Origin of the sequence: Thalassomonas sp. RHCl1, assembly GCF_947387555.1 — a bacterium.
Lineage (GTDB): Bacteria > Pseudomonadota > Gammaproteobacteria > Enterobacterales > Alteromonadaceae > Thalassomonas.
The window spans coordinates 461,372-519,042 of the sequence record NZ_CANDNZ010000002.1; the positions used below are offsets into that span (position 1 = coordinate 461,372).

Below are 57,671 nucleotides of genomic sequence, written 5' to 3' on the forward strand. Positions count from 1 at the left end.
GTACCACATATATCAGGCGGCTGCCCAGCTCCAGGCCGTTGGTATCGGCTTCGGTGATCACACTCGTATAGTCATAGGTTTGCAGATCCAGCGCCAGGGCGGTCAGGGTCGAGGCCTTGCCGTTGACAACCGTGGCAAACTTGCCCGGCGACCTCGGCACGTCGCTCCAGGTTTCCGTCAACCCCAGGGCGCTGTTGACGATATTAAGGTTACACAGCTGGGTCGTGCTGCCGTCGCTGATACTGATGCGGGTATGGTTATATTCGGTTTCGGTGGATTTCGCCTGGATATAGGTTTTTTCCTGGTTGCTGGTGGCCAGGCTGTGTATGGCGCGGCCGGTGGCGGTGCCATAGTAGGCGCTGAGCATCTTGTTGTTGCGGCCTTTAAAGAAGACTTCGACCCCGCCGCTGCTGTTGCGTTTGAGGGTGGGGGCGGTTTGCGGCCGTATTTCATTGAAAAAACCCGCCTTGGCGGTGAGACCCCGCTGGTCTGCCGCCACGATCGGCATCATAAACTGGCTTTCGCTGTTATAGTTTTCCCTGGCATCGTTAAGCTGCTGCAGCTTGACTGCATAATCGAAATACAGGTTCAGCATAACGCCGGTTACCAGCAGGTGGGGGTCGACGTTGAGACCGGCGCCGTGGCTTGGTGCTGCAGTTACATACTGGAAAACGCCGCTTGGCCACAATATCTGCTGCTGGCCACCGTTATATTGCGCCGCCAGCCGGGTGGTTTCCCGTGCCCATCGGAATTCGCTTAATTGCAGCAAAAAGGTCTGGTAGTTTTGCTGCTGGTTCACATCTTCATTGTTAAACAGCAGTTTGCCCATGGCATCGGCGCTGAAGTTCGGGTACAGGCCGGACAAATCGGCATCGAGCGCCATCAGGCTGCCGTCCAGGCTGGGGGTCAGGCGGTTGCCGCTGCTGTCGTCGGGGTCTACCAGGAAGACCTGCTCATAGGCGGCATTGAAAGTCTCGTTATCCCGGATAAGCGCGCTTAAATCCAGGTTGGTGCTGTCGCTGAAATCGTAATCCAGGTTTATCAGGTAGTTGAAGTTAAGCTCAAGTGCGGCGTCGCGGCCAAAGGCCAGTGGCGTATTGCCCTGATCCAGCGTCAGCAGGAAGTTATGCTGCCTGAGCCAGCCGACGGCAATGTCGTATTTGGCCTTTAATGCTTCTACTTGGGTTTCCAGCTCCGCCAGGCGCTCAAGCGACAAGCCCTGACCGCCGGTATCTAAAGCCGGCAGCGCCAGGTGGGTACCGACATTTGCCAGGGTGCCGTCGAGATCAACGGCAAAATCCACTGCCGCAAGCTTAGTGCTGTTGCCCTGGCCGACGGCAGCGGTGAGCATCATACGGCGGTCGCTGAGCACATTGGTGGGTTCGCCGTCGCCGTTCATGCCGTCTTCCTGCACCTGGTAATATTCGAGGTCAAAACCCAGGTAGTCATCGATATCGGCAGCCGCCGGAGTATCGTGGAGTTTATACAGGCGTTGTACCAAGCCGGTACTTTCATACTGGTTGGCGGTTGAGCGCCGCCATAAGTCGTTTGTGGCCAGGGACTGGCCGTTGGCGCTGCCCGGGGTCAGGGTGGCGATACGCTTTTTACTGCTGTGATCATACACTTCACTGCCGGCGCCTTCGTTGATGCCGTAGTAGGCCACCAGGCCGGGGGCATTGGTCTGGGGCACGATATTGACGGCATCGAACAGGATTTCATTTTCCAGCGCCAGCGACCATAACTGGATATCGTCCACCTGACCGAGATCCTGGCTGCCGCCGCCGAGCTGGTACTGGCCGCTACCGATACTGGCAAAGGGCTGGGCCGGTTTGCTTTCGCTGCTGGAGCTCAGGGCCTGGCTGACGCCGTCGCGGTAGATAATGCTCTCTCCCTGGCGGTAGACAAAGGTCAGCTGGTGCCAGTTTTCATCGGGGATCACCGCAGGTATGCTGCGCTGGACTCCGCCGTATTCGAAATACAGGATATTGTTATTGGCTATCCATACCGACAAGCCGGTATGGCTATCGGAACTGAGTAGCCAGCGGGGGCCGTCGCCGCTTTGCGGCAGCTGGGATTTTAGCCTCAGCATCAGGGTGAACTGCTGCGGCTTGCCGTTGCCGGCACTGGTATTGGCGGCCTCAAACCAGGGATTGTCCAGTCGCAAGTAGCTGCCGGAAATCAGCGACAGGGCGTAGCCTGCCGATCCGGGTTTACCGCGCACAGGGATCAGCGGCTGGCCGCTGAAGGGATCCAGGCCCGGCCTGTCCTGGTAAATGCTGTCCCGGTATTGCGTGTCCGGACTGGTGTAGTAGGTTTTGCCTTTAGTATCGAACAGGCCGTCGTTGGCCGTCGGCAGGCTGAAATAGCGCAGCAGCTTACGTTTATGCTCCAGCGCCATAATCGACCAGCGGGACTGGGAGCCGGTGGAAGTTGGTACCAGGGTGACGTCGAACTGGCCGTTATAGAGATCGTCGACAAAGGCCAGCTCATGGGTGGGTTCATAGAAGAAGTTGCCGTTAAGATCGCGGACATCTTTTGAGTCTTTGCTGTTAAAGGGCCTGACCTTGTTGCGGCTGCGCTGATATCTGGATTCCAGTTTGGGGGTCAGGGTATCGCCGGTGAGCACGAAGCGGTCGAGCAGCAAGGTTTTATCGACGATAGCCTTGTTGTTGCGCCTGGGTACGCTGGCGTCGTCTTTGGATTTGGCCTGGCGGCACAAGATCAGGTACTGGCCGTCGGAGAGCAGCTTAAACGGCTGGTTTTCGCCGAGAATGCCGGTGGAGCGGTTAAATACCGATATGCTGTAGTTGTCCTCGCGGGGATCTTCCGGCTGATCTTCAAAGAGGTAATTGTCCACTATGCTGTAGCCCACCTGGCTGAGTTCGGTGGGGAAGAGCAGCTGTTTCAGGGCTGCCGGCCAGTAGGAGACGTCGGTGCGTACCTGGCTGTTGTCCTGGGTGCCGCTTCTTAGCTGTTCGGCCGCCCGCTGGTTGCGCTCGCTGTTGCTGACGATTTGCGGCGCTACCGCGGCGTAGTAGTACCTGCCGTCGCTGGCCTGTGCCAGCAATACCAGCTGGTTTTCATGCTGCACCATACGTACCTGGGTATAATGACCCTTGTCCAGGTTATAGGTTTTGGTGAGGCGGTTGAGCAGGTAGGAATTGTCCTGGTTTACCAGCTGCTCTATGCTGACGTTGTCCAGCGCCGCGTTGTACAGGTAGAGCGGCCCGATGCGCACGATGTCGTCCGCCTCGCGGGACAAGAGTTGGGCATCGGCAGGCAGGGGATTGTCGGCAAAAGACTCGGAATAGCTGGGGGCGCCTATGATGCCGTAACGGGTAGTGCCCGAGCCGAGGGCGCCTTCGTGGGGATCGGCAATTTCCCGGTCCAGGTGGCCGTCGATATACAGGCGTTTAAAGCCGTTGATGCCGTCGTAAATGGCGCAGATATGGTGCCACTGGCCGTCGTTGATGGCCAGGCCGCTGTCCAGGGTATTGAGGAACTGGCTGTCGACTTCGTTGGGGTCGATCACCTGATGCCCCTGAGTGATCAGGCTGGCTTTGCCCTGGTCGGTAATGCCAAGTTCGTAGTAGTGGTTTTTGCCGAAGGAGAGGATCACGCTGGCGCTGTCCATACCCTCAGGCACCTGTACCCAGCAGGCGAAAGAGAGCTGGCTGATACCGGCGCTCTGGTCCTGCACTAAAGGTGCGGGCAACATCACCTGGGGCTGGGCGCCGCCGGCCACCAGGTAGTGCAGGTCGTCGTCGGTATTGATGTCTATTTCGACAAACCTGGCGTGGTTGCTGTTGCCGGACTCGTCCAGCAGGGTGTTGGCCTGGCTTGCGGATTTTTCAAACCGGGTCAGTTTAAATACCAGGCCGTTGCCCTGGGTATCCGGCCGGTCTTTTTTGCGCCAGGCGTTATGCTCCGACAGCTCAAGCGCATAACGTTCAAAGCGGACGGGGCCGATATCGCCGTCGAAATATAGAGCGTTTTCTCCCATCAACAGGTTGCTCTGGCTGCCGACTTTTATCCTGACATTGGCGTCTATGCCCCCCGGGCGGTCGATGTTTTCAAAGAACTCGGCGGCTTCTACTGTACCGTCGAGCATGATGTTGAGCTGCCGGGCAGGGCAGTCGAGATTGAAGGTCACAAAATGCCACTGGTTGTCGTTAATGGCGGTGCTGCCGCTTAGCTGTATGGTGCCGCCGTTATGCACCAGGTTAAAGCGCAGGGTATTGCTGGCCTGATCCACCCAGGCCTGCATAAACTGGCTGTTGTCCATGGAGATCAGGATCTGATCTGCACTTAGGCTTTGCGGCAGTTTCAGCCACAGGGAAAAGGCGAAAGACTCATAGTTTAAATCCCGCGACAGAGTGAAATTGTCGACGATATCCAAATAGCTGTTTTGCCCGCTGACGCTTTGCAGGTAGGGGAAGTTTCGGCCGCCGATGCGTTCGCTTTGCCGCTGGAAGCCGGAAAAGACTGCGTCGTGCTGATGTCCTGAGCTGTCCAGCACCCGTTCGTCGCTGAGGCGGTCTAAGTGATAATCGAGCCAGAAATCCCGTCCGGCGGGGCGGCTGCCGGGTCTTTGCGCCATCAGCGCCTTGATTTGCGCCGGAGACAGCAGATCCCGGCGGATAATTACCCGGCCGATATTAATGTAATTGGAACTTGTCGGCCCGAGGTGAATATCGCCGCTGCCGTCGTCTTCGCTGCCGGCGCCGATAAACCCGACCCTGTCGACACCCGTTCCTAAGCTGCCATGATTGCTGTGCACCCCCTCGGCGGTATCGATCAGCAAACCATCGAGGTAGATTTTCTTGGTGTGGTTGTCGCCGTCGTAAACCGCGCTAATAAAGTGCCACTGGCCGTCGTTGATATTATGGCCGACGGCGGGACTTTGGTCGTGAATGTCCCGGTTATCGCCGATTTGTGCCGCGGTGGCGAACAGAATAGCGCCGGTTTCCGTACCGAAGGGGGCATTGACGGACAGGCGGAAATATTCGCTGCGGTCAAAGGAGACGATGATCTCTTCTTCGTTGTCGCCGTTGATGGCGGGCAGGTTGGTGGGCACCCGTACCCAGGCGGCAACGCTGAGGTAGTCCAGGCTGTCGGTTTCGGTGAATTTTAAATTGCGGTCTATTTGTACATAATTGCCGTTACCGTTTAGTTCGGCTTCAAGGTAGTGGAAGTCGGTGCCGGCGATCCTTTCGGTTCTCGGGGTAAAGTTGTTCAGGGTATTTTCCAGCGGGATCTGCGGGTGCGCCGGGTAATTGGAAACAACGGCGGCATTGTTGTTGGTAAAGCTGTCCTGTTTAACATCCAGTACATGGGGATTTTTCAGCAGCTCCAGATCTTCGAGCATCTGGGCCCTGATTTGTTCGGCGGTGGCGGCACTGGTATCAAATCTCAGGTTGCCCAACCTGGCGCCGGGGTTATGGAAGTTATTTTGCTGATCGGAGCGAAAGCTCATTTCCAGCGGCGTATCGTCAAGCAGAGCATATTCTCCCGTAGCTGTGGTTTGGGTGACTTTCAGCTCGCCGTTGACATAAAAACGCAGCGCATCGTCCCGGGTTTTAGTGACGGTGAGGTAATGCCAGTTGTTATCGGGCAGGGCAAAGCTGGTATAGGTCCAATGGTAGCCGCCTTCGGGAGAGTGGTAACTGATATAGACATACAGGGTATTATTGGAGGTGGTTTCATAGTCTATGCTAAAGCGCCACTGGTTGTTTTGTCTGAGTAAAAACGGAATGGTCCAGAAACCTAAGGTTTTGGCGTCTGCCCAGCAGGACATAGTAAAGTTGTCCAGGTTGGGAATGTGATCCAATATGGTGGCTCCGGCGGCATTGCCGCCCCAGCCGCTGCTTTCCTGGGTGGGTTCGATATAGCGGATATTGTCGCTGCATATGGTATTGGTGCCCGGGTGCCGGTACTGGATAGCACCCTGGCTGTAATGGCCGTTGGTGATGCCTAATACTGAATGGTTACTGCCGCGGCTGATAACTTCGTTACTGTGATCTGAAAAATAAAAGTTAAGTAGACTCATCTTCTTTTCCTTAAGTATGAGAACGAAAAAAGTGCGCAAGGCAAGAGCGCGGGAAGGACAGTTTTTTAAGGATAGGAGCAAATAGTTAAATCACACTTCTATTTTGCTCTTTTTCAAGTGAGAAAAAATCCTGTTTTTCGGGGGATTTTTTCCGGTTGATTGCAGCTTGATATTACCTTTAAAAATTATCAGCTACACTTGTGCAATATTCACGGACAGATATTGCCGGTAAAGCAACCCAGGGAATGAATGGTGAAAGCAGACGCCGCTTTTGCAACGCCTGTGCTCGGGCGTTTTTACGTTAACTTTCACTGTCTTTTCTCAGCCGGGTAAGGCCGGGAGGGCTTATGTCAGAAGAGCCGAAATCCACTATCAGCACGCTACTCATTACCGGCTTAATCGCCTTGATGGGCACTATAGGCGGCGGGTTGATCAAGGGCTACTGGGATAAACAACTGGCGGATCAGAAACTCAATTCCGATTTGCTGATGAAAGCACTGGAGTCGGAGGTTGCCTCCGAGCGCCTGGAAACACTGGCTTTTATGATCAATACCAAGCTGATCAAGGATAAAGAAATTGGTGTGGCGGTATTGTCTTATCTTGAAGAAAAAAGAGACTCGCCGGAAGATATTCCTCAAATGCGCCCCAGCATTACCATGATGAACATGGAAGAAGCAGAGGAGCCGGCAGAGTGCCTGGTGCAGTACGGGCATACTCCTTGTGTCGGCATAGAAAACGTCAGTTTTCAGCCTTGTAAAGACAAGCTCAGTTGCGTGCAGGCGCAAACGGTACACTCGATGCAGGAATGTAAGCTGGCGGCCATGATGGCCTGTAGTAACACTCAGCCGGGGCAGCTAGCCTCAAAAAGTATTTTTGCCTTTTACAACGGCGAGCAACTTGCCTCGCAGGGAGAATTTGATTTTTGCCTGTCGTATGCCAACCGGGCGCAGGAATATAATCACTGCCCTGGACGGAATAAAACGGATACGGTGTCAACTTTGGCCCAAAAAGGGCTTGAATAAATGGCAGGTAAATAACCGGAAGGGGTGAGGGGGAATGTTGCGGACGCTGCTATTGAACGTCCGCTGCTTTATGGCCTGGCTTATTTCTGCAAGCGGGTCAGCAGGCTAGAAGTATCCCAACGGTTACCGCCGCTTTGCTGTACGTCGGCATAGAATTGATCTACCAGTGCGGTTAACGGCAGGGTAGAGCCGTTTTTGCGGGCTTCATCCAGCGCGATAGCAAGATCTTTGCGCATCCAGTCAACGGCAAAGCCGAAATCGTATTCTCCTTTGATCATGGTTTTATGGCGGTTCTCCATCTGCCAGGAACCGGCGGCCCCCTGGCTGATCACTTCAACCACGGCTTCGACATCTAAACCGGCATTGCTGCCAAAATGTATTGCTTCGGCCAGCCCCTGGACAACACCGGCAATACAGATTTGATTCATCATTTTCGCCAGCTGGCCGCTGCCTACAGGTCCAAGTAGCTTGCTGAATTTGGCGTAGGCATCCATAACCGTTTTAACTTGATTAAAATCGGCTTCATCGCCGCCGACCATAATTGTCAGCTGACCGTTAACCGCACCCGCTTCGCCGCCGGAAACCGGGGCATCAAGGAAACCAAATCCGGATTCTTGTGCCTGCTCAGCCAGCTGACGGGCGACATCGGCGGAAGCCGTGGTATGGTCTACCAATAAAGTGCCACGAGCCATACCCGAGAAAGCGCCGTTTTCACCGATAACCACAGAGCGAAGGTCGTCGTCGTTACCGACACAGACAAAAACGATTTCCGCGCCTTCTGCGGCCAGTTTTGGGGTTAAGGCCATTTGTCCCTGGTACTGCTTAACCCATTGTTCGGCTTTCGCCTGGGTGCGGTTATATACGGTAACCTGGTGGCCCGCTTGCTGCAGGTGGCCAGCCATAGGATAGCCCATAACGCCTAAACCGATAAAAGCGACTTTTTTCATTGTGATTAAATTCCTTGCTAAAACTAAATTGCGAAATGGTTGCGGTTCAGGCCCGGTTGGTTGTGTTTGCAATTAACCGGGCTGCCGGATATTTTCCTGCCTGGCAGTGACGGTTAGCTTTGTACGTACTGGTACAGGGCTTTTAACACTGCCATTTTTTCTGTGTTATTTTCATGCTCCATCGCCAGGCTTTCCAGCTTCATCATATATTCGTCCAGGCTTAAAATACCGGGGCCGCCATATTGCAGTTTATTGCTGCTGTACTGCTGCCATTTTTGCAACTCTTCACTGGTTAAAGTGAGCGGGAAATTGCGGGCGCGGTACCTGAACAGCAGAGTAGGCAGACGAGGGTCCTGAAACTGGAAATCATGCCCCGCCAGCTGCTCCACCGGCATGGCATGCAGAACTTCCATCTGCGCCTTGTCGCTGGCAGAGAAAAACTCGCCGCCGTAAAGGGCATGTTCGGCATCCGGGGTTTCTTCGCCCTCAAAATCCGGCATAAAGACATCGCTAAGTTTGTCCCGCAAGGCATCGTGGCCCTTGAGCTTGGTTAAGTTAGCAAGACATTGTTCCCGTGGAATATTGAGTCGGGCGGCATTTTCCGGCAACAAGGTTTTAGCCGGGGAGACAACAGGGCACTTATTGATATGGATAAGTTTAACCGGGATAGGCAATTCGCCTTCGGCCAAATCCTGGCGTTTGGTGTATAAACGCGCTTTGATATCTTCGCTGCTCAGGCTTAATAACGGCTCGGGATCTTGTGCCAGGTCGACGGCAATAACAGCATTTTTATTGGTGGGGTGATAACTCACCGGAGCAAACCAGCTGGTGCAGCCATGTTCGGACGAAATCCGGCTGGAGGTGTGCACAATCGGCGTCATATTATAAACATCAATCAGCTCCGCCACCTGGCGTTTATTTTTGAGATTAAAAATAAAGTCGTAGAGTTTCGGCTGTTTTTCTTTAATGAGTTTTGCCATGGCGATAGTGGCATAAACATCACTCATGGCATCATGCGCCGCTTCATGGCTGATGCCATTGGCCTTGGTCAGCAATTCCAGGCGGAAACTGACCTTACCTTCATCGTTGGTCGGCCAGTTAATGCCCTCGGGACGTAACGCGTAACAGGCGCGCACCATATCGATAATGTCCCAGCGGCTGTTGCCGTGCTGCCATTCGCGGGCGTAGGGGTCATAAAAGTTACGGTAAAACATGTAACGCGTAACCTCGTCGTCAAAGCGAATGTTGTTATAACCGGCAACACAGGTGTTGGGCTGGCTGAAAAGTCTGTGGATACGACTGGCAAATTCTGCTTCGGTTAAACCTTCACGCTGTGCTTTTTGCGGGGTGATGCCGGTGACTAAGCAGGCTTCCGGTTGCGGCAGATAATCTTGTGGCGGCTGGCAATAAAAGACTTCCGGCTCGGAGATAATATTGAGATCTAAGTCGGTGCGGATACCGGCGAACTGCGAAGGTTTATCGTATTTAGGAGACACCCCCCAGGTTTCGTAATCGTGCCATAAGATTGATGGGGTATTTGAGTCGTAGGTCATATCGTTTTTTGATTCTTTTTAAGAGATCATATTCGCAGTAAAAAGGCGTTAAATGATCGGCCAATGCGGGTTATTGTAATGAATAGCCACGGCAGTAATGGCGTAGATTATCGCTTTTGCGTGATTGTGACGCAATAAGGAATTGTGATTTATATTTTTGTAGCTGTTTAGGCAAGGAAATTGGTTCGAGCCAGGTTAGATATGGAGGCTTGGGCACTCTTTTCAGTATTATTCATAATTATATCTATATGATTAGGCTCAAGAGCAATTAGAAACTTCAGGTCTAACGGATATTGCAAAGTTATTGTATTTAAACTAATAAGTTCTATAAAAGGTAATTTCATTAACTGGGCAGGTGAATATGAAGGTTGTTTGGGGGGCTTTTAGTATAGGAATAACTATGGGGTGGATAATGGGGATATCAATATCCCCATTGTCTGGAACCGTTATAACTTCTCTACTTGCCTTGTTAGGAGGAGGTATGGCAGTACTTAATAGCACTAAGCATATTAATGAGAATATATTTCAACAAAATATTCTCATAATTGGGGTGATTTCGTTTGGTATTTTATTAGGTAGCATTGCAGGCATTGTAACCAGAACACATCAATTATTAGAACCAGTCAAGAACAAGTATTCACTCAAGGAATCCCGTTCAAAGCAAGAACAAGGGGTTTTGTATGGACATGAACAAGACACTGATCTTTGTGAATTAAGTAATACGATAGAGGAACTCTTCGAAAGCCAATTACTTACCGCCGAGCTATCTAAAGAAACAAAAAATAAATTACGCGACTGTGGGAGTAATAATCAGTGTAAGCGAAATGTATTAAGGAAGGTGGCAAATTGTTTATGAAGAAAGCGCTGGTTACTTTAATTTGTATGATGAGCTGTTTTCATGCGAAAGCACTTGATAATGTACTTCCTAGTCTATACAAAGTTATCGCTACGGAGTGCAATGTAGGACCTAAATCTCGGACTCTTACTGGTTTTAGGGTGAATGGCTACGATGGTATATTGACAGCATTGCATGGAGTTGCTGGAGAATGTGAAATATTTTTTACCCATGAGCAATCGCAAACAAAACCAATAACAACACGTATTATTGGTGTGGACTTTTCTAGAGATGTGGCTTTATTGTACGCTCCCAAAAAGCCACATGAAGCTGAGTTGATTATGGGGACTGAGGATATGGTCATTGCGAATTCTGAGGTGTATGCTTATGGAAATATTCTTGGGCTTTCGGCTACGGACGTAAAACTTAGAATTAAATCCTCAAACTCGCATCAGATATTAAAACACTTACTAACTACATCCCAAATTAATTATTTTAAAACACGAAAAAGTCCAACAATTGAAGTTCGAGTTATTAACTTGCAGGGGCCATTAACAACAGGTATTTCTGGGGGGCCTGTTTTAACAGCTAGTAATAATGTTGTAGGGGTCGCAAATGGAGGACAAAGGTCGGGGGCTATTGATTTTAGTTGGGCGATACCACTATATGACGTAGATATAAAACCATATAATGAAACATTTTCCCAAAAGCTAAGTCAACTGGGGAAATTAAGACATGATCTATATTTTGCAAGTGACTCAAGCGGGCGATTAGTATCAAATGATGATGTCAGTAGCTATTTACGTAGAATTTTGCCTCAACCAACTATTATTGCGCCTTCTGTAACTTATAGAACTGTTCGCCCATATATTAAGCCCACAAAAGCCCATATCAATCTACCTGACACGTCCAGAACAGGCTTTTATAATGGCCCAATGATAAATCCAAAATTAGTACCTGGACATTCAAGTACTCTTATGGAAATGGCGCTTAGTGTTAATTCTATAAGCATCGAAGGTATAGATAACAACCCTTATGTTGTTGCCAGCACGGTTGATAATTTCGAAAAGATACCTCCAGCGTTCACAAAGTCGGTAGATCCATCAATGTTCAGTGGTTTTGGATTATCTATCTATCAACATGAATCAATTAAAGAAGGGCTTTTTTCTATTGCGGTACTAATTTTTCAAGATGAATTTGTTGCAAATGAATTCTTCAAAGTACGCCAAAATATGAAAAAAGAAGAAGATATATCGCGTCACTATCAGCTAAAAGGTAAAACTGTTGTAGAAATACAATATCCAAATAGTTTAGAAAATCACATAAAACAATCTGCTATTGAATATGTCGCAAATGCGCTTAAATCTTATTAATTAAAGTCTAGGTGCAACTGAAGCTGTAGAGTAAAAAGTTAATCATGTTTATAGTAGGTTACAAACAACGTTTAATTATGAAATGGAGTCTGTAACGGCCCAGATAAAATCCCGTCGCGGCACGGCGCTCAGTAACATCGAAAGGGGGAAGAATATCGTTAAAAGCAGCCGCAATGTCACTAAGCTTGATGTCTCCAGTCAGGCACAAGCCAGCGAGTTAGTTGAGTTTACCAAATATACCAAGTTTTTAGGTAACGGCCTTGCGGTGATCGACTTTACCAGCAGAGTAGGTAATATCCATAATACTCACAAAGCTGGTGGAAACTGGCACCGACAGATGTTTATTGAATCCAGTGGTTTTGCTGCAAGTGCAGCTGCGGGTACTATTGCCATAAATGCTGGAGGGGCTGCTCTGTCTATGTTAATGGTTGCAACTCCTATAGGTTGGGTTGGGTTGGTCTTATTATTGGTGGGGTAGCAGTAGCAGTAGCAGGTACGGCCGCCGCTGTTTCTATGGGGGGAATAGTTACACCAAAAGAAATGTAGCTCTCAGTATGATCAAATAATGGCGTGGTTAGGCATATGAGTGAATTTGAATCTTTAATGTTTTCATTTGGGTTGGCTGGGTGCTTTATTTCTATGATCTTTTATATTATTTTCGGTCAAGTGACCGTAAAAAGGCTTAGAAAAAATCATGAAACAAAAAATATATTAGGAATAGAGTATGCGAGTGGCTGGGATATTATTAATGTTGCACAAGCATTATCAATTCCAAGAAGCTGGCGGCGTAAACTAGAAACCAGCCCATTGTCAGCACTGTATGCAAATTCAGAAATACTGTATAAACATACGACCAAGGTAGATAGGGTATTAGCTGCAACCTTTTATTGGCTGTTAACTCTTTCTGGTACCATCATGATTCTATTAGTTATTTTTGATGCGCTAAGTTTATTTGATTAACTAAATACTGTTGAATTGCACCTTTGCTGCACAAGCTGTCGCGCCTCCTTTTTAGCACAACAGCTTAGCTTTCCCTTTACTGATATTAGCGCTCAGTAGCCCGGTTAGTATCGTCCACTATCCCAGGTTGCTTAGGTGTGATGACAATTTCTCCCTGATTTACCGCAATAGAGGTTTTTTGCCCAATGAGAAAACCGGCCAGCTTGAGCCACTTTCCCCTGAGCACAATACAGGGTTCAAGCTTTACCGGCACATAGTTAATACCTATGCCGCGGGTTTTTGAAGCCGTGCAACAAACGGTTTCCTGTACGGTAAGTTGCCGATAAATGGGATATTTTACTTTTGCCGAGCCTGGCTCTGACGTATGATGATATTCAGCCATGACGTACTCCAGTTTAGTTCGTTGTGGTTAGCGACCTCTGGGTGTCTTTACCACTCAGGGGTTGCGACTTTGCTTGCTGCTTTAAGGCAGCGGTTTATAGATAAGCTGTATTGAAATAGCGTTCTCCTTTTTGGCTTGGATAGCACTATTAATAAAAGACTAATTCACAAGATAAATCAGGTTATGTTTACATATTGTTTTAGGGCTATTTTTCACTATTGTATGGAGTTCTGTACAACTGCAAGTCACTAGAATCCTTTGTGTTTTACTAGGTCATTTATTACCTGAAATGAGGTAATAAATTTCAGCCAGGATTGTATCTGATTTTTGGGGGTCCAGAATTGTGGCCAACAAAAAATAAACTTAGATTTATTTAAATTTAATCTGACAAATTGATAAATCGAGGCATACCTAAACTGATAAAAAGCAGGCAGGTAATATCTATAGCTCTAAATGTATTATCTATACCTTACAAAGTATAGGTAAAATATTTTTATCTAATACCATTGGACCTACTCTATGAAAATTGATTTTTCCCAAATCTCGTACGAAGACCTTGAATCTATTGCCGAGGATTTACTCGTATTGAAAGGCTTCACTATATCCTCTCGTTCAGCACGTGGCCCAGACCGTGGAAAGGATATAATTGCTGTTCGTGATACGACTGATGACATGGGGATAGTCGAGAGAGAAGTGTATCTCGTTGAATGTAAACACTTTTCATTGAGTGGGCGCTCTGTGCGTGAAACCGATATAGGCAATTGGTATGCAAAAATGCAAATCCACGGTGCAAATAAATATCTTTTGATCACCAGCAGCACAGTTAGCGAAACTGTTAAAGATCAGCTGGCTGCAATGACAAAAGCTCCTGCTGACGTTCGCAAAGCAGCATTTTGGAATAAATCGGATCTCATAGAGCTTCTCCAACAACATGAAAAGGTGCGCAACAAGTATTTTTTTTCATGGGAATCAGAAGCAGATGCGGCCGCAAATTACCTTTACAATCATCATTTCTCTGCCCATCGAGGTGCAATATGTTGGTGCCCTGGCATTACAGTAATATTTGGAAACGATGGATACGATCCCGAGGATGGAGAACCATTTAATGATGCCAACCAGCGTTCCCGAGATGAGGTCGTACAATTAAGACGACAACTAGAAGCTCGTGGACTTGATGAACTGGCGTTTGGAAAATCCCAATCAGGTTATACTTGGGTAATTCTCGTAAGGCATGATGACACAGAAGAGCTTCACAAGTTAGTCTGGACGTGCTATCCGACGGGTTCATCGAACAATCAAGCGCAGCACAATCAAACATTCGTTCACCTGCATAGCTATTGGCATTTCCCGCATAAAGAGCATTGCGGTGATTGTACATAAGTCTTATAACGCAATGTTTGGGTGCCCATAATTATGTTCAATATGCCAGCGTACTGCACCTTCATTAAGCTATTTTCGTGTAAGTGGCAAGTAATTCAATTCTTGGCTGTCCAGCTTTGTAGGTGTTTTGTTCTTGAGTATTTTTATTGTTATAGTGGCGAAGTTATTTTTTCAACAAAAACAGTAGAATGGACTGGAATAAACTAATTTGGCGTGCTGCAACTTTAGCAACAACATTAACGATATTTTTTTTATTGTTAACTGTCTTAACTTTTTGGGGCCTAAACACATCTGAAAAATTAAACTTTTTTATTGCTATCTTTACTGGGGGAGCAGCTTTAGCTACTGCTTACGCAGCAAAACAAGCAGCGAAAAGTGCGGAAGTTTCAGAGCGAGCCTCTAAAACGTGGAAACATCAGATGGCATTGGATGTTGAGTTGAAGGAGGCGAAAAAAATTAAGGTCGCACTTATGACTTATTACAGACATTTTATTAATGAAGCTCATAAGTATCATAGTTTTACTTATTCAGAGTTAGTTTCTGATTTAGAACATTATAAAAAAACGGATCCAAAAGAATTCAGTAATTTCATACATAAATATTCAAGTCAAAGCAGCGCTCTATGGTCGGAATTAGAAGCTGCTTTCGATGAGGCCAGTTTTGTTAAGCACGATTTTGAAGAGTTAAAAAGGTACAGAATTAGTCAGTATAGACACAATGCTTCTTGTGAATACTTAATGGTAAGCTTTTTAAAGCCTAGGTTAGAATTTGGGAGTCCTGAACTCAAGCAAGCTATTACTGGTGTATATAGAGTAAAAGATTGGAATGATTTATATTTTCGTAATGAAAACATTATGAAAGTACAAATAGAAATTAGGGATGATGATGGAAGCTTTAAGTCTATTGATGCTTATTGTGATCTTTTTGAAGATGTTGCTCAATGGCATGTCCAGATCGCTTCCCGGATTGATAGGAGGATAGAAGAAATTAAAAATAAACTTAATACCGAACTATAGATATCAATTCGTATTCAGCTAGGCTATCTAATTTGTGAATATAAAAGTGTGCATCATATCTTTTTATAGTGAAATAATCGCTTTATATAACAGATTTTTAGTGTGGTTGGCGACTAATCATGCCATAAAATGGAAGGGGGATTTGAGTCGTAGGTCATTTACCTTTGTTTATGCCGATTAGTTTAAGCGTCCGTATAGGACGCTACTGATAGAAATATCTTTGAAGTCTGAGTGGCTGCAGCAGCTACTTTGAAATATGCGTTATGATGTTACCTACATTAGTCAAACTAGCTACGCTACTCTAACTGGGGGTTAGCATCACTATTTTGCCACTTGTAGCTGCGAACATGTTTTTTGAAATAAACGGAGTCATTAATGAGGATTCGGCTCAGAGCCAAGCCCCTTATAAATTTTACTGATAAATAAATCTTTTTGCTTAATGCCGATTAAAAAATTTAAGGTTGTCACGGCAAAGGGCAGCTGAAAAACACCGCTTTTTTGTCCCGTTGGTATTAATGCCATTAATGGGTTACGTTTATAGCCCTTGTATGATTTTCCCTTGAGGGTGTTAACAATCACTTTTGCCAGATAATTGCCTTGTTCATGGGCAAGGTAGCCTAACTTTGCTTCGCCGACATCAGCGATATCTCCTAAGGCATATAAGGTCTCCTGGCCTATAACCTCTAGCTTTTCATTGACCTTAACATAGCCATGATCATTTAAAATGTGGGCTAATCGGGGTTTTATAAATTCGTTATTGGGCAGGGTGCCTGTTGCTTGAAAAACCAGATTTGCATCACTGGCAACTCCTGTATTTTCATCAATATAGCTATCACCAACTTTTGTATATCGGGCATTAAACATTACCTTTACGCCAAGGTTTTGAAGTTGCTCTAACGATTTTCTTTGCGTTTTTTCTTTGAAGCCGTTTAACAGCGTATTGCTGTTGTGGGCCAAGGTTAACTCTATATTCGGCATGGCATAAGCGATTTCACCGGCGAGTTCCACCCCGACAATGCCTCCGCCGATAACCAATACCTTTTTAGCCATTTTTAGCTGTTCGTAAACGTCTAGCAGTTCATTGTTACGTGAATCAATATCCATGGCGGTATCAGGTTTCGCTACCGACATACCCGGGTAGCGGGTGCCTGAGGCTATAATCGCGCGCTGAAACTGTATTTCGGTGCCATCGACTAATGTTGCCGTGTCTGGCGTCAGTTCTACTACGCTGCTTTGAATAAATTGGCCGGTAAGAAAGTCTCGGTATTTTTTTCTTGCTCTGTTTTGTGTTTTTTGCGGATCGGTAATATTGCGCAGGGTAGCAAAGGTAACTTCAAAATAATCTTTTTTGTCAATGAGCGTTGTTTTTACGCCTGACTTTTCTAATGTCTGGGCTACGGAAGCGCCTGCAAAGCCACCGCCAATAATCAATACTTCTGTTTTCATTTCTTACCTCTACGCTTAAAACCATTTTGCGGTATATTAGTCGGTAGCATTTTTGCGGTAAATGAGCGAATATGAGATGCATGTGTGCATTTTTGCAGAGGTGGTGATGGATAAATGGAATGAACTTAGAACGGCTTATAAATTAGCCCAGTTAAAAACGCTTAGTGCGACGGCGCAGGCGTTGAGCGTTCACCGCTCTACGGTTATGCGACACGTTGATGCCCTGGAAGAGAATTTAGGCGTCACATTGTTTCAACGTAATGACAAAGGTTATATCCCCACCGAAGCCGGGTTGGAAATTATGCGTTTAGGAGAAGTGACCGATAGCCAGTTCTCTCAGTTAACGGCGCGTTTAAGAACTAAAGAGCAAACCTTGGCAGGCAAAATCACCATTACCTGTGTAGCTGAGATCGCCGGTATGCTAATGCCTTCCATTAAACAGTATCAATGCCAACATCCTAAAATGCGGGTTGATATTATTGGCGATCTCAGAAATTTTAATCTCGAATATGGCGAAGCTGACCTGGCGGTTCGTGTCGGGAGCAAGCCTGAGACCCCTGATAATGTGCCATTTTCGCTGTCAGAAATTAAGCTGGCTTTGTGTGCAAGTAAAAACTATATAGAAGATTTCGGTATGCCTGATGAACGAGAACTTGCTCAACATAAATTTATTGCTTTAAAAGACAGGCCCGAACATTTGCTGTGGAACGAATGGATTTATCATCATGTGCCTGAAGAAAATATTGTTGTGTTAGCCTCAAGCCAGCAGATCTTAACGCATGCCTTATTTGCCGGTTGTGGTATTGGTGTTTTGCCTCAGGAAATGATCGATAATAACCGTGATTTAGTGGCACTACCTCTTGGTGAAGAATGGAGCATACCCGTTTGGGCGCTGGTACACCGGGACATGGTGAAAATGCCAAAAATCAGAAAGTTTGTTGATACTTTATTGGCGCAAGAAAAATGGGCTGTAGATCTGTTTTAGGAAGTAAATCAAGTCAAAAATGGGCTCCTTCAAACGGGCGCCAGAGAAAAGTTAAGCCCAAATATGATGAGGTTGTGGCGTTTCTGGCGATGGTCAATCTGACACCTATAGCGGGAAATTTTTCCTATTATCAACTTTACCTGAAAGTGCAGGTTTTGGGCACAGAGCTGGCGCCTTTTTCTTTATCTATCCACTTGGTTAAATAAACCAGTTGTTCCTGCTGGTTTTTTACACACAATTTATTGTTATCAGAAGTATTTAACGCCGAATTATAGTTATGTATAAGTGTGTTACATTGCTTTTGGGCCTGATAAGGCTCGTTTTCTATATAGGCTTTTCTCTGTCGCCACCTTTTAATTGGCGCATAGGCAGCATCGGTAAAGTTTGTTTTGCATGCCTCTGTACGCATGTAAGTAAATAAAACTCTCAGCGCGCCGGTAGCAAATGCTTTTCCGTATTCTCCCGAATCAATCATATTTTTCGTATGCTGGTCGAGATAGCCGGTAATGGCATCTTGCAGGCCTGCGCCGATGCCATACTTTTCGCCATTAAGTGAGGCTAATAGCGCCCCGCAACTGACACTGGTAATGGAGCTGTGTACTTTTGTTTTAGTCAGGGACAATGCGCATGTTTCAGCATCCACAAGGTTTTTAATACATGAGTCCTGGGCTAATTTCTGACATTGACTATAACTGCCGCAAAGTGTTTTTGGAAAAGGAGGAACGGCACGCTGCGCAGGTAAATTACAGGTGCTGCCATTAAAAAGTTTGTTTTTATTAAGCGTTGCCCATGTTTTATTTACCCTGCCAGCATAATACTTCTCATTTCGTGCGCAGCTGTTATATTTTTGTTGAGCAATATTGCGTTGGATCTTTTTTTGTTGGTAGTTATAAACGGATGTTATTTTTATGCCCTTGTTTTTATCAAATAAAGGCTCGCCTTTATTATTGATAACGGCATAACAGAGGTTTGGTGAAGTATGTGAAGGCAATGAGAAAATGAGCGTTTTCCCTGTTGCTTTTGTTTTCGCAATAAGGTGATTTTTTCTGTCTATCAGCCTGAAGACTTTGTCTGTTTCTTTGCTGAGTCCAATTTCTATACCTGTCGCTTTTTGCAGCGTGTATTCGGGTTTGACCGCACAGCCTGAAAATAACAACATTATTAATATCAAATATATAGTGCGCATAGCTTTTCCCCTTAACAGCGTTCATTAAGAGCATTTTCCGTATTCATCTTCACGACTACTTATTTAAAATCTAACTGTGATAAATTTAGCTGCGCTGTAACAATAGCTCTGATTATTAAGAAAACCAACTTATATTCGCGAGTAACGGACAAGCAGGGTGGACACCTTATTTTGCAGCCAAAAGCAGCTGAGTGTTCGGTGCTATGGTTAAAACAAAATAGAGCAAATATCGGCAATTTAGCGAAAGCAAAATGTATGGTCAGTGAATTTTGTCTGCAAACTGTATGCACAAGATTTATCTTGTGTTGCTACAGCTAGTTAATGCAAAGGCTAAGCTCGTTTAACTCAGGTAATGGCCGTTAATTCGGCATTTAGCAGGGCAAATAGCTGATATTTGAAATGAGTTATACTCTTGCTTGTTCTAGTATTATTTACCATTCAATGAAAGTTTCACTTATTATGCGCCCGCGATTATTGCTTTACCTACTGTTAATGATGGTCTCTTCCTCTGCCATTGGGGAAAGTGAGCCTTTAACAGCATGTTATGCGGACTGGCCACCCTATAGCTATCAAGTAGACGGTAAGCCCGCCGGGATCTCTATAGAAATCTATAATGCAATATTGCAACGGGCCGATATCAAGGTGAACTACAGCAAAATGCCCTGGGCCCGGTGTAAGGCTGAATTTTTATCAGGCAAAGTGGATCTCTTAGTCGACGGGGATATTTCAATTCCAAACTCCCTGCATATTGAACAGGGGCCGGTGTTATGGATCTTGATTTTTTGGGTACATCAGGACAGCCCATTTGGTGATTTTAAGGGTTACTCTCAATTTGAAAATCAATCCATTGGTTATGTACGAGATTATGGCTATCCCAGAGATTTTATCGAATATCAGGGCTTTAGAGAAAAGTATGATGTTTTAGATGATTTGCAGGGGCTGAAAATGTTAGCTAAGGGCAGGCTGCAAGCCTTTTTTGGCGACGTAATAAGCAGTACCTTTTTAGTGAACAGGCATCAACTAAAATTGAACGCACTGGGGCCGGCCATGAAAATCAGGTTTTTGACGCTGAGTTTTGGAAAACAGCATTTAGCGCAACATACTGATTTCAACAGGGCGTTTATGACCATGCTAAATGACGGCAGCATTGATGATATTTACAAGAAACATTTGGGGATGTCATATCATGAACTGCTTGAAAAATATGGTGACTAATCTTCAAAGGCAAACTTCATCAATCATCCGTATCGAATTGACAAGTAAATTTGATATAAAACAACTAAATAATCAAAACTAACCTTATTTAAAGCAACAGGTTTGTACCGGAGCATGTTAATGACTAGCTTTATTTTACTCGTCATTATTTTTGGTAACGGAGATAACCATGAATTCCAGAGTCGCCATCGCTCCCCCGCAAATGTCTGTCGGTAGAGCCGCCGCAGATTGGTTTCTTTTTATGTTGTTTGGCTTAGTTGCCGCCTGTACCACCACAGGCACCGACAAACCCGATTATGAGTTACTTGAGCCTTCCACTATGCTTTCGGCGCCAGAGCCTGTGGTGCTAACCGAACGCTATTATTCCAAAGAGCAGGTCGCGCATGGAAAATATATGGTTGAGTTATTGGGATGTAGTACTTGCCATACCGACGGTGCGTTAGTCGGCTCTCCCAATCTCCACCGTTTGCTGGCGGGATCTCAAACCGGTATCGCATTCTCCGACCCCTTGACGCAAGCTAATCCCGGTGTGGTGTTTCCCGGAAACCTGACCTCAGATCCCGATACCGGTATCGGGCTGTGGAACGAGAGTGATATCATTGAAATGCTGCGCACCGGGGTTAACCAATATGGTCAACATACCTTGTCTGTAATGCCCTGGCCGGCATATGCGAAAATAACCGACGATGATGCCACTGCGATTGCGGCTTACTTACTGTCGTTGCCGCCGGTGAAACATGTGGTTCCGAGAAAAGTGCGGCCCGGCAAACGTACTGATTATGATTTTGTTCACTTTGGTGTTTACCGGAAAAGCCAGTAATATGCATATGAGAGCCTTAAGAGGAGTGTTAAGCCACGTTCCGTTCTGCACTTTTATTGCTTTAATGGCTGATCTATTTACCAGCCAGTTCATTTAATCCTGCCAGCTGTTTTTCATTTATCCCCCCCACTTAGGGGGGCTTGGCATACTTGCCAGCGCCCGCGATTCATTTAGACTTCAGGGAATTTGTCCCCTTAACTTGATTAACGATGATCAAGGCGGGAAATATGCTTAAAGGAATGACATGATGCAATATAAATTTATCGCTGTGCTGGTCACATCCAGCCTGGCCTCAGGTGGGGTTATCGCCAATGAGGACTGTGGCTGCGATTTCACTCTGCCTTCAACCCATTACGCTTTTGACGGCACAGAGCAGGGGATTATGCCCGGACAAACCCTGTGTCTGGCCTCTGGTCAGCGCGGTCCGATGAAATTAAGCAATATTCACGGCACAGCAACCGAACCTGTGGTGGTTAAAAATTGTGGCGGAGTGGTAGAAATAATTCCCTATCATTACGCCATCAGTATCCAGCAGTCGAGTCATGTGAATTTATCGGGCACAGGTGATGCCGATAACTACTACGGTATTCGTCTTGGCGGTACCCTGGGTATTGAGCAGCGCTCGACCGATATTGAAGTGAACAATATCGAAATCTATCAGGCTGATTTTGCCGGTATTATGGCAAAAACAGATCCTACTTGTGAGGCAGACACCCAGGCAGGCAACTTTACCTTGGCCAATCTCAACATCCATCATAACTGGATCCATAATACCCAAAGGGGCGAGGGGATGTATTTGGGTTATACCGGCCTGTATCGTACCCTGGTGTGTGACGGTGTCGAGCAAAAGGTTTATCCCCACGATTTGCAGGGCCTGCGCGTGCAACATAACCTGGTGCACAATACGGCGGCGGAAGGCATTCAGGCTAATTCCCTAAGCCAGGACACCCTGATCAGCGATAATCAGGTGTCCTTATACGGGCAGGATCCGTTCGCCGCATACCAAAACAACGGCATCCAAATTGGCGGCAACCGGGTCAATGTGGAAAATAATGTTATCAATACCGGCTCGGGCAACGGTATTATTGCCATTGGTCAGGATATCCGCATCAAAAACAACACCATCTTAAATGCCGGCAGCTATGGTATTTTTGCCGATAACCGTCCTGCGGAAGGTACACAAACGGGGGAGGCGGGTTTACCGCATCAGTATATCAATAACACCATTATTGACTCAGCCGAGGAAGGGATCCGCAGTTATGTGCGTTTAACGGGTGGCGCCAATCTTGTTTGGGGCAACACTATGATCAATGATGGCTTAGCCAATCAGTACGGAGCCGCCAAGTTTATCCATTATTTAAATAATGATGTACTCAGGGATGAGCAGAATAACCACCATATCATCAGAAACTGAGTGAAAGAGGGTTGTATATTTTTATAGGCAGCAGTTCCCCCGGCAATGCTATGCCGGGGGCATGTCCTGAAAGTCTTTTCAGGGACTTTTAGGGAGCACCTGTGCCGCAGTAGCGCTCAAGCTGATAACAGGCGTAGCGATCACCCAGGCGACACTGATCCTCCATCTCATGGCAGGTTAACGCCGGACCGGCTACGGCGGTGACAGAGACAAAGCCGCTCAGGCCAAATCCCATGCCAAGTGCCAGAGCTATTTTTTTGATGCTTGTTAATTTCATACGAACTCCTTTTAATGTTGGCAGACAAGGTAAACATTAATATTTACCTTGTCTTTATTAGATGCTATTAGCGCGGACCCCAGCGCCAGCATAAACGATCATGGGTATCACAGGCAGCGGCGTCGCCTCTAAGGCACCTTTCTTCGAGAGTTTGGCATTCTCTTTCCCCCGGGCCGGCAAGGGCAACAGTTGATGTCAGGCCACTTAAGCCCAGTCCCAGGCTAAGGGCTAATAATGTTTTTCTTATTGTTGAAGATTTCATTTTCGATCCTTTTCGTAACTGATAGTCGAAGATCTGCGTACAGGCTTTAAAGCCGTGCAGACCCCATCAGTCTACTGGGAGTTGTTCTCCGGGCGGTAAAACAGGTTCGCCAAAAAATATCACTGATTGGCCATTTTTCAGCGCTTGCCTTGCTGAAACTGTTTCGGGGTTAAGCCGTAGGTTTTTTTGAAGCACTTGGCAAAATAAGAAGGGGAGGAAAAGCCAATCAGGTCGCATATCAACACGATTTGTAAGCCGGTTTTTAATAACGGCAGCGCGCGGGCCAGGCGGTAGTGGCCCAGGTACTGGGTGAAGTTTTTCTGGAACAGTTGTACAAGTTTGCGGTGCAGCTGGCGCTGGCTGGTGGCGAGTAATTTAGCGGCAAGCGTGCTGTTGAAAAGCAGATCGTGATGATGTTCGGCGGTGATCTTGTCCAGCTTATGAATGAATAAAAGCTCTTTGGCAGTTAATTTATCTATCGGTTTAACAGGAACGATAGTGAACGGCAATACCGGCTCAGTTCGAATAGACTCATTAAACTGTAACAGCTGTTCGGCACTGGTCATCCGTTGCTCCTTCTATGTGTTGTTATTATTATGTTAAACTTTACCTGCCTTATATTATACAGTATACAAAGTGTTGCAAGTTGTTATCTCAGCTTTAGCCTGGTTTTTTGGCATAAACCCGGCGGTGAGCAGTGACCGCGATGAAATTATTTGCTTTGGTAGCGTTATCTCTGGCTATATCTTTAAGTTATGGGCTCGTTAGCGATCGGAATAAAAGCCGGGCAGGTAAAAACGATATACTGGCAGGAAAAATAAACGACAGGAATGATCATGCGGTATTTTTTAATAGCTTGCTTACTGGTTTTGCAGCCGGGCTTAAGTGCCCACAGTTTTGCCGGGAGCACAGGGGAATTAAACTTTACCCTGGCGGGCAGCATAGTTGACGAACAGGCCAGGCCGGTAGCCGGGGTTAAGGTTTCAATACTTGATATACAGGACACGAGCGGCGTAGACGGTACGTTTAAACTGGCTCCTGCTGCTGCCGAGACTTATCAACTCAGGTTCTCGCATCCTGACTATTTTCCTTTAATTCAAAGTTTCAGCCATTATGAGCTTGAACAAAATGCCGCTTCGCTGCTTAACGGTATCAGCCTGGTGTCCCGGGCTAAAAACCGGGTAATGCTGGCATTTGGCGGTGATGTGATGATGGGGCGGCGCTATTACAAACCCTATTTCGGCGATGAAGTGCTGATCCGCCCCGGGCATAAACTTGCTGACAGCCGGGCAATTGTCGAGTTTATCAAACCTTATATGAGCCTTGCCGATTATGCCGCCGTGAATCTTGAAACCCAGGTGGCCGACAAAACACCGGGGGAGCGGGCGCCTAAATCGGTGACATTTTACTCCCGGCCCGAGGTGCTTGATGCCTTAAGCTGGGCTGGTATCGATTATGTTTCTTTGGGTAATAACCATACCTATGACTATAAAGAGTCCGGGTTGCATTCAACCTTAACCTTCCTGGATAAAAGTGCGCTGGCATATTCCGGGGCCGGTGTTAATGAGCAGGCCGCGTTAAAGGCCCACAGGCAGCAGATTAAAGGCCAGGATTTTTCCATGCTGGGTTATGTCGGCTGGGAAGGCAGTAGCAAGCCGACACAAACAGCCAATCATCAGCACGGCGGTGCTGCATACGGCTCTATGGCAAATATGCTGAGCTCAGTTTCAGGGGAGGTTGAACAAAAGCGGATCCCTGTCGTGCAATATCATGGCAGTCGTGAGTATGCCGACGGTCCCACCGGCGTGACCGAGCAAAGGCTAAAGTCGTCGCTTGATGCCGGTGCCGCGCTGGCCATAGCTCACCATCCCCATGTCAGCCAGGGACTGGAGCTGTATAACAATAAGCTTATCGCCTATTCCATGGGCAATTTTATTTTTGACCAGAACTTCAGCGCCACCCAGCACAGTTTTCTTTTATATGTCTGGCTTGATAGCGGCAAATTTCACCGGGCTGAGATAGTGCCGATTTATGTTAAAGGGTATAAGCCGACACCTGCCACCGGGATGCATCGTTATACCGTGATGAAACGCCTGCGGCAGTTATCGCAACTCCGTGATACTCATATAGGCCAATCCGGCGGTCACGGGGTGATAACTGCCGTCAGTCAGCCTGAAATTGCCACGCACAAGCCTGAAAGTAACGGCAGCAAGGAGCAGGCGCTGATGTTTGATAAAGGCGCCAGGGTGGCAAGCCTGTATCATTTTCCCTGGCAGCAACAGCTTTCGGCGATCACCTTGCCGGATAAAACCGCTGCTTATCGTTTGGGAACTAACTTGATCAACGGCAGCGATTTTGAAAGTTTTTCCACCTTTAACAGCCCGGAGCGCGGCTGGCTGTTTGATCGTCATGCCATGGCGGTGAATGACTTTGGTGCCAGTGGTTCGAGAAGTTTATCGCTGGCATTAACCGGGGAAAAAGCGAGTCTTTTTGGCATGCAGAGTTTCCGAAGGGTGTATAATGCCGGCAGCGTGATGACGGTGACGGCTAAATTCAACACCAAGGCAGCGGTAAAGGTGAACTTTTACTGGCAGGGGAGAAAGCGTTCGCAAAAACTTTTTGAGGCCTTTGAGCAGAGTAAAAAACACCTGATCGGCACCGTGCGATTAACCGGTGAACCGGGTTGGCAGCATACCGAGCTGGAATTTAACTCTCCCCGTGTCGGTTATCGAAGTTACCGGGTACTGGCGGAGTTAGTGCTGCAAAACGGTGATAAGGCCCGGGTGGATATTGATGATTTCGCCCTGATCGAATGGCAAGGTGCCTATAGCCAGACGCCAAAACCAAGGTTTTATAATATGGATAGCCGTCAGGTTGCTTATCTGGGTATAGATCGCTTTATAGAGCAACCACTATTGCTGACATTTGACTAGCTGCGAAGGGCTGAGCAATATCAAGAGCTGCGTTAATCGGTGCCGTTTATTTGCTGATTTTTCAGCAGCTCTACGAAATTTTTAAATTGAACCGGGCGGCTGAACAAATAGCCTTGTACCGAATTGCAGGAGTTGTCTGTGAGAAAATGTAATTGCTCTTTGGTTTCCACCCCTTCGGCGATCACACATAAATTAAGATTATGTGCCAGTGCGATCACCGCCCGCACTATGGCCTTGTCGTTATCGTCGGTGACGATATCATTAATAAAGGAGCGATCGATTTTTAAGAAGTCCAGCGGCAACTGTTTCAAGTAGCTCAGTGAGCTATAGCCGGTGCCGAAATCATCAACGGAAACGCTCATACCTATGGTTCTGACTTTGCTGAGTAATTTATTGGCAACAGAGTAATCGTCTACCAGCACACCTTCGGTGACTTCCACCTCCAGCAGGCAAGGGTCGACTTTATATTTTTCAACACAGCTGTGCAGGTAGGAAAATAAACTGTTGTCGGTGACTTGTGCCGAGGAGAGGTTCATGGAAATCTTGATACGATAGCCGAGTTTAGTGAGTTTTTTTACCATCTGGCAGGTACGCTGTATGACCCACTCCCCCATAGCAATAATCAAATCACTTTTTTCTGCCACCGGAATAAACTTATCCGGACCTATCAGACCTTTTGTCGGATGGTTCCAGCGGATCAGGGCTTCGGCCTTGGTGATGGTACTTTTTGCTAAATCGACGATCGGCTGCAGGTATAATTCTAATTCGTTATTTTGAATTGCCAGTCTTAATTCATGCTCCAGTTGTATCAGTTGGTGTGAGGTATCTCTCATCGACTGGGAATAAAATTGTATCGTGTTTTTGTTATTTTTCTTACCGTTATAGGCACTTAAGTCGATGAACTTCATCAAGTCTTCAGCGGTTTGGGCATCGTTTGGAAAGTTAGCTGCGCCAATGCTGATACTGACAGTAAAGGTTTCTCCTTTACTGGTGGCGAAGGGCTTTTTGGTATTGTCGATAATGCGTTGTATGGCTATTTCGCAGGCTTTGCGGTGGTCAATATCTGTTAAGATGATTGCAAATTCATCACCGCCGATCCTGGCGATAAAGTCAGATCCCTTAATCATGCTTTTTATGCGTTTTCCGCATTCTACCAGCAGTTTATCGCCTTCATCATGGCCGTAAAATTCGTTATGGCGTCTGAAATTATTAATGTCGATGTATAACAAATAGAAGTTTTTACCCGAGGTAATATGTTTTTCCAGGGTTTGCCAAAAAGAGAAGCGATTTGGCAGTTCGGTGAGCATATCTTGTAATGCAAGCTGCTCATTTCGTTGCACTAAATATTTTATGGTACTGATGTCGTTGGCAAACACTATCCAGTTTTCAACTTCGTTCAGTTTGGTTTTAACCGGATAGAGAGATATTTTTAGCCATTTTAATGTTGCCGGCGGAGACATCCAGCATAACTCGCCGTTCCAATGTGCTTTGGTTGACAGTATCCTGTCATATTCGGGCAACTGATTTTTCATCAGTTTTAATATGATATCTATGGGTTTGTCCGGCTGTATCTGAAAGGGTTTGTCTTCTTTGAATAAGCGCCTGGCCGCTGAGTTTTCTACCAGGGGGGTTAATTCATTGTCGGTAATGATCACACAAAACTCGGCATTTTCGATGATTTTTGTCAGTGTTGTCGGCAGGGCGCTTTGTTGAGGCGGCTGCTTAAAAATGGACAGCAGGCGCGAGTGCAGGTATTCGTTTTGTATGCACAGGCGGTCATTGGAAAGTAATAATTCACGTGCCAGTTGTTTGGTATGTTGTTGCAGTTGAAACTCTTCCAGTTGGTTGGTGATCACCAGGAAGTTTTTTTGCTGTTTTTTGATCGCAATGGCTTCCAGGTGTAATTCCGTCTTGTTTTCGGTGACTTCGGTCCAAAGTCCGGATCTGATCCGGGCATCGTTCTGGCCAAGCCAAACTTGTCGGGCATCATGTAAAAAATCCAGTAAAAACGGGGTATTATCAGAGATAGTAAAGCTTTGTTGAGGGCATAATTGTGGAAATAACGCTTTTACCCAGTCATTGTCGCCGCCCAGCAGTTTTACCGTACCAGATTTGCTGTCGATAACTTCCAGCACAAGTTGATCCATAGCGTTAAGCACATGGTTAAGTTGTGATGTCATTTTTCTTATTCCCGTGCAATAGCTCAGCGATAGCTAAAAACATGGCTTCAACCTGTTCTCCTGTTTTGGCGCTGGTGGAAAAATGCAGATCAAACAGGGGAGCAAGGCTGGCATACTCGTCTTCATCCAGGCGCCAGGCCGCAGGCAGGTCATTTTTATTAACGGCAAGTATCGCCGGACAATTCGTGCTTTGGCGGGCGAGGGTGTGGATATCAATACCTTGGCGTAATGATATGGTCCGGGTTTGATCAACAACTATGATATAGGCTGCAGCGCCGCGTAAGTAACGCTCCTGAAAAACATGATAGCGGTCTTGGCCTTCAATATCCCACAGCATTAATTGCACTTGTTGCTCTGCTAAAGAGATGATTTTTTTATCGACTTTCACGCCTATACTGGTCAGATATTTTTCGTTAAAAATCCCTTCAACAAACTGTTTAACTAAACTGGTTTTCCCCACGCCGGAGGCACCTAACAGGCAGATTTTTTTTTGGATCAATGTCTCCTCTCCATCATCGTTAACCGCTTTCCTTACAACTCGCTTTCCTTACAGCTAATAGGGCAAGTGTAGCGTATGTCGCTGTTTTTTTCGTCTTGGCCGTGCTCCGTCAGATGTTCCTTTGACTTTACCGCGATCTTGCCTGCGGGATGGCTTTGCTGGTTACCAGTACATTAAGCATCACTGCTCTGGCGGTATCGCCGACCCGGGCAATATCAAGTTGCCCTAACCCGGTGACAAAGATGCTTTTTTTGCTCAGCCCCAGTTGAATCAGGGCCTGGGCAATATTTTGGGCTCTGTTGAGGCTTAATGCCCGGTTTGCCGTCTTATTGCCGCTTTTGTCGCTGCTGCCGATAACGACCAGAGCAAAATCGAGATTTAGCTCTTTTGCCAGCGGTATTAACCGGGTGATATCTTGATAGACACTTTGCAGTAACAGCTGCATTTTCGGGGTAACTTCTTCACTTGCTACGGCAAAGTCAAATTGTACGGAGGAAATACGGCCAATGAGGGTGTTAAAAACGTGCTGTTTGATGTCTGGTTCGTTATCGGGCGCTATTGCTGAAACTGATCCTAGCTGCCGGGTATTTAAATTTACCTCTTCGCTGAAGCCGGCGACAGACAGGGCATTTAACAGCTTTTCCGTGTTTAGAAGATCCAATGTACCCGACAAGATCAGGATATTGTTTTGCCAGTTGATGTTGAGATCCGGGTATGGTTTGAGCAGTTGCTGGGCGCGGCGGTATAAAATGTCGGGGTCAAGAGAGAAATAACGGCGCTCACTGAGCTTAACTGCGTCCATTGACAAGCCGTTTGTCTGAAACCAGTCATGGATAGTGATGGCATCAGGATCCCGTAAAACATCCAGCAAGATTTCATCGTGGCCAAGTACATTTAGCTGTTTGAGAATAATGCCGGGTTGTAGGTCCAGCTGCCGGATCCTGTCAGCCAGTTGTTGGTTGCCAAACCATGTAATGACCTGGAAAGCGGCAAAGAGTACCAGGATCCCTGCTAAAACCCAGGCCGGCCAGCTCATTGTCCCGGTGTTTTTTTTTAGAGATTTTTCTTCCGATAATAAACAGTCTCGCAGCAGGTTTTCTGAATTATCAAACGGCAGGTCATCACCGTCAAAGTTATTGAGTTCTTCAAGATACAAACGGTGAACCTCTTCCAAGGTCAGCTGCAGCTGATCGCTGACTTTTTGCGGGGCATTGCCGATCACTGCGGCAACCACCAAAGCACAGGGCCCGGGTTTGATGAGTAAGCTGAAATTGTCTGTACTGACTGATTGCAGCTGCTCTTTTAACCCGTCTTCATTCGCTAGAAACGAATCACCGACAAAATCATTAATGGCCGTCAGCATAGAAGAGATCAGATCGGCAGTACTTTTACCGTTGTCGTGCAAATCAACCGCTTTGAGCAACAAACCGGTTTCCCTGTGAATCAGCAATATATGTTCAACACGGTAAACGAAAGTTTGCGAAGCTGCATATTGGGCAAAGCTAACCCCGGACTGCCAGGCTTTTATCCGCCATTTTATGCCTTTAATCGTCAGGCTGTTTTCTATCAGCTGGTTGGTTTTTTCCATAAAGTCAGCCAAAAAAGCGGTGACGGATTTTCTCACCAGACTGCCGACGATAGGATATAAAGAGCTGACCAGGCGTTCGCGGTTATGGTTGACAGAATGTTTGACGGCTTCTTCCACCAGGGGCTGCAATACCTTGTCAACCGAACCGTCCTGGTTTTGCCTGTCGTGTAATGCTTCCGTCAGGACATGGCTGACAGTGTGGCGGGCTTCCTTTTTGATGGTTTCTTTGACTAAATGATTTTCTTTTCCCAGTATCAGCGCTCTAACCTGTTCTATATCCTGTTGTGACCCTAGCTGCTCGGATGACGGTTTTTTAGGCATTACAATTGGTCATCTTCTAGGTTGGTTGCCATGGTTGCCAGCAGTTTTGCCAGGGTTTTACGGTCAGTTTTTGAAGAACTGAGCTCTTTAGATACCTCCTCAAGGTGGGTGTTTAGCTGCTCCAGCTTCTTGTTAAAGTCGTTTGCCAGCAAGGTGCTTTCATGGCTGAGAGATTTATCCATTTCTTTGAAGTCATGTGTGGTGGTCGCGGCAAAACTTTTATGCTCTGATGCCAAGCCGGCAAGACTTTTTTGCAAGTCGGCTTCGGTATTATCATGCGTTTTATCCAATAATTGTATGCGGTGATCCATTTGAGAAAATTGCTGATCAACGCTTTGCTGCAGTTTATCGATACGGTTAGAGAATTTTTGCTCTTGTGTGCTCAGGGCTTGTTTGAGTTCGTTGTGTATTGAGGTAATGTGGGCAACTAAGCTTTGCTGGGCTGCACCAAAAACAATTTGTCTGAGCTGCTCGAGTTCATCTTCTGGTGTCTGGGGTTCTGGTATGGCAACGTCCGTTGTTTTTGGCGCTTGTTCCTTCTCTGATTTTTTTTTATTTGGCATCACTCTGACTCTACTTTAGCAGATCAATCCATGCCATTTAGTGTAACAGCGATTTGATAAATCGCCTGTTTCTGTTAGTTTTTTACTGTTTGAAACCGGGCAATATAAAAGCCATTAACTGTTATATTACCTGGTGTGATAATAGTGGACTGTGTTTTGGCAAAGGGTCATTTAATGCCTTTCAGACCGGTGTGAACTAAGTCTGGCAATTTTAGGGGTTAGGGGGTGACTAAGTGAATCAACTTATCATTGATGTTTGGGCCCCCCCATAACTGAGTGTTTAACGGTTGCATCAGCCCATGGTTAAATTCAAAGCCATAATGACGATCTTTTTTTATTAATAGCGGCCCGTCCAGGTCGACAAATTGCGCATAGGCCGATAATAGGGAGACTGGCGCCATCGCCAGAGAACTTGCCACCATACAGCCGAGCATAATGTCAAAGCCCATAGCCTTTGCCTCCCGGGCCAATAATACCGCTTCGCTCAGGCCGCCGGTTTTATCCAGTTTGATATTGACCACCTGGTAGCGGTTTTTAAGATAATCCAGCTCCGCCCGGGTGTGGCAGGACTCGTCGGCACACAAGGGAATGGGCGAGTCGAAATATATCAAACCCTGATCTTTTCCTGCGGGCAAGGGTTGTTCGATTAACACCACATCTAAGGCTTTTAACGCCTGACAACAGCTTTGTAAATCGTTAATCGACCAGCCTTCATTGGCATCAACAATAAACTGACTGTTTGGGGCTGCCTGCTTGATGGCGGTCATCTTGCCGATGATATTGTCGTTATCAAGCTTCACCTTAACCAGCGGCGGGTTATCCAGCTTGGCCACGGCGCTCGCCATTGCCTGCGGCGTGTCGATACTTAAGGTTTGCGCGCTGATACACGGCGTTGCCGGTGGCAGGGATAACAGCGCTGCCACTGTGTTTTGCCGGCGTTTGGCTTTAAGATCCCACCAGGCACAATCCAGGGCATTACGCGCCGCACCGCCAGGCAGCTTTGCTATCAGGGCTTCAAAGCCTTTATCGCAAGTGTCTGCACCGGGCAGGTTTTCACTGCTAAGCGTGTCAAGCGGCAGGTTTTTTATTTGCTGGCTTACCCCGGCAACCGATTCATGATAGCGGCCATAAGGTACGGCTTCCCCCCAGCCGGTATGTTGGCCATCGGAAATTGCCACAAGCACCACATCGGCCTGGGTTTTAGCACCGCGGGCAATGCGAAAAACTGATTTTAGCGGCAATTGCTGGTGAAAGACCTGAATCGTTAATTTTGTGCCTGCACCTGCGACGGAAGCGATTTGGTTATTTGCCATGATCATGCTTTTATGCCCCGGTTGTCATGCTTGTGTTTGTCTCTTTTTTGGCTAAAAGCGCTGCGACTATGCTGTCTGCGCTGTCGCGTACCGGGTCAACACAAGGCAGGGAAAATTGCTCACTCAGGCGTGCACAGATGGTTTTACCTTCTTCTACGCTGACGCTGGAAGTATTGACCGTTATACCGATCACTTTGACATCCGGGTTGGTAAGCCTTGCCGCTTCAAGGTTGAGCGCTATGGTTTTTTCTATGCTCGGCAGCTGGCTGCCCGGCAGGCCGCGCATATGATCGCGGTTGAGATCATGACAGATCACCAGGGCATCGGGCTGGGAGCCGTGCAATAATCCCAGGCTGACACCGGCAAAAGCCGGGTGGGACAAGGATCCCTGGCCTTCGATAATATCCCAGTGATCTTCGTCTGCGGCCGGGGAAAGGGACTCGCTGGCGCCGGATAAAAAGTCGGACACCACACAATCTATGGCAACGCCGGTACCTGCGATCAAGATGCCGCATTGCCCGGTGGCGCGAAAATCCACATCAACGCCGGCTTTTTTCATCGACTTTTCCAGGCTCAGCGAAGTGTACATTTTACCTACCGAACAGTCAGTCCCCACGGTCAGTAAACGTTTGCCCGGGCGTTTTACGCCGGTGCCGGTGACAAATTCTGCTTTGGGATGACGGATATCCAATAATTGCCGGTTGCATGCTTTCGCTTTTGCGGCAACTTCGGGGAAGTCGCCGAGCTTATCGTGCAGACCGCTGACGATATCCATGCCGCTCTCCAGGGCCTCCATGATATAGGGCAGCCATTTTTTATCGAGCACACCGCCGCTGTTGGCAAAGCCTAAGATAAAGGATTTAGCGCCCCGGTCCGCCGCCTGTTTGATATCCAGATTTTCAAGGCCGGTGGTGACGGTGCAGCCGTCGACACTGTATTCTGCTATGCACAATTCGGGACGCCAGTCGGCTACGCCGCGCGCCATTTTGATGGAAAGTTGATCTGTGGCGTCGCCGATAAATAACAGGTAAGGAGAAGCTATGTGCATAATGAAGTTCCTAAAAGTAAAAGCGTAAATAACAGAATTATTGTTATCTCTGAGCTTACTCCTGTAGGCCATCATTAAAAGTAAGAAGGTTTTTTTCGATCATAACCCCGGGTTATGAACCGGGTTAAGTACTTGAAATTCCTTTGCTTAAGTAGGGCAAGAACTCTTCGGTGACTTTCGATAAACTGCGGTTTTCAAGATGTACGGCACTGACGGTAAAAGTCAGCGGCGGATCAAAGGAAGCAATGGCAACATTGTCTGCCAGGTTGCCCTGTGCGGTAAAGCGATCCACCACGCAAATCCCCAACCCCCGGGCGACCAGACGGGCGGCGATAAAATAGGTCTGTACTTTAATCGATGCGTTAAAGGTAATGTTTTCTTCCATAATACGCGCCCACAGCATGTCCCCCAGGGGGCCGCTGTCGCTGATATCGATAAACTCATCCTCGCATACCTGGTTTAAGGTCAGTTTATCCGGGCAGTCGGGAAACTTTTCCTTGGGATAAACGATCACCAGCTCCGACTGCGACAGGGTTTTTGTGCTGATGCCCGGCATGCTATTGGGAGAGAACAGCACTGCCAGGTCGCATTTATGCTCAAGCAGGGCTTGCAGTACCGCATCGTTGTGCAGGGTCTGAATATCGAAAGTGACATTGGGAAAGTCCCGGTGGTAATCGGCAATCACCCCGGGAATGGCATCAAAGCCCAGCGCCGGGGTCACTCCCAGACTGATGGCGCCGAACTCGGATTTTTTGATGTTTTCGGCGGTATTTTTTATCGCCCGCATCTGCTGGTAGATTTTATCCACTTCATCGAACAGCATTTCCGCTTCGTCGGTGGGGATCAAGCGCCCCTTGACCCGTTCAAACAAGTTGAAACCCAGCTGCAATTCGGCATGGGACAAGACTTTACTGACCGAAGGCTGGGAAACATGCAGCATTTTTGCGGCATTGGTGATGGAGCCGGTGGTATAAATGGCATGGAAGATTTCGATATGTCTTAAGCGCATTTAAGGTCCTTTGGAAATTTTTGTTCAAGTATAGGTGTCAACAATTGTTAGCCGCCAACTAGCCACTAACAAAGGGCAAACTCAAATATAGCTGAATAATCAAGGCATTGGTGATATCAATAAAAAAGGCGCCCACCATAGGCACGACAAGAAAGGCCTGCGGCGAAGGCCCGTGTCGGCTCACCAGGGCTTCCATATTGGCTACCGCCGTTGGTGTTGCCCCCAAACCAAAACCGCAATGGCCGCCTGCCATAATTGCCGCATGGTAATCTTTGCCCATCAAGTTGAAAGTAACAAAATAGGCAAATAACATCAACATAACCGTTTGCGCCAAAATCATCAACATCATAGGGCCGGCTAAACTGGCCAACTCCCAGACTTTTAACGACATTAATGCCATGGCCAGAAAGATCGACAGCGCCATGGTGCCCCAGAGATCGATACAGGCACGGCTGACTTTATAGCGCTTAGTGGTCTCACAGATATTGGTGGCCAGCACGCCAAAAAGCAGCGGCACTAAAAATGCGGGCAGTACGATAGCCATAGCCTTTAGCTCCAGGTAGGCCACTTGCCCTAAAGCCATACACACCAGGATGATAAACAAGGTTTCCATCATTTTTTTCGGGGTTACTCTGTCATGATCTTCCGGGTCAAAGGTGACGGTATCGTCAAGGGATTCTTGATAATCAGGGGCTTTGAGCTGATGTTTTTCAATCAGCCGCCTGCTGACCGGGCCGCCTGCCAGTCCGCCGAGGATCAGGCCAAAGGTCGCAGCCGCCATCGCCAGTTCGAACACATGACCCGGCATGCCGTACTCGCTGATAAACAAGTCGGCATAGGTGGCGCCGTTGCCATGGCCGCCGGACAAAGTGACCGAACCGCCGATCAATCCCATTAAGGGGCTTAAACCGGTTGCGGCGGCTATCGAGATGCCGAGGGCATTTTGTATCAGTATATATACCGTGGCGATGCCCAGGAAAAGAGCGACTTTAGGGCCGCCTTTAAGCAGCAGGCTGTAGCTGGCGCCCAGACCTACGGTAGTAAAAAACAAGGTCATCAGCGGGGTTTTTAACGCCATATCAAATTGAATATTCAGGTTAAAGCTGCTGTGGGCGATGGCAAGTAACAAAGAAAAGAGAATGCCGCCGACGACAGGCTCTGGAATGTTATTGTTTCTCAGGAAAGGGATTTTACTGTTCAAGCCATAACCGGCAAAAAGAATGAGCAGTGAAATTAATAAAGTTTCGGTAATGGCAATGTCTATTGTCATAAGCGCAGCTCCGTTTATTGCGGGTTTCTTTTATTGGTTTATTAACCGGCCATAAGGAGATGAGTGTACCGGCATGCTTTGGCGAGCAGCAGTTCATATTATTGGCAAAGCCATAACCAAAAGTTGTACCTGGAGTTGTTACCCGGTTAAAGGCGGTATATGCGGCAGTTTTTCAGAAAAGTGTATCCTGGGTATGGTGGTGGAGACTATATTGATAGCAACAGATCGCTACTTGTATAACTTCAGGTTATGGGGTGTTAACGAAGAGTCAATGGTGCTTGGGGAAAATATTGGGCAAGGTGTTGGCTATAACAATAATCGGCTGAATCAACAGCCGGCAAAATATAAAACATACAACTGATGGCGGTGACTATGATGAAACAAAGCTCTGTACCTCAATATAAACATAAATTAAAGCATCTTAGCTTATGTGTAATTTCCGCGTTAGCAGCCCAGGCAGGTATGGCAGGGCTGGCCTATGGCCAGCAGGCCGACAGCCAGCAAACCCATAACCAGCAAACAAGTGCCGCTGAAAAGAAGGTGGAACGCATCAGTGTTATCGGCTCACATATCAAAGTCAACCATGATACCGGCGCTTTGCCGGTCACCGCCATTTCAGCAGAAGATATAGAAAACAGCGGTGCGGTTTCCGGCGCCGAATTGCTGGCGGATATTCCGCAGCAGGGGGATGTGGCCTTTAACAGCTCCCGGGTGGTCGGCGGTGTCAATGATGCCCGGGGAGATGTCTCTTCTTATAACCTGCGCGGCCTGGGCACAGGCAATACTTTAGTTTTGCTTAACGGCCGCCGTCTGGTGCTGCACCCGGGCACGCAATCGGAAAACTTTGTGCCGGTCACTACGGCCAATGCCAATACCTTGCCGGTGCGCGGTTTAAAAAGAGTGGAAGTGTTACGTGACGGCGCCGCTGCCATTTATGGCTCAGATGCGGTGGCGGGAGTGGTGAATTATGCCCTTAAAGATGATTACGAAGGCAGTGAACTTAATGTCAACTATGGCAGCGAGGAGGGCACGCCACGCGATACCCTCAACCTGAGCGGTGCCACCGGTTTTTATTTTAACGACGACAAGAGTCATTTGTCCCTTTCCGCCGGTTATTATAAGCGGGAAATGATCATGGCCAGCGAGAAGTCCTATGCTGCCAGCTCAGACTTGCGCGGCAATAGCCGTTTTCCCGATGAAGTGGGCATTACCGGTACAGACGATGACGGTAATCCCATTTATAACAGCGACTTAAACGGTTTAAATTCTTCTACCCCCTGGGGGGAGTTTCGCACATCAAGCTTAAGCACCTTCCATTTGCAGCCGGATAGCTTATCCGGTTGTGAAGACTCGGATGAGCTGGGCAACCCGACCACAACCTTAGGTGTTGAAGGGGTCTGTGTCGACCAGGGCAGTCAGCCAACAAGCGACGGCTATGACAGAAACAGCGAACGCTCATTAAGTTCAGGCATAGAACGGGCGAACTTTTACGGTCTTTTGACCCATGAACTTAGTGAAAACACAGAGCTTTATGCCGAAGCGCTTTATTATTACGCCGAGGCAGAGCGGGTGCGCGAGCAGACCGCCAATCTGACTTCCCAGCGCTTTACCATAGCCGCCGATGCTTTTTATAACCCCTTTGGCGAAACCGTGGATTTGAGAAAATATCGCCCCGTGGATACCGGGCCGCGTAATATCAAGGTCACCGACAAGAGCTACCGGGTATTAACCGGTCTGCGCGGTTATTTCAACGACTGGGATTGGGACAGTGCGGTACTTTATTCCAAGGCTACCACAGAAGATAAAGCGAACCGTATCCATACCCAGAGGTTTCAAGAAGCCATCAACAGCACAGATCAGGCAACGGCTTATGATGTGTTTAACGGCGCCGATGTCAACAATACCAATGTCGGCGATCCGACCGGCAACAGCCAATCGGTGATCGACAACTTTATGATCGATGTGGTGCGCGACAGTGAAACCGAGTTGGCGCTGCTTGATTTTAAAATCTCCAAGGGCGATATTTTTGAATTGCCGGCGGGAGATGTCGGCTTTGCCTCAGGCATAGAATACCGCTATGAAAGTTTTTCCGATGTGCGCTCCGATGCGCTGAATACCAGCGAGTCTTTCCTCGATATTGTCGGCGGCGCCAAAGAGGTGGATCAATATGCCAGTGTGGTACTTGGCAGCAGCCCGACACCGGATGCCAGCGGCAGTCGCAACGTGTTCTCGGCTTATGGTGAACTTGCCATTCCTTTGCTCGAAGGCCTGCCTTTTGTTGAACGTCTGGATATGCAGCTGGCGGCGCGTTATGAACGCTTTTCCGATGTCGGTGATATCTTGAAACCGAAAGCGGCCTTGTCGTGGATCATCAATGATTATCTGCAGTTTCGTGCTTCTTATGCCGAAGGGTTTAAAGCGCCGGGACTGCCCCAGGTAGTCGCGGTCGATATTTCCCGGGTCAACAACCGCAACGATCCTATGACGGATACCCGTTATGGCGTGCTGGAAGTACGCAGCGGCAGCGATACCTTAAAACCGGAAGAAAGTGAAAGCTTAAGCTGGGGTTTTGTGGTGCAGCCGACGCAAAACCTGACCCTGACCGCCGACTGGTGGCAGCTGGATCAAAGCGATACCGTAGGCCTTATTCACTCGCAAACCCAGCTGTTATACGATGCCTTGCTGCGCCATCAGGACCCTAACGGCGGTGGCAACCCTGTCGTGACCCGTGGTGGCGATGACAATGAAGTGGTAGCTGTGGTCAACGACTATATTAATTTGCAGGACAGGGAAGTGGCCGGGGTCGACTTTAGCATCAGCTATGATCTGGACACCGACTGGGGGGATTTTAAGTTTAAAGCCAATGCCGCGAAGTTAACCAAGTTTTACCAAGAAGCGGATGATATTACCGCGCAGGTGATTGCCGCGCAAAACTCCGGTGATGCTGCCCTGGTGGAAGCGCTGCAATACCAGGGAGAAGAAGTCACCATTACCGGTAGCGGCGACCTGGTAGAGCAGGACGGCCGCCCCGAGTGGCGGGTGACCTCGTCAATCGACTGGAAAAACGGCGCCTGGGGAGCCGGTTTGAAATACCGTTATGTCGGCGGTTTTGAAGATACAAGCCTGGACTACAGCATAGGGGAAGAAGACTTTAAATATCAGGTGAAAAGTTTTTCTAAAGTGGATGCCTATGTGCATTACCGTTTGCCCAAAGAGGTTTTGGATAACACCAAAGTGACCTTTGGCATTAAAAATATCGGCGATAAAGAGCCGCCGATTGCCGATGAAACCTTTGGCTATAACTCCAGCGTGCATTCGAGCCTGGGTCGTTATTTTTACATGAATGTGAACAAGAAGTTTTAACTATCGCTGATGATTTGCCAGCTAACAGCTAAACTGACCCGCAACTGCGGGTCTTTTTTAACAAGCCTTTTATTTTTAAAAAGAACAGGTGCTTAATGTTTCGACTTTTCAATTTCTGCCTGCTGATGCTTATCAGCGCTTATGGTTATGCCTGCAAATTCAGCAATGTAGAGTTTGCTACCGACTTTTCCGGCGGCCGCCTGGCCCAGTGCCAGCAAGTGAGCCAGGATACCTTTTTGTTAACCTTTAATCCTGAAAATACCCCCATTAACGACAGTCCCTGGTATAGCTTTAAAGTGACCGCCAAGCAGCCGCAAACCGTGAATATTGTGATGCAGGTGAATAATGGCAAACACAGATATCAGCCTAAGATCAGTCGTGACGGCAAACACTGGCAAAAACAGCCCTTTACGGTGAATAACTCAAAAATGCGGATGAGTCTGGCTGCCAGCAGCCAAGCGATCTGGATTTCGGGGCAGGAGATCATCTCTAATGTTGATTATTACCAGTGGGGAAAAAATCTGGCCGCTCATCAAATTGTCGAGCAAGAAGTTATCGGCCACTCGGTGCAGGAACGTCCCATTTATGGCTTAAGTGCCAGGGGCGAGGGTAAAGAATGGTTGGTGATCTTAGGCCGGCAGCATCCGCCGGAACTGACCGGTGCGCTGGCCATGTTCCCGTTTACCGAAACTTTGCTTGGCGTTAGTCCGCTGGCATTAAGTTTCAGGGAGCGTTTTAATATTTTGGTGGTGCCGAACCTGAACCCGGACGGCGTTTTTCTTGGCAACTGGCGCCATAATGTCAACGGTGTTGATTTAAACCGGGACTGGAAAAAGTTTCAGCAGCCTGAATCTTCCGCGGTGAATGATTACTTGACCGCGCTGGTTGCCGGTAAACAAAAAATTGCCATGGCGGTGGACTTTCATTCCACCCGTAAAGATATTTTTTACAGCATGCCCCATGATTATGGCCTGGAAAATCCGCAATTGGTAAACCACTGGTTAAATGCCCTGCAGCAGGCTATTTCCGGAGCATACCCTGATTTTCAAGTGGTGCAAAAGCCGGGCAATAATCCCGACAGAGGGGTGTTTAAACAATACATTGCCGATACGTTTAAGGTGCATGCCATTACCTATGAAATGGGGGACGAAACCGACAGAGATTTTATCGACAAGCTGGCGGTTGAAGCCGCGAATACTTTAATGACCACTATGCTGGCAACGCAAGGGCAGGATGAATCAGGTGGTGAATAGTATGAAGTTAACCTCTCTGGCTGCCACTTCATTGGTTTTATTGCTGGCAGGCTGTTCCTTTTCTTATAAAGCCACTGATAATGGAGAAAACAAGCAGGCAAACCTTTCACCGCCAGTTGCAAGCGCAGATATCTTGATCACCGGAGGCCGGGTATACACAGGTACCGGCACCTATGAACAAATGCTGGATATTGCCGTTTGCGGTGAAAAAATCTGCGGCCTCTACCCAAGTGGCAGTAAAAAAATCACCGCCGCTCAGGTTATCAATGCCCGGGGAAAAATTGTTAGCCCGGGTTTTATCGACCCCCATACCCATACTTTGGAGGAGTTATCCAGCCGGGATAAAAACCATAATCTCAATTATCTTACCCAGGGGGTGACCACAGTGGTTAACGGTAACGATGGCGCAGGCCCTGTGGATATTGCCAAAATGGCAAAGGTCTTGGAAGCAAACGGTATCGGTACTAATGTGGCGCTTTTGGTCGGTCATGGCAGCGTGCGCGAGCAGGTGATGGGGCGGGCGCCGCGTTTTGCCACAGACCAGGAGCTGGAGCAAATGTCGGCACTACTTCACCAGGCGATGCAGGCGGGGGCATTAGGCTTTTCCACCGGGCTATATTATGTGCCGGGTAGTTTTGCTAATACCGAAGAAGTAATAACCCTGGCGAAAATCGCCAGCCAATATAAGGGTATTTACGATACCCATTTACGGGATGAAAGCACCTTTAATATCGGTTTTTCCGCTGCCCTGGATGAGGCGATACATATTGCCCAAAACGCCGACATTCATTTGCATCTTGCCCATATTAAGGCGCTCGGCGTAGATGTTTGGGGGCAAAGCACTGATGCGATTAAGAAAATAGAGCAGGCGCAGGCAAGCGGTGTCAGTATTTCTGCCGATCAATATCCCTGGCTGGCCTCGGGTACCTTACTGCACAGTGCGGTCATGCCGAAATGGGTGATGGCGGATTCAAAGCAGGCCTTTTTTAAGCGTTTAAATAATCCCGAACTGGCGGGGAAGCTGCGTAGTGAAATTACCGAAAATATCCGTCGCCGCGGCGGTCCCGGTTCATTGCTGATCACCGCCTTTAAAGATAGCGCCCTGGTCGGTTTAACCCTGGAACAGGTGGCTAAAATGCGCGCGGTTGATTCGGTAACTGCCGCAATAGCCCTGGTACAAGAGGGAGATGTAAGGGTTGCCTCATTTAATATGTCGCCTGAAGATGTTGAAAACTTTATGGTACAGCCCTGGGTGGTGACTTCGTCGGACGGCACTAACGGTCATCCGCGCAAATACGCCAGTTTCCCGAAAAAATATCAGGAATACGTGGTGAAAAAGGGCTTGTTAACCTTGGGGGAGTTTATTAAGAAAAGTTCGGGGCAAACCGCGAAAATACTCGGCCTGCAAGACCGGGGGATACTGGCGACAGGCTATCAGGCCGATATTATTGTTTTTGATGGTGAAAACCTGGCAGCCAATGCCGATTTCTCCCATTGGAATAAATATTCTTCAGGAGTTGAGTATGTGCTGGTTAACGGTCAGTTGGTGATAAAGCAGGGGGTATATACCGATAAACTTGCCGGCAAGTTTGTCCATTAACAAACTTGCCGGATTTGGCTTATTTAATCATCACAATACCTTAACTAACCACCAGTATCTGTCTGGTGGTTAGTTATAGCCTAAAACGTAATTTGGGGTTGCGTCAGCCAATAATTCAAATACCTTACTAATTGCTGCATCACTGTTTTTAACCGAAAGGTTCCCTGAGGTTTTCTTCAAAAACGCCTTGGTATATTCGCATTCGTTGTCATCGTTTTGTTCATTGTCATTTGTATGTGAAATGTTCATATCAGTAATCTTTGTCCTCAGTAATAGTTGAATAATGATTAGCTGAATTAATCATCTACTCGGAGGGAGACTTTGAACAGTATTAAAGCTTTTGTGGCTTATAAAAGAAGGTTATAGTCGTTAATAACAGCTAAGCGCGCATCTGGTGGAATGAGATAAGTATATTTGATTTTCCCTTAGAGAGTGGCTAATTTTAATTGACCGCGCTAATACCAAACAGTTGTTTATTTGACTCGCGGATTGAGAACAAACAGGATTGACTCGGATGTGGCTATATTCCATTTCACAGCCTTAACCGCCATATTATTATTTTACCCGGAAAGAACAAGACCTCCGCCGGGGTCAAACTTGTCGCCTGTGCTACCCAGGCGAGTGCAGATGCCCTGATACGGGAAATCCCCCCTCATTTAGCACAAAACGTTTATGCCCTGAACCATGCCTGTGGCCTATTGGAGTCGATCGGCTCTTTAATGTCCTACACTGACTGGGTGGTGGCGCCCAAGCTCAGTGAGTGTTTAAAGCTGGATTTATTGAGGTTTTATACCGAGCAAGAAAAGCCATCTCTCTATTTAGGTGAAGAATCCCTTAGCGGCAAAGAGGATAAGGCTCAGTCATCTGGGCGCAGTGAAGTTGGAAAGTGCAGACTAAGAGCCAAGGAAAATTAGACGAAAGCAGCATGTTTACCGGCAACAGTACTAACCACACAAATAGCATGATCATGCGTTTGCAAGGCAGTGTGTATTGCGTGGTCACCGATCAGTTCTATGGTGGTTAATAAGAGTCATAAGCAGGATCAAAGATAATTATTTTATCACCCGGAGGGCATCAAATTTGGGAGATAGCGCTAAGTGAGAGCAGGGGGACCGAGAGTTCAAAGTCATCGACATAGACAGGAGTAATCACAATGATTAGAAGACATAATAGGCAGAGACTAAATTTCAAAACGTACAGAGCAAAAAAAAAGAAGATGGAAGAAAAGCAAGGTAATGCTGTACAAGTTTCAAAAACATCGGCCTTTATTTTTGCTATGCAGGATACCTTAAAAAAATGTCTGCATTTACCTTCTTGTGATAATTATCAATGGCTTTGGGAAAAAATAAAGTACACCTGGCAATATGCCGCCAAATTGCTGGCCGTGATGGCCGCTTTATTAGTGCTGATATCCAGTGCCAAAGGCATTTTTCAAGAAAATTATACAATTGTACCTTTCGAAGTACCTCTAGTGTTTAGTGATTCAGGTATCAATGGTAATGTTGTTGTTTGGAACTTAAGTGATAATATTTCAGCCCTGCAAAAAAGCGGCTGGAGTGTCAGGGGGCTTCATATTCAGAGCGACGCCGACAACACAATAGATAAAGATATCGTGCTGTTTGGTGTTTCATTTAATACTGTTAAATCATTGATCCGCCATGGTTTGGGGATCAGTGATAAATCTATCTCTGGATCTTTGGTTTATCAACAGGACAGACTATTGCTTAGATTAGCGGTCAGCGGCAATGATACCATTATGATTGTTAAAAATATCAATGATTTTAAAGACAGTTATGAAGCCTACGAAGCATTAATGAGAACTGCTGCTCAGGAGCTGCTGAGCGTGATCGATCCTTTTGTACTGGCCAGTCATTTCTGGGCTGAAAAACAGACAGGTAAAAGTCTGAAGATCATTAAACAGATGGTCAAGGATAACAGCAGTTCAGCGGATTCGGCCTATTTGATCTGGGGAAAAATATTGGCTGAGCAAGAAGACCCACAAGGTGCAATTGCCAAATTCAAAGCCTCGGTGGAATTTAACCCCGATCAATACCTGGCATGGACAAATTGGGCGACAATGCTATATAGAAATGGAAAATATCAGGAGGCGATGAAAAAATGTCAAAAGGCTTTGTCGATAGAACCCCAAATGTGGGAAGCCGCTTATTTATGGGCTAAGGCCTTATCAAAGGTAGGACGTCATAAAGAGGCCATTACACTTTTTCAACGTGCCATTGACATTAATGCCAAAGAAGAGCTGGCCTATAATGAAATAAGTTATGAATTTCAGGCGCTGGGTGATATAAAAAGTGCTATAGATTTGCTGTTGCAGGGTATTCGTCAGGTTCCTAATAACGGGCTTCTGCACGCCACTTTGGCAGAAATGTATTGGTCAGATAATGACAAGAAATCGGCATTTGAATCGCTTACCAGGGCCACTGAGTTGGGGTTTGATATTAGTCCATATATTGAGAGTGAGCCTTATCATTCTTTTCATATAAAAGAGGAGAGCTTTGTTGCCGACTCCCCTCAATCCTCTTCCTTAATTATTAATCAATGACATTTTCAGGGGACTATTTCACCACTAATCTTGTTTTTTCAACATGTGGATCCCCAAAAGAGTAGGCTATCGCTAATCTGCCAGTATTTTTATCCAGTATTGGTTTTGCAGAACTTTGGGGCTGATATTCCATTGTTAAGTAATAGGCTCTTTCTTCTGCTTTTTGGTTATTTCGCGAGAGTAACTCAGTGCTAAACTTAGCATTGATAAATATATCATTGGTGTTGGGCGTTGAGTCTAACAAAGAAATCCCGTATACATAACCTTTCGGGTATTTAGGACCGTTAGTTTTCAAGTTCTTTTCAATCGAGCTTGTTGGATCAGTTTCACCTTTCGTATATGCCTGAGCCCCAACAGCCAGGCCAAAATAGGTAGAGAGTGATGGGCCATCGTATGTACCAAAATTAACAGTTATATTAACTTTATCGCCTCTAGCCAATTCATGATTATTCTCACCAATATTAGGCTGCCAAGGTGACCATATCACTGACGTGGGTTTATTTATACCGACTTTTGTTGCATCTAAGATAACTGTAAATGTTCTTGTCATTGTCTTTCTCCTGAGGAAATTGTGCTTGATATATTTGAACCAAACTAACCAGAAGATAGTTTGGTACCAAGGCAAGAGGAGTTAACTTAATAGAAGCAATTCTTTTGCATTCGCTTATCCGTTTTTTTAACGTAATGAGTGTAGTAGAAAGGGAGAAAAAGACAAATATGATTAACTAGGCCACTGAGCAGCTAAAAAATTACAGGGATCGCAGTTTTTTGGCTGCTTCAACTAGTGTTTTATCTTCTTTGGCAAAGCATAAACGGATCACTTTATCGTTAGGTGCGTTTTGATAAAATACACTTAGCGGTATAGCCGCTACGCCCACTTCCTTGACCAGGTATTCGCAAAACGCCATATCGTCCAGCTGAGAAACCCTGGAATAATCCAGCAGTAAAAAGTAAGTACCTTCACTGGGTAAAATGGTGAAGCGGCTGTCTTGCAGGGCGTTGACTAACACATCACGCTTTTGTTGATAAAAGGGGGATAATTCATCAACATGTTCTCCTTGCTCCGCTAACATATCCGCCAGTGCCAGTTGTGCCGGGGTAAAGCTGGAGAAGGTGACATACTGATGAATCTTCCTAAATTCAGCGCTAAGCAGTTTCGGGGCGATGCAATAACCCATTTTCCAGCCGGTGCAATGGAAGGTTTTACCGAAGCTGGAGATGACAAAAGCACGGGCAAAGAGTTCGGCATCGTTTAATACGCTGATATGGGGAGTCTCATCAAAGGCGATGTGTTCGTATACTTCATCGCTGATCAGCAAGAGGTCATGTCTGATCAGCAGGGTTTTTAATGCTTTAAAGTCACTTGCTTTTAGCGTTTTAGCACTGGGATTATGGGGACTGTTGATGATAATCGCCCGGGTTTTATCGTTGATGGCTTCTGCGACTTGCTGCCAGTTGACGGCATAATCCGGCGCCTGCAGGGCAATATGTACCGCGCGGCCACCGGCCAGTTCTATTGCCGGTTCATAGGAGTCATAAGCGGGATCAAAGATGATGATTTCATCGCCGGGGCGGGTGATGGCCTGAATGGCGACAAATAAGGCTTCTGTTGCCCCCGAGGTCACGGTGACGGTATCGGCTGCTTCGATATCCAGCTCATATTTACGTTTTACCAGGGCTGCAATTTGTTTTTGCAGTGGGGCAATGCCGCTGGAGGGAGAGTACTGATTAAATCCCTGCTCGCTATAATGGGCCAGGCGCTGTTTTAACAGGGCGGGGGCATCAAATTCGGGAAAGCCCTGGGATAAGTTAAGGGCGTTATGCTGATTTGCCAATCCTGTCATATGGGTAAAGATGCTGGTGCCAAGGTGAGGCAGTTTACTTTCCACTGTGCAGTTCCTTTTATTTTGTTGTCAAGCTAACCGCGTATGTTATGGGGAAAGCGGCCGCCGCAAATTTTATGGTGCCCTTTAAGGTAGCACAGCAAACTTATCGATACCGTAAAAATCTAACAAGCGATGTAAGAAATACCGAAAAATCATAAGCGTAAATCAGCTTTACAGCTTCTGGCGTTAGGGGACTCGGCCTGAGTTTTATACTTTATTTTATCCACTTCATTTTCGTTTCACACTCATTTCACATTCGCCTCTTTAAGCTGGGCTTATCATAGTTAATAACAGGTCTGAGCCATGTCCAGCTATATTGAATTAAAAAATGTCAGTCAATCGTTTCACGTAAACGAGTCAAAAGTCACCTTATTCCAGGAGCTTAATTTATCCATTTGCCAGGGGCAATCTTATGCGATCACCGGGCCTTCGGGGGCCGGTAAGTCGAGTTTACTGATGTTAATGTCGGGGTTGGAAAGTCCCACCAGCGGGCAAGGTGTTTATGTTAAAGGGGAGCAAAGGAAAAGCCTGGATTTTTTAAGGCCAGATATCGGCTTTATCTTTCAGCAGTTTCACTTGTTGCCGGAATTAACGGCAGTGAATAATGTTGCACTGCCGCTTAAGCTAAGAGGTGATAAAGAGGCAGAAGATAAAGCCAGGCTTTGGCTGAACAAAGTGGGGCTGACACATAGGATTAACCACAAACCAAGTGAACTCAGCGGCGGTGAACAGCAAAGGGTAGCGATAGCACGGGCACTGGTTTTTGAACCCCGCTTTATTTTTGCCGATGAACCCACGGGCAATTTAGACCAACAAAGTGCCACCGAAATTGCCGATATCCTGTTTAGCTGCTGCCGGGAAAATAATGCCGGTTTGGTCGTGGTTACCCATAGCGAGGAGCTGGCGAATCGTGCTGAGCATATATTTTCATTATCGGGTGGGAAAATCAAAGCGCAGGTAAACGATGTGCTTAAGGCGGTGTCATGTTAGGACATCAGTTAACTAAGCAATCTAACCAGCCTTTACTTCATCTTTATATAAGCAATATGAAACTTGCCTGGCACTTTTTTAAACAAGAATATCAACATAGCCATCAACGGTTATTGCGCTGGACCCAGGGTGTACTCTTGCTATTTATTGTTACCTTAGGTCAATCAAGCGAAAGTATACAGCACTACCTGAACAATAATTTACAGGGCTTGCTGGGCGCTGATGCGGTGATCAGTCAGCAACAGCCGTTAACGGCAAAACAGCAAGCTGCTGTGTCTGAATTAACCGATGATATAGTGGTTACCCAACAAATTAAAACGACTTTGACCCACAAAGGGCAATGGCAACAAGTCACCTTAAAAGCGGTAGATGAACAATATCCGTTGCAGGGACAGCTGTTAACTTCTCAAAGTCTGTTTGCGGGTGCTGAGCCGGGTAAAGGCTTGGCTAATACGGCGCAGGCTCATGGCCAGGCCACAGCTTCAGGTCCCAAACCGGGCGAAATCTGGGCGGATGCCAGGTTATTTGCCAGTTTATCCCTCAATATTGGCGATGTTATTCAGGTAGCTGAACAACGTTTTGAGGTTTCACGAGTATTACATCATGAACCCGACAGATTGATGGAAGGGCATAATGTTGATATGCGCGCCATGATCCATGTCCGGGATATGGAGACACTAGGCTTTTCAGCTGATCTTATTCACTATCGCTATCTTATTGGCGCCAGTACCGGGCAAATCAATAGTTTGATCAAATGGCAGCAGCAAGCTATACCGGCTGCGCAAATGCACCATAAACAAGGGGCGCATCCGCTGGCACTGTTCTGGCAGCGAACAGAAAACTTCCTCGGGCTGGCATCCATCATCTTGTTTTTTATGGCGGCTATTGCCATTGACCAGCTGGCGCAAGTGCATATGAAAAAAGATCAATATTTTTCAGCGGTATGTATGAGCCTTGGCGTTACCAAGGCGACCGGTATCCAGGTATCATTTTTTAAATGGCTGATGGGGATAGTGTGTCTGTTACCTGCGGTTTTACTGTTCTCTACCGCCTTTCACTATTTCATTATTCACTGGTTAAGTGAAACCTTTATCGATTTAAGCTGGCAGTGGCATTTGTGGCCGGCGCTAAAGTCCATTGGTTTTGTGATCTTTGTTTTTGCCGTCTTTCATGCGCCGGTTTGGGTTTCTCTGCGCACCAGCTCTGTTGCCCGCTTGTTTACCGGCAATAACAAGGGGGTGAGTCATTGGGTGAGCAAAGTGAGCAGTATCCTGGTGTTGGTAGCTGTGGTGACCACCTATTCAGATAATGGCCTGTTAACCTTGATGTTAGTCACTGCCATCGCACTCACTATTCTTTTAATGATATTCATGAGTTGGGGGGCGTTAACCCTTGGGGAAAAATCTACCAAGCGTTTTTCCGGCTTGATCCCTTTTACCCTGTTTATGATGAAACAGCGGCTGATCAGTAAAAGTACACAAATACTAGGGGTGGGGTTATGTGCTTTTCTACTCTTGTTCACCCTGATGTTGCTTAAAGATCTCGGCGCTACCATGACCAAATATCAAAGACAGCATGATGGCAATGTGATGGTGTCGCAGGCAAGCGAGCAGCAGCTTGATTATATTGAGCACTGGGCAGCGGAGCAGGGGGTAAAGATCCGTCAGGCCAAACCTTATATGTACGCCAAACTGCTTGAGGTTAACGGCCAGAGCCTTGCTGAATTTAGCCAAAAACCCAGTGACAGCCTGGCAACCTTTAATCGGCCGATACGTTTGCACTGGAACGAGACGCTGCCACAAAATAATGAAGTGGTTGAAGGCCGCTATTGGCAAAAAGAGGGGGATAAACAGCGGCAAAAAGAGGGGGATAAACAGCGGCAAAAAGAGGGGAACAAGCAGGGGCAACAACAGGATAACAGCCAGCACTGGCAGCAAGTTTCTGTTGAGCAGGAAGTGATGACAGATTTGGGCTTGGATATAGGTGACAAATTAACATTTTTCATCGGCCAGCAAAGTTTTACCTTTAACATCAGCGCCAGCCATGTTTTTAAACCCGGTGCCGGCTCGATTACCTTTTGGGTACAAATGCCGCAAGCTGGCGTGGCACATATTCAAGCGCCCCGTTACAGCATGGCGAGTTTAGAGCTTGAAGCACAGCAATGGTCATTATTGCCGGCCCTTTGGCAAAAATTTCCAACACTGCGTATGGTGTCGTTAAAAGAACTGACCGAACGTTTTGACGTCATTTTAGCGATGATCACTAAAGTGATCAGCGGCTTTTCCCTGATGATCGTCTTACTTGCCACGGTGGTTATTTTGGCCTCTATCAGTGCCCTTGAAGGCAAAGAAAAGAAAAAGAACAGTATTATCATGAGCTTTGGATTTTCGAAAACGACCTGTTTGCACTTGAATATTATCGAATGGCTGGTAACGGCACTGATCACCGCAACAGGTGCGATTGCCGGCACTTATATTGCGGGCTTGTTGATTTATCAATCGCAATTTTCTTTAACTTACCAGCCTAATTTTATCTGGCTGCTGGCTGCCTTGTCGGCCATTTTATTACTGGTGGCGGCACTTGGGGTATATGCCAGCAGGAGGAACCTGCAAAGCTCTGTCAGGCAGTTAATGGCCGAGGGCTAAGGTTTGCGGCTATCGCATGGCAAATGTTTTGGGGAATTTTTCTTGAAAAAAGGCTGACAAATAAAACCGATTTCACATTTGTTTCACGCCGGGTTTGTCATGCTGTAGCCAGTTCTTAGGAGGAGTGAAGATGAATTATTTAAAAAAGATGAAATATCAACAAGAGCATATGATGACCTTATTGGCTTTATTATTTACCTTAGTCATGGTTGTCTCGGCGCAGGCAAGTGCGGCAGTGAAGAAAAAAGTCGTCATGGTGGTCAGCGGTTATGGCCAGGAGCAAGGGAAAAAGGCGCCCGGCTATGAATTTGAAGAGTTTGCCAAAGCCTATGCCGTTTTTAGAGCCAACGGCATCACCGTTGATGTTGCCAGCCCGCGCGGCGGTAAAGTGGAAGCGGATGAATACGACCCTGAAAAGTCATACAATGCCAAGGTATTAGCCGATAAGGCGATAATGGCCAAGCTGGGCAACACATTGGCAAGCGCACAACTTGATGCTACAGCTTATGACGCTGTTTTTATTGTCGGCGGCAAAGGGGCAATGTTTGACTTGCCAAAAGATAAAGCGCTTCAAGCCCTTATTGGTGATATCTATCAACAGCAGGGTACCGTTGCTGCCGTATGTCACGGACCTGCGGCTTTGGTTGACGTAAAACTTAGTGACGGCAGTTACCTGGTGGCCAATAAAAAGGTCAACAGCTTTACCAATAAAGAAGAAAAACTGTTTGGTAAAAAGTGGCTGAGTAAATTTGACTTTATGCTGGAAGACAAATTAGCCGAGCGCGGCGCTCAGTTTCAATCGAGCGACATCATGTTAAGCCATGTCGCGGTAGACGGCAGGTTGATCACGGGACAGAACCCGAGTTCGACCGTAGCGGTAGCAACAGCCTTAGTAAAAAGTCTGGGAGTAACCCCGGTTGCACAAGAGCAGGATATTGAAGATAAAACCCTGGAGCAGGTGGCTAGGTTCTTGGCATCAGATCAGGCAAATGCTGAGGTTGTGATAAAACATCTGGCAGACAATCAAGACGATTATCATCTTGCCCTGGTCGGTACCTATGGCTTTTATTACTTGAAAACAGCTGAAACAGATCAGCATTTTGAAAATGCCCTTAGCCTGATGACAGTAGCGCAAAAAGCGATTAACAATCCCATGCTGGACATGCAAATCGCAAAAACGCAACATAAGCTGGGCCGTAAAGCTGCTGCCAAAAGCACCTTAAATCAGTTACTGGCAACAAAACCTGATTACAAACCGGCATTAGACATGTTAAAAACCTTATAAGGTTTTACGGTTTACGTATAAAAAATAAAACAAAAAGAAAATGAAAGGGCTTTGGTTAAGCAATTGAGGTCCGGATTCCCTGGTAACAGCTATGACAAATCAAACATCACTTTATGTATTATTGGTTGAAGACCAAGTTAATATTGCCCGCAACATTTCAGAATATATGGAAGCAAAAGGGCATGTCTTTGACTTTGCCGCTCAGGGTCAGCAAGGGCTGGAACTTGCCCTGGAAAACCCCTATGACCTGATCATTCTCGACTTAAATTTACCTGTGATGGACGGTCTTGAGGTGTGTCAGCAATTGCGTGAAAAATCCAGCCGCCATCTGCCCATTTTAATGCTGACCGCAAGGGACAGCATTGAAGATAAAGTCTCCGGCTTCACCGTAGGGGCTGATGATTACTTAACCAAACCCTTCTCATTGCAAGAACTTGAAGTAAGGTGCCTGGCCTTGGCCCGCCGTCATTTATTGCAAAGTGAAAATACCCTGACCATAGGCCCGGTAAGCCTTGACCGCAAAAGGCAACAGGTAACGCGTAACGGAAAAGTGCTGGATTTGCATGCCATGGGCTATCGTATTTTAACGGTATTGGCCGAAGCCTACCCGCAGGTGGTCAGCCGCTCTTTATTATCGCAAAAATTATGGGGGGATGCCCCGACAGAATCAGATGCCATGCGCTCCCATATCTATCAACTGCGTTGTGTCTTGGATAAACCCTTTGATTATCCGGTGTTAAAAACGGTGCACGGTGTTGGTTTTGCTTTGGATGTAAGAGAAGATAAAAATGCCAGCTAACAGTAACACTATCCCTAAAACTAAGCCGGTAAAGTTTCATAGTGTAGGTCGGCGTATTGTTGCCCAGTTTTGTATTTTTACCCTGGTGATGTCGGCTATTTATGGCCTGCTTTGCTTTGCGCTGTTGTACAGCTTAGAAGACGATTTTATTGAACGGGAACTACAGCAGGAGGCTGACTATTTAACCGGAGTGTATCATAAAACGCAGCAATGGCCGGCGCCGGGAAATGCACATATGGCCCTCTATTTTTCTAAAGAGAGTTTGCCTGATGATATGCGGCAGCAATTTATTGACAAGCCTCGCCAAAAAGAATTCTACGGCACTCAAGGGCGGCATTATCACCTGTTGAACCTACCCGAACAGCAAAATGTTTACCTGGTTGCACAAGTGAGCGAAATGTTATTGGTGCGCCCCAGTCGCGACGGGGTATTGATGTTGCTGTTCATCAGCGGCGGGTTCCTGATGCTTGTTGCTTGCATGATAGCCTGGATGTTAGGACGAAAAACGGCAAAGCCGTTAAAACAACTGGCAGACTTGGTTGACGGTGTCGCCCCTGAAAATATTCCCGAGATCTTCGCCCATCAGTTTCCGAACAATGAAATAGGCATTTTAGCCCGTACCCTGGAACATACCATGGGGCGCATCAATCAGGCATTGGAGCGAGAGAAGTGCTTTACCCGGGATGTCAGCCATGAATTAAGAACGCCGGTGGCTATTATCAAAAATGCCCTTGAAGTCTACCAGGTGGGTCATAAGGGCAGTCGCGCATCGGCAGAGGGGGTTAACAGTATTTTTAACCGCATTAATGAAGCCAGCATGCAAATGGAGCAAACGGTAACCACTTTGCTGGCGCTGGCGCGGGAAGAGCAAACAGCGGTAGCAAAAGAGTCGCTGGCATTACTGCCTATGATTGAACAATCGATTATAGATCACAGCCATTTGCTTGAGGGTAAGCCGGTTGACGTACATCTTGATGACAGCTGCAATACCCAGGTTTTTGCACAGCAGGGCATGTTAAAGGTGTTGCTGGATAACTTGCTCAGTAATGCCTTTCAATACACCGACTCAGGGGAGGTCAGCGTCAGCGTGATTGACGGGCAGTTAACCATAGCAGATACCGGACCCGGCATAGAGCAGGGGATTTCTGCAAGTGTATTGGAGCCCAATGTTAAAGGCAGTCAAAGTACCGGTTATGGTTTTGGCTTGTCTATTGTTAAGCGCTTGTGTGAGCATCAGGGGTGGCTGTTAAAGGTTGTCAGCGGTAAGGGGACTAGAATTTCGGTGTCTGTTGATTGATTTTAGTGACTGAGTTAACTGCTTCATTGTTTATAACAAGTTCACATGCCAGAGGAAAATATATTTTCTAATGGCATTTAAGGGGGACTTATCGCTTCATAGCCCAATTTGTATACTGCCTTTTTGTTTTTTAGTCAAAAATCACTGAATCCGTCAGATTCAGTGATGTGGCCATATCTGTTTAATAATGCTTGATTTTTCTTGCGCAAATTAAAGGTTTTGCTATGGTGTTGTCGATTTTTAAAACTAAAAGGTAGTAGTTTATGGAAATAAAAGTATTAGGGAAAACTTTTGCAGGATGCCTCCTCATTACATCTTCTTATGCACAAGCGAGTGTGCCATCGGTTCCATCATTAAGCGGACCATCTCTGAGCACTACGGGAAATTATACCGTATCTTGGTCTTCTGTTGCTGGAGCAACAAGATATGTATTACAAGGTGAAAGCAGCGGCACATTATCTAATGGCTCAAGCACCAGTATCAGCCGAAGTAAAGCAAACGGTACCTATTACTACAAGGTAAAAGCTTGCGCCAATCAGTGGTCAACCAGCTGCGGTGCCTATTCAGCCAAGTTAAAAGTTGTTGTTGATATTCCGCCGCCAGCTAACAGTTCACCAAGGGCTGTTGGTGATTTATTGTCGGCAGAAGAGAATAACGGTGAACGTTGCGTCAATGTGGTTAGCAATGATTGGGATCCGGACAATGATACTTTGACAATCTCTAATGTGTGGAGCGCATCAAATGGCAAAACTTCTAAAAGTGGTCTTTACGCATGTTATACGCCGAACTTAAATTTTTCTGGCAGTGATAACTTTAACTACACAATAAGTGATGGCAAAGGAAAAACAGCGTCGGCTACGGTAAGTGTTTCAGTGGCTGCAAACAGCTGGCCCAAGGCAAATTCAGACACTGCTGTTGCTTCTTATGGAGTGGAAACTTGTATAGATGTTCTGAGTAACGATACTGATCCTGACGATGATTCCTTAACCATTTCAAGTGTATGGTCTGCGCCAAATGGAAGTGTCAGAAAATATAATGGCTTAGCTTGTTACACTCCTGATGTCGGGTTTACGGGAGGCGATAGTTTCAGTTATACCATGACTGATGGCAGAGGAAAAACGGATACAGCCACGATAACAGTGACTGTCCCCGTACCGGATAAACCCATGGCCCCCTTGATAGAAGTCCCGGAAAAAGATGAGGACGGCATCTATCGCATCAGTTGGATAAACCGGTCCGGCAACACCGAGTATTATAAATTAACAGGGGAGACAAATGGTGTCATTTATCAAGGTCCGTTGACTTCTGTTGAAAGAAGAAATTTTGGCGGGGAATCTGATTCGTATAGTTATAAAGTACAAGCTTGCGTTGCTCATGATATTTGTAGCGATTATTCATCAACGAAGAGCATTATGGTGGGCTTAGGTAAACTCGTCGTAAATTCATATGTAAGACCTGACGGTACGCTCAACAACTCCTATGGTGGGACGGTAATGTTCGATGATGCAAGAAGTTTTTCTGCCAAAGCGCGTACAAACCTTGGCTGTCCCGGGTTAAATAGCAATGCCTTATGTAACAGGGCAGATGTTTTTAAGTATATCGATGAAATCAATGATCCCCGAGAAATAAAAATTAGTTTTGAATTTGAGATTCAAGATTACGACTGGAATGCGATATCCAGGCCCTGGTGGATTTTGTTTCAAGATCATGTCACGCTGGATATGTCAGACGGGAGCAACGGTAATAATCCCATAAGTGAGTTAAAAATTGAGAAACGGGGTAATGAACTTGTCGTTCTCCACGAGCAAAAGTCATGTCAGTGGAAAGTTCATGAAGCTGAAACACTTGCAGAGAAAATAAGTGAGGAAGCGTCATGTGACACCTCATCTTCAGCTACATTTAAAGAGCTGGTTGTAGCCACAAAAAATGAAGATGGCTCAACGGAATCCGGTCAACACCTCATGGAAATTGTTATAGATGAAGAAACAGGTATGTCGGTTTCTATCGATGGTATTTTAATTTCAACAAATAGTAGTTACCAAGTCAGATCTAAAGATGAAAACTTAACGCATAAGTATGGGTTTGGTATTTATCATAAATACGGTAAATCAAATGATCAGGGGATAGGGGATACACTTATGGTTGACATTAACAACATTGCCATCATACAGAAAAACAAACGAACGGAAGAAATAATTCCACTTTAATCTTTGTGATCCTTAAAGAAACTTGCTGTAACAGCCAGTTTTATTGAAAACTTTTCAAGCGGTCTTGGGCTTCGAACCTAAGTCGGTTCAAGGCCGCTTTTCCTGCTGATATGAATAATATTTTTGCCGAGTTGGCGGGAAGTTATTTCTACTTATTATCCATTTTAGATATCATCTTTAACCTCCACGCAGTATTGACCGGGCAAATCGTTGTTGTGCCGTTAGCGCAGAGCGGTTAAAGCTTACCGACTGGGGTGTTTGATGGGCGGTTACGCCTGTTCTGAATGTAGGCCGCTGGTGGGCAGACTGACGGTTGTGCTCAGTACGGGCACGTACAGTATTAAAATCACCCAGAGCACTTGTTGGTTGGGCAAAATGTACTGTTCCTCCGCTGATGTGGGGGTTGGCCATTGAGTGCGGCTGATTTGTGAAGGTTTCCAGATGTTGTGCGCCACTGGTTGCCAGAGGGCTGGCCAAGCCGTCCATGATTTCCAGACGTAATGCTGCACTGACATTCATTCCTGTGCGCGCCACTGTATCATCTACATTATAAGCAACGGCTTCCTGCATTTGAGGGCTTGAGGTAAAGGCGTGTACGGTTTGCATCCGTCCCGTATTGGTCGGTCCGTCATCATGCTGTTGCCGGGATCGTTCACTTACCATGCCGCGGGTACTGGTGCTGTTTTCTACACCGTACGCTGAAGGTGCTCTCACTCCGGTTGGATCAACAGTCAGAAACGTAGTCGGTCTGTGTTGCGTTCTTGTCATAATGGTTGGCGCACTGCTTGATCTAGGTCTTCCTGTATTTCTTGACATAGGGATAGCCTTTCACTTTTTCAGATGTTAACTCTTGATACAGCAAGTAGAATGCCATCGCAGATCAGGTTATAAACCATCAAAATAACGCTAAATTCGTTAAAAACGGGAGGATTTGAGGTAAAGACCGGGGAATTTTTTACCCTCGGGAAGTGATTTGACCCGGCTAAAAAGATCTGCGACTTGAGTTAAAACGATTTAAAAAAATTGATATTTGTTAACGACACTCATTGTCTATCGATTTATGTTATAGTCGCCAGTATGTTGTAAACAGAGAAGAAATACGTTTATTCATGAAAAAGAAGCGTACCGTCCATGAAGTTGCCTTTCGCCTGAGCTACGATCTGGGGACTCAGATCACGCCTCAATTGGGCCAATTAGCATTCAAGCCTGCGCCTATGCAATTGCGGGCCATGAGGCGAATTTGGAGTACCGGTGGCGCTACATTGCTGGATATTGCCAGGACTTTAAATCGGGATAAGAGCCAGGTGAAAAGGTTAATAGATGAGCTTTGCGAGGTAGAGCTGGTCAAGCGTGAACCGAACCCTGCAGATAAACGCAGTAAAATTTTAAAGTTAACCAATAAGGGTTACGACTTTTTTGAAACCATCGAAAAAATTGAAGCGGTATTTTCAGAGCAGTTAACCGCAGGTATCCCGGCGAAGGACTTAGAGGCCTTTTTTAGGGTATCGGATCGCCTTTCGGATAACTTACGAGAGCTAAATAAAGAGAGCTCGGCTAAATAATATACGGGGCTAATAATAAAATGCCCGCCTGCCAAGAAAAACCTTAATTTACAAGCCTGATTTTGGCTGCGCTAGAGCGGTATTGACGTTAACGCAGCCTGGAAAGTGGCTTATCAGGCAGTGTTTTTTTCTGCTTGATGAAACATCCTTAAAACCCAGGTCGCGAGTATAAACAGGCCAAAAGTAAGAAACAGGCCGCGCAACATGACATCATCATATTGTTCGTTGAATAATGAGATGACACGTGTCAATCCATTAAACAGAAAATACATTGTTGCCGGCAATAAAAACAGCCATTTTCGTGAATAGGCGGCAACAGCTGTCACCACAGCCATCATTAACAGTGGGGCGCCTAATGTACGAATATTGGTGAGTCCA

Annotated in this window: 46 protein-coding genes (2 of these 46 running past the window's edge); 24 read left to right on the forward strand and 22 right to left on the reverse strand. The window is 46.7% G+C overall.

Annotated features, from left to right (window positions below):
- Positions 1-6,049: the 5' portion of a LamG-like jellyroll fold domain-containing protein gene (locus QL234_RS08035; protein WP_281557306.1), read on the reverse strand. It extends 3,689 nt beyond the left edge of the window; only the first 6,049 of its 9,738 coding nucleotides appear in the window; it begins with the start codon at positions 6,047-6,049; its stop codon lies beyond the left edge, outside the window.
- A 347-nt stretch (positions 6,050-6,396) separates the two neighbouring features.
- On the opposite strand from QL234_RS08035, the gene QL234_RS08040 reads away from it, so the two are divergent.
- Positions 6,397-7,071 (forward strand): hypothetical protein, encoded by a 675-nt coding sequence (locus QL234_RS08040; RefSeq protein WP_281557307.1) that lies wholly within the window; start codon positions 6,397-6,399, stop codon positions 7,069-7,071.
- Between the two features lie 80 nt (positions 7,072-7,151).
- Here the strand turns inward: QL234_RS08040 and QL234_RS08045 are convergent, their stop codons facing one another.
- Both QL234_RS08045 and sbcB read right to left on the reverse strand, forming a co-directional pair.
- Positions 7,152-8,018, reverse strand: coding sequence for an NAD(P)-dependent oxidoreductase (locus tag QL234_RS08045; RefSeq protein WP_281557308.1), 867 nt, complete (start codon positions 8,016-8,018; stop codon positions 7,152-7,154).
- Positions 8,019-8,131: 113 nt separating this feature from the next.
- A complete protein-coding gene (sbcB, locus tag QL234_RS08050; RefSeq protein ID WP_281557309.1) occupies positions 8,132-9,571 on the reverse strand; it encodes an exodeoxyribonuclease I in 1,440 nt (479 codons plus the stop codon).
- Between the two features lie 481 nt (positions 9,572-10,052).
- Here sbcB and QL234_RS08055 point away from each other — a divergent pair, with 481 nt between their 5' ends.
- From QL234_RS08055 to QL234_RS08070, 4 genes are all read left to right on the forward strand, one after another.
- The gene (locus QL234_RS08055) at positions 10,053-10,427 is read left to right on the forward strand and encodes a hypothetical protein (RefSeq protein WP_281557310.1); all 375 of its coding nucleotides are present in this window, start codon (positions 10,053-10,055) and stop codon (positions 10,425-10,427) included.
- Positions 10,424-11,779, forward strand: coding sequence for a serine protease (locus QL234_RS08060; RefSeq protein ID WP_281557311.1), 1,356 nt, complete (start codon positions 10,424-10,426; stop codon positions 11,777-11,779). The genes QL234_RS08055 and QL234_RS08060 overlap by 4 nt, the downstream gene beginning before the upstream one ends.
- Before the next feature lie 82 nt (positions 11,780-11,861).
- Entirely contained in the window at positions 11,862-12,257 is a 396-nt protein-coding gene (locus QL234_RS08065) for a hypothetical protein (protein ID WP_281557312.1), read from the forward strand.
- A 104-nt stretch (positions 12,258-12,361) separates the two neighbouring features.
- Positions 12,362-12,739, forward strand: coding sequence for a hypothetical protein (locus QL234_RS08070; protein ID WP_281557313.1), 378 nt, complete (start codon positions 12,362-12,364; stop codon positions 12,737-12,739).
- Positions 12,740-12,824: 85 nt separating this feature from the next.
- Here QL234_RS08070 and QL234_RS08075 read toward each other — a convergent pair whose 3' ends face one another.
- Positions 12,825-13,121, reverse strand: coding sequence for a SymE family type I addiction module toxin (locus tag QL234_RS08075; RefSeq protein WP_281557314.1), 297 nt, complete (start codon positions 13,119-13,121; stop codon positions 12,825-12,827).
- Between the two features lie 519 nt (positions 13,122-13,640).
- Between QL234_RS08075 and QL234_RS08080 the strand changes: the two genes are divergently transcribed.
- Both QL234_RS08080 and QL234_RS08085 read left to right on the forward strand, forming a co-directional pair.
- Positions 13,641-14,501, forward strand: coding sequence for a restriction endonuclease (locus tag QL234_RS08080; protein WP_044834873.1), 861 nt, complete (start codon positions 13,641-13,643; stop codon positions 14,499-14,501).
- Between the two features lie 188 nt (positions 14,502-14,689).
- Positions 14,690-15,517 carry a hypothetical protein gene (locus QL234_RS08085; protein WP_281557315.1) on the forward strand — a complete coding sequence of 276 codons (828 nt, stop codon included), beginning with the start codon at positions 14,690-14,692 and terminating at the stop codon, positions 15,515-15,517.
- A gap of 372 nt (positions 15,518-15,889) precedes the next feature.
- Here QL234_RS08085 and QL234_RS08090 read toward each other — a convergent pair whose 3' ends face one another.
- The gene (locus QL234_RS08090; RefSeq protein WP_281557316.1) at positions 15,890-16,963 is read right to left on the reverse strand and encodes an FAD-dependent oxidoreductase; all 1,074 of its coding nucleotides are present in this window, start codon (positions 16,961-16,963) and stop codon (positions 15,890-15,892) included.
- 61 nt (positions 16,964-17,024) lie between these two features.
- On the opposite strand from QL234_RS08090, the gene QL234_RS08095 reads away from it, so the two are divergent.
- The gene (locus QL234_RS08095) at positions 17,025-17,948 is read left to right on the forward strand and encodes a LysR family transcriptional regulator (RefSeq protein ID WP_281557317.1); all 924 of its coding nucleotides are present in this window, start codon (positions 17,025-17,027) and stop codon (positions 17,946-17,948) included.
- A 136-nt stretch (positions 17,949-18,084) separates the two neighbouring features.
- On the opposite strand, the gene QL234_RS08100 is transcribed toward QL234_RS08095, so the two are convergent.
- Complete coding sequence (locus tag QL234_RS08100) at positions 18,085-19,134, reverse strand: hypothetical protein (RefSeq protein WP_281557318.1); 1,050 nt, start codon at positions 19,132-19,134, stop codon at positions 18,085-18,087.
- Positions 19,135-19,533: 399 nt separating this feature from the next.
- Here QL234_RS08100 and QL234_RS08105 point away from each other — a divergent pair, with 399 nt between their 5' ends.
- From QL234_RS08105 to QL234_RS08115, 3 genes are all read left to right on the forward strand, one after another.
- Positions 19,534-20,349: a transporter substrate-binding domain-containing protein gene (locus QL234_RS08105; protein ID WP_281557319.1), complete on the forward strand. Its 816-nt coding sequence runs from the start codon at positions 19,534-19,536 to the stop codon at positions 20,347-20,349.
- A 169-nt stretch (positions 20,350-20,518) separates the two neighbouring features.
- On the forward strand, positions 20,519-21,169 hold the full coding sequence (locus tag QL234_RS08110) for a hypothetical protein (RefSeq protein WP_281557320.1): 651 nt from the start codon (positions 20,519-20,521) through the stop codon (positions 21,167-21,169).
- Positions 21,170-21,413: 244 nt separating this feature from the next.
- On the forward strand, positions 21,414-22,583 hold the full coding sequence (locus tag QL234_RS08115) for a right-handed parallel beta-helix repeat-containing protein (protein ID WP_281557321.1): 1,170 nt from the start codon (positions 21,414-21,416) through the stop codon (positions 22,581-22,583).
- 88 nt (positions 22,584-22,671) lie between these two features.
- On the opposite strand, the gene QL234_RS08120 is transcribed toward QL234_RS08115, so the two are convergent.
- The 3 genes from QL234_RS08120 to QL234_RS08130 form a co-directional block, all read right to left on the reverse strand.
- The gene (locus QL234_RS08120) at positions 22,672-22,860 is read right to left on the reverse strand and encodes a hypothetical protein (protein ID WP_281557322.1); all 189 of its coding nucleotides are present in this window, start codon (positions 22,858-22,860) and stop codon (positions 22,672-22,674) included.
- A 67-nt stretch (positions 22,861-22,927) separates the two neighbouring features.
- Positions 22,928-23,122 (reverse strand): hypothetical protein, encoded by a 195-nt coding sequence (locus QL234_RS08125; protein ID WP_281557323.1) that lies wholly within the window; start codon positions 23,120-23,122, stop codon positions 22,928-22,930.
- Between the two features lie 137 nt (positions 23,123-23,259).
- Positions 23,260-23,688, reverse strand: a complete 429-nt coding sequence (locus QL234_RS08130) for a helix-turn-helix transcriptional regulator (RefSeq protein ID WP_281557324.1) — start codon at positions 23,686-23,688, stop codon at positions 23,260-23,262.
- Between the two features lie 270 nt (positions 23,689-23,958).
- Between QL234_RS08130 and QL234_RS08135 the strand changes: the two genes are divergently transcribed.
- The gene (locus tag QL234_RS08135; RefSeq protein WP_281557325.1) at positions 23,959-26,055 is read left to right on the forward strand and encodes a CapA family protein; all 2,097 of its coding nucleotides are present in this window, start codon (positions 23,959-23,961) and stop codon (positions 26,053-26,055) included.
- A gap of 32 nt (positions 26,056-26,087) precedes the next feature.
- Here the strand turns inward: QL234_RS08135 and QL234_RS08140 are convergent, their stop codons facing one another.
- The 8 genes from QL234_RS08140 to gltS form a co-directional block, all read right to left on the reverse strand.
- Positions 26,088-28,235: a phosphodiesterase gene (locus QL234_RS08140; protein WP_281557326.1), complete on the reverse strand. Its 2,148-nt coding sequence runs from the start codon at positions 28,233-28,235 to the stop codon at positions 26,088-26,090.
- A complete protein-coding gene (locus QL234_RS08145; RefSeq protein ID WP_281557327.1) occupies positions 28,219-28,734 on the reverse strand; it encodes a Rab family GTPase in 516 nt (171 codons plus the stop codon). Before QL234_RS08145 ends, QL234_RS08140 begins: the two co-directional genes overlap by 17 nt.
- Before the next feature lie 127 nt (positions 28,735-28,861).
- Positions 28,862-30,643 carry an OmpA family protein gene (locus QL234_RS08150; RefSeq protein WP_281557328.1) on the reverse strand — a complete coding sequence of 594 codons (1,782 nt, stop codon included), beginning with the start codon at positions 30,641-30,643 and terminating at the stop codon, positions 28,862-28,864.
- Positions 30,643-31,206 (reverse strand): hypothetical protein, encoded by a 564-nt coding sequence (locus tag QL234_RS08155; RefSeq protein WP_281557329.1) that lies wholly within the window; start codon positions 31,204-31,206, stop codon positions 30,643-30,645. The genes QL234_RS08150 and QL234_RS08155 overlap by 1 nt, the downstream gene beginning before the upstream one ends.
- 218 nt (positions 31,207-31,424) lie before the next feature.
- Positions 31,425-32,519: an N-acetyl-D-Glu racemase DgcA gene (gene dgcA / locus QL234_RS08160; protein WP_281557330.1), complete on the reverse strand. Its 1,095-nt coding sequence runs from the start codon at positions 32,517-32,519 to the stop codon at positions 31,425-31,427.
- A gap of 10 nt (positions 32,520-32,529) precedes the next feature.
- Positions 32,530-33,567: an N-acetyltransferase DgcN gene (gene dgcN, locus QL234_RS08165; protein ID WP_281557331.1), complete on the reverse strand. Its 1,038-nt coding sequence runs from the start codon at positions 33,565-33,567 to the stop codon at positions 32,530-32,532.
- 124 nt (positions 33,568-33,691) lie between these two features.
- On the reverse strand, positions 33,692-34,576 hold the full coding sequence (locus tag QL234_RS08170) for a LysR family transcriptional regulator (protein ID WP_281557332.1): 885 nt from the start codon (positions 34,574-34,576) through the stop codon (positions 33,692-33,694).
- Between the two features lie 58 nt (positions 34,577-34,634).
- Complete coding sequence (gene gltS / locus QL234_RS08175; protein WP_281557333.1) at positions 34,635-35,846, reverse strand: sodium/glutamate symporter; 1,212 nt, start codon at positions 35,844-35,846, stop codon at positions 34,635-34,637.
- Between the two features lie 372 nt (positions 35,847-36,218).
- On the opposite strand from gltS, the gene QL234_RS08180 reads away from it, so the two are divergent.
- From QL234_RS08180 to QL234_RS08190, 3 genes are all read left to right on the forward strand, one after another.
- Entirely contained in the window at positions 36,219-39,209 is a 2,991-nt protein-coding gene (locus QL234_RS08180; RefSeq protein WP_281557334.1) for a TonB-dependent receptor, read from the forward strand.
- Between the two features lie 95 nt (positions 39,210-39,304).
- Positions 39,305-40,462, forward strand: a complete 1,158-nt coding sequence (locus QL234_RS08185; protein WP_281557335.1) for a M14-type cytosolic carboxypeptidase — start codon at positions 39,305-39,307, stop codon at positions 40,460-40,462.
- Between the two features lies 1 nt (position 40,463).
- A complete protein-coding gene (locus QL234_RS08190; RefSeq protein ID WP_281557336.1) occupies positions 40,464-42,062 on the forward strand; it encodes an amidohydrolase family protein in 1,599 nt (532 codons plus the stop codon).
- Positions 42,063-42,131: 69 nt separating this feature from the next.
- On the opposite strand, the gene QL234_RS08195 is transcribed toward QL234_RS08190, so the two are convergent.
- Positions 42,132-42,311, reverse strand: a complete 180-nt coding sequence (locus QL234_RS08195) for a hypothetical protein (protein ID WP_281557337.1) — start codon at positions 42,309-42,311, stop codon at positions 42,132-42,134.
- Between the two features lie 470 nt (positions 42,312-42,781).
- Between QL234_RS08195 and QL234_RS08200 the strand changes: the two genes are divergently transcribed.
- Together QL234_RS08200 and QL234_RS08205 are read left to right on the forward strand one after the other, a co-directional pair.
- Complete coding sequence (locus tag QL234_RS08200; protein WP_281557338.1) at positions 42,782-42,976, forward strand: hypothetical protein; 195 nt, start codon at positions 42,782-42,784, stop codon at positions 42,974-42,976.
- Positions 42,977-43,278: 302 nt separating this feature from the next.
- Positions 43,279-44,622, forward strand: a complete 1,344-nt coding sequence (locus QL234_RS08205) for a tetratricopeptide repeat protein (RefSeq protein WP_281557339.1) — start codon at positions 43,279-43,281, stop codon at positions 44,620-44,622.
- Between the two features lie 13 nt (positions 44,623-44,635).
- Here QL234_RS08205 and QL234_RS08210 read toward each other — a convergent pair whose 3' ends face one another.
- Together QL234_RS08210 and QL234_RS08215 are read right to left on the reverse strand one after the other, a co-directional pair.
- Positions 44,636-45,172, reverse strand: coding sequence for a hypothetical protein (locus QL234_RS08210; RefSeq protein ID WP_281557340.1), 537 nt, complete (start codon positions 45,170-45,172; stop codon positions 44,636-44,638).
- Between the two features lie 199 nt (positions 45,173-45,371).
- Positions 45,372-46,511, reverse strand: coding sequence for a methionine aminotransferase (locus QL234_RS08215; RefSeq protein ID WP_281557341.1), 1,140 nt, complete (start codon positions 46,509-46,511; stop codon positions 45,372-45,374).
- A gap of 300 nt (positions 46,512-46,811) precedes the next feature.
- Between QL234_RS08215 and QL234_RS08220 the strand changes: the two genes are divergently transcribed.
- The 6 genes from QL234_RS08220 (at position 46,812) to QL234_RS08245 (ending at position 55,731) form a co-directional block, all read left to right on the forward strand.
- On the forward strand, positions 46,812-47,498 hold the full coding sequence (locus tag QL234_RS08220) for an ABC transporter ATP-binding protein (protein ID WP_281557342.1): 687 nt from the start codon (positions 46,812-46,814) through the stop codon (positions 47,496-47,498).
- Positions 47,492-50,143, forward strand: coding sequence for an FtsX-like permease family protein (locus QL234_RS08225; RefSeq protein ID WP_281557343.1), 2,652 nt, complete (start codon positions 47,492-47,494; stop codon positions 50,141-50,143). The genes QL234_RS08220 and QL234_RS08225 overlap by 7 nt, the downstream gene beginning before the upstream one ends.
- 130 nt (positions 50,144-50,273) lie before the next feature.
- Complete coding sequence (locus QL234_RS08230) at positions 50,274-51,428, forward strand: type 1 glutamine amidotransferase domain-containing protein (protein ID WP_281557344.1); 1,155 nt, start codon at positions 50,274-50,276, stop codon at positions 51,426-51,428.
- 91 nt (positions 51,429-51,519) lie between these two features.
- Complete coding sequence (locus QL234_RS08235) at positions 51,520-52,227, forward strand: response regulator transcription factor (protein ID WP_281557345.1); 708 nt, start codon at positions 51,520-51,522, stop codon at positions 52,225-52,227.
- Complete coding sequence (locus QL234_RS08240) at positions 52,217-53,524, forward strand: HAMP domain-containing sensor histidine kinase (protein ID WP_281557346.1); 1,308 nt, start codon at positions 52,217-52,219, stop codon at positions 53,522-53,524. Before QL234_RS08235 ends, QL234_RS08240 begins: the two co-directional genes overlap by 11 nt.
- Positions 53,525-53,787: 263 nt before the next feature.
- Entirely contained in the window at positions 53,788-55,731 is a 1,944-nt protein-coding gene (locus tag QL234_RS08245; protein WP_281557347.1) for a cadherin-like domain-containing protein, read from the forward strand.
- A 177-nt stretch (positions 55,732-55,908) separates the two neighbouring features.
- Here QL234_RS08245 and QL234_RS08250 read toward each other — a convergent pair whose 3' ends face one another.
- Positions 55,909-56,394 carry a hypothetical protein gene (locus tag QL234_RS08250; protein WP_281557348.1) on the reverse strand — a complete coding sequence of 162 codons (486 nt, stop codon included), beginning with the start codon at positions 56,392-56,394 and terminating at the stop codon, positions 55,909-55,911.
- 446 nt (positions 56,395-56,840) lie between these two features.
- Here QL234_RS08250 and QL234_RS08255 point away from each other — a divergent pair, with 446 nt between their 5' ends.
- Positions 56,841-57,293: a MarR family winged helix-turn-helix transcriptional regulator gene (locus QL234_RS08255; protein ID WP_281557349.1), complete on the forward strand. Its 453-nt coding sequence runs from the start codon at positions 56,841-56,843 to the stop codon at positions 57,291-57,293.
- 113 nt (positions 57,294-57,406) lie between these two features.
- On the opposite strand, the gene QL234_RS08260 is transcribed toward QL234_RS08255, so the two are convergent.
- Positions 57,407-57,671 carry the 3' portion of a hypothetical protein gene (locus QL234_RS08260; protein ID WP_281557350.1) on the reverse strand. 125 nt of this gene lie beyond the right edge of the window, so only the last 265 of its 390 coding nucleotides appear in the window; its start codon lies off the right edge, out of view; its stop codon occupies positions 57,407-57,409.

Excerpts from the sequence above, each read along its gene's own strand:
- QL234_RS08125 (WP_281557323.1), bottom strand. The coding sequence starts at position 23,122 with ATGAAATCTTCAACAATAAGAAAAACATTATTAGCCCTTAGCCTGGGA.
- QL234_RS08185 (WP_281557335.1), top strand. The coding sequence starts at position 39,305 with ATGTTTCGACTTTTCAATTTCTGCCTGCTGATGCTTATCAGCGCTTAT.
- QL234_RS08110 (WP_281557320.1), top strand. The coding sequence starts at position 20,519 with ATGAATTCCAGAGTCGCCATCGCTCCCCCGCAAATGTCTGTCGGTAGA.
- QL234_RS08120 (WP_281557322.1), bottom strand. The coding sequence starts at position 22,860 with ATGAAATTAACAAGCATCAAAAAAATAGCTCTGGCACTTGGCATGGGA.
- QL234_RS08090 (WP_281557316.1), bottom strand. The coding sequence starts at position 16,963 with ATGAAAACAGAAGTATTGATTATTGGCGGTGGCTTTGCAGGCGCTTCC.
- QL234_RS08080 (WP_044834873.1), top strand. The coding sequence starts at position 13,641 with ATGAAAATTGATTTTTCCCAAATCTCGTACGAAGACCTTGAATCTATT.
- QL234_RS08135 (WP_281557325.1), top strand. The coding sequence starts at position 23,959 with ATGCGGTATTTTTTAATAGCTTGCTTACTGGTTTTGCAGCCGGGCTTA.
- dgcA (WP_281557330.1), bottom strand. The coding sequence starts at position 32,519 with ATGGCAAATAACCAAATCGCTTCCGTCGCAGGTGCAGGCACAAAATTA.
- QL234_RS08250 (WP_281557348.1), bottom strand. The coding sequence starts at position 56,394 with ATGGTAAGTGAACGATCCCGGCAACAGCATGATGACGGACCGACCAAT.
- QL234_RS08210 (WP_281557340.1), bottom strand. The coding sequence starts at position 45,172 with ATGACAAGAACATTTACAGTTATCTTAGATGCAACAAAAGTCGGTATA.
- QL234_RS08130 (WP_281557324.1), bottom strand. The coding sequence starts at position 23,688 with ATGACCAGTGCCGAACAGCTGTTACAGTTTAATGAGTCTATTCGAACT.
- QL234_RS08170 (WP_281557332.1), bottom strand. The coding sequence starts at position 34,576 with ATGCGCTTAAGACATATCGAAATCTTCCATGCCATTTATACCACCGGC.
- QL234_RS08190 (WP_281557336.1), top strand. The coding sequence starts at position 40,464 with ATGAAGTTAACCTCTCTGGCTGCCACTTCATTGGTTTTATTGCTGGCA.
- QL234_RS08230 (WP_281557344.1), top strand. The coding sequence starts at position 50,274 with ATGAATTATTTAAAAAAGATGAAATATCAACAAGAGCATATGATGACC.
- QL234_RS08075 (WP_281557314.1), bottom strand. The coding sequence starts at position 13,121 with ATGGCTGAATATCATCATACGTCAGAGCCAGGCTCGGCAAAAGTAAAA.
- QL234_RS08115 (WP_281557321.1), top strand. The coding sequence starts at position 21,414 with ATGATGCAATATAAATTTATCGCTGTGCTGGTCACATCCAGCCTGGCC.
- QL234_RS08150 (WP_281557328.1), bottom strand. The coding sequence starts at position 30,643 with ATGCCTAAAAAACCGTCATCCGAGCAGCTAGGGTCACAACAGGATATA.
- QL234_RS08100 (WP_281557318.1), bottom strand. The coding sequence starts at position 19,134 with ATGCGCACTATATATTTGATATTAATAATGTTGTTATTTTCAGGCTGT.
- QL234_RS08060 (WP_281557311.1), top strand. The coding sequence starts at position 10,424 with ATGAAGAAAGCGCTGGTTACTTTAATTTGTATGATGAGCTGTTTTCAT.
- QL234_RS08040 (WP_281557307.1), top strand. The coding sequence starts at position 6,397 with ATGTCAGAAGAGCCGAAATCCACTATCAGCACGCTACTCATTACCGGC.
- QL234_RS08200 (WP_281557338.1), top strand. The coding sequence starts at position 42,782 with ATGTCCTACACTGACTGGGTGGTGGCGCCCAAGCTCAGTGAGTGTTTA.
- QL234_RS08240 (WP_281557346.1), top strand. The coding sequence starts at position 52,217 with ATGCCAGCTAACAGTAACACTATCCCTAAAACTAAGCCGGTAAAGTTT.
- QL234_RS08205 (WP_281557339.1), top strand. The coding sequence starts at position 43,279 with ATGGAAGAAAAGCAAGGTAATGCTGTACAAGTTTCAAAAACATCGGCC.
- QL234_RS08105 (WP_281557319.1), top strand. The coding sequence starts at position 19,534 with ATGAGTTATACTCTTGCTTGTTCTAGTATTATTTACCATTCAATGAAA.
- QL234_RS08195 (WP_281557337.1), bottom strand. The coding sequence starts at position 42,311 with ATGAACATTTCACATACAAATGACAATGAACAAAACGATGACAACGAA.
- QL234_RS08045 (WP_281557308.1), bottom strand. The coding sequence starts at position 8,018 with ATGAAAAAAGTCGCTTTTATCGGTTTAGGCGTTATGGGCTATCCTATG.
- QL234_RS08140 (WP_281557326.1), bottom strand. The coding sequence starts at position 28,235 with ATGACATCACAACTTAACCATGTGCTTAACGCTATGGATCAACTTGTG.
- gltS (WP_281557333.1), bottom strand. The coding sequence starts at position 35,846 with ATGACAATAGACATTGCCATTACCGAAACTTTATTAATTTCACTGCTC.
- QL234_RS08155 (WP_281557329.1), bottom strand. The coding sequence starts at position 31,206 with ATGCCAAATAAAAAAAAATCAGAGAAGGAACAAGCGCCAAAAACAACG.
- QL234_RS08235 (WP_281557345.1), top strand. The coding sequence starts at position 51,520 with ATGACAAATCAAACATCACTTTATGTATTATTGGTTGAAGACCAAGTT.
- QL234_RS08225 (WP_281557343.1), top strand. The coding sequence starts at position 47,492 with ATGTTAGGACATCAGTTAACTAAGCAATCTAACCAGCCTTTACTTCAT.
- dgcN (WP_281557331.1), bottom strand. The coding sequence starts at position 33,567 with ATGCACATAGCTTCTCCTTACCTGTTATTTATCGGCGACGCCACAGAT.
- QL234_RS08245 (WP_281557347.1), top strand. The coding sequence starts at position 53,788 with ATGGAAATAAAAGTATTAGGGAAAACTTTTGCAGGATGCCTCCTCATT.
- QL234_RS08180 (WP_281557334.1), top strand. The coding sequence starts at position 36,219 with ATGATGAAACAAAGCTCTGTACCTCAATATAAACATAAATTAAAGCAT.
- QL234_RS08065 (WP_281557312.1), top strand. The coding sequence starts at position 11,862 with ATGGAGTCTGTAACGGCCCAGATAAAATCCCGTCGCGGCACGGCGCTC.
- QL234_RS08085 (WP_281557315.1), top strand. The coding sequence starts at position 14,690 with ATGGACTGGAATAAACTAATTTGGCGTGCTGCAACTTTAGCAACAACA.
- QL234_RS08070 (WP_281557313.1), top strand. The coding sequence starts at position 12,362 with ATGAGTGAATTTGAATCTTTAATGTTTTCATTTGGGTTGGCTGGGTGC.
- QL234_RS08220 (WP_281557342.1), top strand. The coding sequence starts at position 46,812 with ATGTCCAGCTATATTGAATTAAAAAATGTCAGTCAATCGTTTCACGTA.
- sbcB (WP_281557309.1), bottom strand. The coding sequence starts at position 9,571 with ATGACCTACGACTCAAATACCCCATCAATCTTATGGCACGATTACGAA.
- QL234_RS08055 (WP_281557310.1), top strand. The coding sequence starts at position 10,053 with ATGGCAGTACTTAATAGCACTAAGCATATTAATGAGAATATATTTCAA.
- QL234_RS08095 (WP_281557317.1), top strand. The coding sequence starts at position 17,025 with ATGAGCGAATATGAGATGCATGTGTGCATTTTTGCAGAGGTGGTGATG.
- QL234_RS08255 (WP_281557349.1), top strand. The coding sequence starts at position 56,841 with ATGAAAAAGAAGCGTACCGTCCATGAAGTTGCCTTTCGCCTGAGCTAC.